The 57671-nt window shown below is 56.5% G+C and carries 51 protein-coding genes and 2 tRNA genes (2 of these 53 only partly in view); 24 read left to right on the forward strand and 29 right to left on the reverse strand.

Features of this window, described 5'->3' with window-relative positions; genetic code table 11:
• The 5 genes in view from MKFW12EY_RS12845 to MKFW12EY_RS12865 are tightly spaced (at most 54 nt apart) and all read left to right on the forward strand, a layout consistent with a single transcriptional unit that may run on beyond the window.
• On the forward strand, positions 1-70 hold the 3' end of the coding sequence (locus MKFW12EY_RS12845) for a TonB-dependent receptor plug domain-containing protein (protein ID WP_221053126.1). The gene continues 1988 nt to the left of window position 1, outside the view; only the last 70 of its 2058 coding nucleotides appear in the window; its start codon lies beyond the left edge, outside the window; the stop codon is at positions 68-70.
• Between the two features lie 54 nt (positions 71-124).
• Complete coding sequence (locus MKFW12EY_RS12850) at positions 125-700, forward strand: YfiR family protein (protein WP_245006303.1); 576 nt, start codon at positions 125-127, stop codon at positions 698-700.
• 19 nt (positions 701-719) lie between these two features.
• On the forward strand, positions 720-3473 hold the full coding sequence (locus MKFW12EY_RS12855) for a response regulator (RefSeq protein ID WP_221053127.1): 2754 nt from the start codon (positions 720-722) through the stop codon (positions 3471-3473).
• The gene (locus tag MKFW12EY_RS12860; RefSeq protein WP_054758982.1) at positions 3474-5621 is read left to right on the forward strand and encodes a putative bifunctional diguanylate cyclase/phosphodiesterase; all 2148 of its coding nucleotides are present in this window, start codon (positions 3474-3476) and stop codon (positions 5619-5621) included. It begins immediately after the preceding gene.
• Positions 5618-8455, forward strand: a complete 2838-nt coding sequence (locus MKFW12EY_RS12865) for an EAL domain-containing protein (RefSeq protein WP_221053128.1) — start codon at positions 5618-5620, stop codon at positions 8453-8455. The genes MKFW12EY_RS12860 and MKFW12EY_RS12865 overlap by 4 nt, the downstream gene beginning before the upstream one ends.
• Before the next feature lie 6 nt (positions 8456-8461).
• Here MKFW12EY_RS12865 and MKFW12EY_RS12870 read toward each other — a convergent pair whose 3' ends face one another.
• Together MKFW12EY_RS12870 and MKFW12EY_RS12875 are read right to left on the reverse strand one after the other, a co-directional pair.
• The gene (locus MKFW12EY_RS12870) at positions 8462-9295 is read right to left on the reverse strand and encodes a PHP domain-containing protein (RefSeq protein ID WP_221053129.1); all 834 of its coding nucleotides are present in this window, start codon (positions 9293-9295) and stop codon (positions 8462-8464) included.
• Positions 9292-11121, reverse strand: a complete 1830-nt coding sequence (locus MKFW12EY_RS12875; protein ID WP_054758971.1) for an ABC transporter ATP-binding protein — start codon at positions 11119-11121, stop codon at positions 9292-9294. The genes MKFW12EY_RS12870 and MKFW12EY_RS12875 overlap by 4 nt, the downstream gene beginning before the upstream one ends.
• 69 nt (positions 11122-11190) lie before the next feature.
• On the opposite strand from MKFW12EY_RS12875, the gene MKFW12EY_RS12880 reads away from it, so the two are divergent.
• From MKFW12EY_RS12880 to galE, 5 genes are all read left to right on the forward strand, one after another.
• A complete protein-coding gene (locus MKFW12EY_RS12880) occupies positions 11191-13107 on the forward strand; it encodes a transglycosylase SLT domain-containing protein (protein WP_221053130.1) in 1917 nt (638 codons plus the stop codon).
• 76 nt (positions 13108-13183) lie between these two features.
• Positions 13184-13699: a 3-hydroxyacyl-[acyl-carrier-protein] dehydratase FabA gene (gene fabA / locus MKFW12EY_RS12885; RefSeq protein WP_054758965.1), complete on the forward strand. Its 516-nt coding sequence runs from the start codon at positions 13184-13186 to the stop codon at positions 13697-13699.
• A 10-nt stretch (positions 13700-13709) separates the two neighbouring features.
• Entirely contained in the window at positions 13710-14930 is a 1221-nt protein-coding gene (fabB, locus tag MKFW12EY_RS12890; RefSeq protein WP_221053131.1) for a beta-ketoacyl-ACP synthase I, read from the forward strand.
• 47 nt (positions 14931-14977) lie between these two features.
• Positions 14978-15835 (forward strand): tRNA 2-thiocytidine(32) synthetase TtcA, encoded by an 858-nt coding sequence (gene ttcA / locus MKFW12EY_RS12895; protein ID WP_054758963.1) that lies wholly within the window; start codon positions 14978-14980, stop codon positions 15833-15835.
• Positions 15836-15850: 15 nt separating this feature from the next.
• Entirely contained in the window at positions 15851-16897 is a 1047-nt protein-coding gene (gene galE / locus MKFW12EY_RS12900; RefSeq protein WP_054758961.1) for a UDP-glucose 4-epimerase GalE, read from the forward strand.
• Here galE and MKFW12EY_RS12905 read toward each other — a convergent pair.
• Positions 16894-18027, reverse strand: coding sequence for a sensor domain-containing diguanylate cyclase (locus tag MKFW12EY_RS12905; protein WP_221053132.1), 1134 nt, complete (start codon positions 18025-18027; stop codon positions 16894-16896). The two genes, galE and MKFW12EY_RS12905, sit on opposite strands and share 4 nt — an antisense overlap.
• A 272-nt stretch (positions 18028-18299) precedes the next feature.
• Between MKFW12EY_RS12905 and MKFW12EY_RS12910 the strand changes: the two genes are divergently transcribed.
• Together MKFW12EY_RS12910 and MKFW12EY_RS12915 are read left to right on the forward strand one after the other, a co-directional pair.
• Complete coding sequence (locus tag MKFW12EY_RS12910) at positions 18300-18614, forward strand: RNA polymerase sigma factor (RefSeq protein ID WP_082410037.1); 315 nt, start codon at positions 18300-18302, stop codon at positions 18612-18614.
• 45 nt (positions 18615-18659) lie between these two features.
• Positions 18660-19157 (forward strand): PepSY-associated TM helix domain-containing protein, encoded by a 498-nt coding sequence (locus MKFW12EY_RS12915; RefSeq protein WP_245006304.1) that lies wholly within the window; start codon positions 18660-18662, stop codon positions 19155-19157.
• A gap of 3 nt (positions 19158-19160) precedes the next feature.
• Here MKFW12EY_RS12915 and MKFW12EY_RS12920 read toward each other — a convergent pair whose 3' ends face one another.
• A complete protein-coding gene (locus MKFW12EY_RS12920) occupies positions 19161-20549 on the reverse strand; it encodes a sensor histidine kinase (protein ID WP_221053133.1) in 1389 nt (462 codons plus the stop codon).
• Positions 20549-21217 carry a response regulator transcription factor gene (locus MKFW12EY_RS12925; RefSeq protein WP_221053134.1) on the reverse strand — a complete coding sequence of 223 codons (669 nt, stop codon included), beginning with the start codon at positions 21215-21217 and terminating at the stop codon, positions 20549-20551. The genes MKFW12EY_RS12920 and MKFW12EY_RS12925 overlap by 1 nt, the downstream gene beginning before the upstream one ends.
• Positions 21218-21371: 154 nt before the next feature.
• On the opposite strand from MKFW12EY_RS12925, the gene MKFW12EY_RS12930 reads away from it, so the two are divergent.
• The 4 genes from MKFW12EY_RS12930 (at position 21372) to MKFW12EY_RS23290 (ending at position 24384) form a co-directional block, all read left to right on the forward strand.
• The gene (locus tag MKFW12EY_RS12930; protein WP_221053135.1) at positions 21372-22742 is read left to right on the forward strand and encodes an OpgC family protein; all 1371 of its coding nucleotides are present in this window, start codon (positions 21372-21374) and stop codon (positions 22740-22742) included.
• Positions 22743-23002: 260 nt separating this feature from the next.
• Positions 23003-23563 (forward strand): hypothetical protein, encoded by a 561-nt coding sequence (locus tag MKFW12EY_RS12935; RefSeq protein ID WP_054761645.1) that lies wholly within the window; start codon positions 23003-23005, stop codon positions 23561-23563.
• On the forward strand, positions 23560-23772 hold the full coding sequence (locus MKFW12EY_RS12940) for a hypothetical protein (RefSeq protein WP_054761644.1): 213 nt from the start codon (positions 23560-23562) through the stop codon (positions 23770-23772). Before MKFW12EY_RS12935 ends, MKFW12EY_RS12940 begins: the two co-directional genes overlap by 4 nt.
• Positions 23773-24174: 402 nt before the next feature.
• On the forward strand, positions 24175-24384 hold the full coding sequence (locus MKFW12EY_RS23290; RefSeq protein ID WP_425334029.1) for a chromate transporter: 210 nt from the start codon (positions 24175-24177) through the stop codon (positions 24382-24384).
• A gap of 162 nt (positions 24385-24546) precedes the next feature.
• On the opposite strand, the gene MKFW12EY_RS12950 is transcribed toward MKFW12EY_RS23290, so the two are convergent.
• The 18 genes from MKFW12EY_RS12950 to MKFW12EY_RS13035 all read right to left on the reverse strand — a co-directional run bounded on the left by MKFW12EY_RS12950 (position 24547) and on the right by MKFW12EY_RS13035 (position 41481).
• Positions 24547-24900 (reverse strand): hypothetical protein, encoded by a 354-nt coding sequence (locus MKFW12EY_RS12950; protein WP_221054646.1) that lies wholly within the window; start codon positions 24898-24900, stop codon positions 24547-24549.
• Positions 24901-25100: 200 nt separating this feature from the next.
• Positions 25101-26924 carry a restriction endonuclease subunit S gene (locus MKFW12EY_RS12955; protein ID WP_221053136.1) on the reverse strand — a complete coding sequence of 608 codons (1824 nt, stop codon included), beginning with the start codon at positions 26922-26924 and terminating at the stop codon, positions 25101-25103.
• A gap of 151 nt (positions 26925-27075) precedes the next feature.
• Complete coding sequence (locus tag MKFW12EY_RS12960) at positions 27076-27417, reverse strand: endonuclease domain-containing protein (RefSeq protein WP_054761639.1); 342 nt, start codon at positions 27415-27417, stop codon at positions 27076-27078.
• Positions 27418-27465: 48 nt separating this feature from the next.
• The gene (hsdR, locus tag MKFW12EY_RS12965) at positions 27466-29811 is read right to left on the reverse strand and encodes an EcoAI/FtnUII family type I restriction enzme subunit R (RefSeq protein WP_221053137.1); all 2346 of its coding nucleotides are present in this window, start codon (positions 29809-29811) and stop codon (positions 27466-27468) included.
• 264 nt (positions 29812-30075) lie between these two features.
• Positions 30076-30152: transfer RNA gene (locus tag MKFW12EY_RS12970), tRNA-Pro, on the reverse strand.
• 50 nt (positions 30153-30202) lie between these two features.
• Positions 30203-30556, reverse strand: a complete 354-nt coding sequence (locus MKFW12EY_RS12975; protein WP_054761637.1) for a MerR family transcriptional regulator — start codon at positions 30554-30556, stop codon at positions 30203-30205.
• Complete coding sequence (ihfA, locus tag MKFW12EY_RS12980) at positions 30540-30836, reverse strand: integration host factor subunit alpha (protein ID WP_425334030.1); 297 nt, start codon at positions 30834-30836, stop codon at positions 30540-30542. Before ihfA ends, MKFW12EY_RS12975 begins: the two co-directional genes overlap by 17 nt.
• Positions 30837-30838: 2 nt before the next feature.
• Positions 30839-33214 carry a phenylalanine--tRNA ligase subunit beta gene (gene pheT / locus MKFW12EY_RS12985; RefSeq protein ID WP_221053138.1) on the reverse strand — a complete coding sequence of 792 codons (2376 nt, stop codon included), beginning with the start codon at positions 33212-33214 and terminating at the stop codon, positions 30839-30841.
• Between the two features lie 15 nt (positions 33215-33229).
• The gene (gene pheS, locus MKFW12EY_RS12990; RefSeq protein ID WP_054761635.1) at positions 33230-34249 is read right to left on the reverse strand and encodes a phenylalanine--tRNA ligase subunit alpha; all 1020 of its coding nucleotides are present in this window, start codon (positions 34247-34249) and stop codon (positions 33230-33232) included.
• 133 nt (positions 34250-34382) lie between these two features.
• Positions 34383-34745 (reverse strand): 50S ribosomal protein L20, encoded by a 363-nt coding sequence (gene rplT / locus MKFW12EY_RS12995; protein WP_054761634.1) that lies wholly within the window; start codon positions 34743-34745, stop codon positions 34383-34385.
• Positions 34746-34778: 33 nt separating this feature from the next.
• Positions 34779-34976 carry a 50S ribosomal protein L35 gene (gene rpmI, locus MKFW12EY_RS13000; protein WP_054761633.1) on the reverse strand — a complete coding sequence of 66 codons (198 nt, stop codon included), beginning with the start codon at positions 34974-34976 and terminating at the stop codon, positions 34779-34781.
• 137 nt (positions 34977-35113) lie between these two features.
• A complete protein-coding gene (gene infC / locus MKFW12EY_RS13005; protein WP_082409817.1) occupies positions 35114-35638 on the reverse strand; it encodes a translation initiation factor IF-3 in 525 nt (174 codons plus the stop codon).
• A 21-nt stretch (positions 35639-35659) separates the two neighbouring features.
• Complete coding sequence (thrS, locus tag MKFW12EY_RS13010; protein WP_221053139.1) at positions 35660-37567, reverse strand: threonine--tRNA ligase; 1908 nt, start codon at positions 37565-37567, stop codon at positions 35660-35662.
• A 48-nt stretch (positions 37568-37615) separates the two neighbouring features.
• Positions 37616-37692 (reverse strand) — tRNA-Val (locus MKFW12EY_RS13015).
• Between the two features lie 87 nt (positions 37693-37779).
• Positions 37780-38715 (reverse strand): hypothetical protein, encoded by a 936-nt coding sequence (locus MKFW12EY_RS13020; RefSeq protein ID WP_221053140.1) that lies wholly within the window; start codon positions 38713-38715, stop codon positions 37780-37782.
• A gap of 254 nt (positions 38716-38969) precedes the next feature.
• Positions 38970-39779, reverse strand: a complete 810-nt coding sequence (locus tag MKFW12EY_RS13025; protein ID WP_054761627.1) for an ABC transporter permease — start codon at positions 39777-39779, stop codon at positions 38970-38972.
• Complete coding sequence (locus MKFW12EY_RS13030) at positions 39776-40519, reverse strand: ABC transporter ATP-binding protein (protein ID WP_054761626.1); 744 nt, start codon at positions 40517-40519, stop codon at positions 39776-39778. Before MKFW12EY_RS13030 ends, MKFW12EY_RS13025 begins: the two co-directional genes overlap by 4 nt.
• A complete protein-coding gene (locus tag MKFW12EY_RS13035; protein WP_054761650.1) occupies positions 40516-41481 on the reverse strand; it encodes a PQQ-dependent catabolism-associated beta-propeller protein in 966 nt (321 codons plus the stop codon). The genes MKFW12EY_RS13030 and MKFW12EY_RS13035 overlap by 4 nt, the downstream gene beginning before the upstream one ends.
• 447 nt (positions 41482-41928) lie before the next feature.
• On the opposite strand from MKFW12EY_RS13035, the gene MKFW12EY_RS13040 reads away from it, so the two are divergent.
• Positions 41929-42159: a hypothetical protein gene (locus MKFW12EY_RS13040; protein ID WP_064021365.1), complete on the forward strand. Its 231-nt coding sequence runs from the start codon at positions 41929-41931 to the stop codon at positions 42157-42159.
• 171 nt (positions 42160-42330) lie between these two features.
• Here the strand turns inward: MKFW12EY_RS13040 and MKFW12EY_RS13045 are convergent, their stop codons facing one another.
• On the reverse strand, positions 42331-43989 hold the full coding sequence (locus tag MKFW12EY_RS13045) for an ATP-binding protein (protein ID WP_064021364.1): 1659 nt from the start codon (positions 43987-43989) through the stop codon (positions 42331-42333).
• Positions 43990-44245: 256 nt separating this feature from the next.
• On the opposite strand from MKFW12EY_RS13045, the gene ald reads away from it, so the two are divergent.
• Positions 44246-45361, forward strand: a complete 1116-nt coding sequence (gene ald / locus MKFW12EY_RS13050; protein ID WP_054761623.1) for an alanine dehydrogenase — start codon at positions 44246-44248, stop codon at positions 45359-45361.
• Positions 45361-46122, forward strand: coding sequence for a symmetrical bis(5'-nucleosyl)-tetraphosphatase (locus MKFW12EY_RS13055; RefSeq protein ID WP_221053141.1), 762 nt, complete (start codon positions 45361-45363; stop codon positions 46120-46122). Before ald ends, MKFW12EY_RS13055 begins: the two co-directional genes overlap by 1 nt.
• A gap of 56 nt (positions 46123-46178) precedes the next feature.
• On the opposite strand, the gene MKFW12EY_RS13060 is transcribed toward MKFW12EY_RS13055, so the two are convergent.
• On the reverse strand, positions 46179-47156 hold the full coding sequence (locus tag MKFW12EY_RS13060; RefSeq protein WP_054761619.1) for a malate dehydrogenase: 978 nt from the start codon (positions 47154-47156) through the stop codon (positions 46179-46181).
• A gap of 210 nt (positions 47157-47366) precedes the next feature.
• Between MKFW12EY_RS13060 and MKFW12EY_RS13065 the strand changes: the two genes are divergently transcribed.
• Genes MKFW12EY_RS13065 through glyA form a run of 3 tightly spaced genes read left to right on the forward strand, consistent with a single transcriptional unit; the run spans position 47367 to position 50877 of the window.
• On the forward strand, positions 47367-48224 hold the full coding sequence (locus MKFW12EY_RS13065) for an NADP-dependent methylenetetrahydromethanopterin/methylenetetrahydrofolate dehydrogenase (RefSeq protein ID WP_064021361.1): 858 nt from the start codon (positions 47367-47369) through the stop codon (positions 48222-48224).
• 13 nt (positions 48225-48237) lie between these two features.
• Positions 48238-49593: a glycerate kinase type-2 family protein gene (locus MKFW12EY_RS13070; protein ID WP_221054608.1), complete on the forward strand. Its 1356-nt coding sequence runs from the start codon at positions 48238-48240 to the stop codon at positions 49591-49593.
• Between the two features lie 24 nt (positions 49594-49617).
• The gene (gene glyA / locus MKFW12EY_RS13075) at positions 49618-50877 is read left to right on the forward strand and encodes a serine hydroxymethyltransferase (protein WP_054759049.1); all 1260 of its coding nucleotides are present in this window, start codon (positions 49618-49620) and stop codon (positions 50875-50877) included.
• Between the two features lie 188 nt (positions 50878-51065).
• Here glyA and MKFW12EY_RS13080 read toward each other — a convergent pair whose 3' ends face one another.
• The 4 genes from MKFW12EY_RS13080 to MKFW12EY_RS13095 all read right to left on the reverse strand — a co-directional run bounded on the left by MKFW12EY_RS13080 (position 51066) and on the right by MKFW12EY_RS13095 (position 56498).
• Positions 51066-51284, reverse strand: coding sequence for a TraR/DksA C4-type zinc finger protein (locus MKFW12EY_RS13080; protein ID WP_054759051.1), 219 nt, complete (start codon positions 51282-51284; stop codon positions 51066-51068).
• A gap of 36 nt (positions 51285-51320) precedes the next feature.
• Positions 51321-52961: a putative bifunctional diguanylate cyclase/phosphodiesterase gene (locus tag MKFW12EY_RS13085; protein ID WP_245006306.1), complete on the reverse strand. Its 1641-nt coding sequence runs from the start codon at positions 52959-52961 to the stop codon at positions 51321-51323.
• A 161-nt stretch (positions 52962-53122) separates the two neighbouring features.
• Positions 53123-55219, reverse strand: coding sequence for an excinuclease ABC subunit UvrB (gene uvrB / locus MKFW12EY_RS13090; protein ID WP_245006307.1), 2097 nt, complete (start codon positions 55217-55219; stop codon positions 53123-53125).
• Positions 55220-55262: 43 nt separating this feature from the next.
• Complete coding sequence (locus MKFW12EY_RS13095) at positions 55263-56498, reverse strand: ABC transporter substrate-binding protein (RefSeq protein ID WP_054759054.1); 1236 nt, start codon at positions 56496-56498, stop codon at positions 55263-55265.
• 137 nt (positions 56499-56635) lie between these two features.
• Here MKFW12EY_RS13095 and MKFW12EY_RS13100 point away from each other — a divergent pair, with 137 nt between their 5' ends.
• Both MKFW12EY_RS13100 and MKFW12EY_RS13105 read left to right on the forward strand, forming a co-directional pair.
• Complete coding sequence (locus tag MKFW12EY_RS13100) at positions 56636-57025, forward strand: PilZ domain-containing protein (protein WP_082409634.1); 390 nt, start codon at positions 56636-56638, stop codon at positions 57023-57025.
• A 10-nt stretch (positions 57026-57035) separates the two neighbouring features.
• A protein-coding gene (locus tag MKFW12EY_RS13105) for an MOSC domain-containing protein (protein ID WP_054759058.1) crosses the window boundary here: on the forward strand, positions 57036-57671 show its 5' portion. Its footprint extends 186 nt past the window's final position; only the first 636 of its 822 coding nucleotides appear in the window; its start codon is at positions 57036-57038; its stop codon lies off the right edge, out of view.

Raw genomic sequence — 57671 nt, forward strand, 5'->3', positions numbered from 1 at the left:
TTCCGACCTGTTCTCCACTGCAACTGCCGTGCAACGCGAGGTCTACGGCACCTTGCGCTGGCATTTTTAACGCGGACGGCAAACCTCGATGCATTTGCAAACCCGGCCCAGATTCGTAACCGCCATGCTGCGCACCGTTCAGCGCGGCGGCGAATTGTGCCGAAAAGCCGCAGCATCGAAGCGCTGGGCCGGCGCCCTGCTGGCGCTGCCTCTGATTTTCGCCCATCCGGCCTGCGCCGCGGAGACGGCGAACGAAGCCGCGGTAAAAGTCGCGTTTCTCTACAACTTCTTCAAATTCATCGAGTGGCCGGAATCGGCCAACCAGAGCAAATTCAACCTGTGCCTGGTAACCCCGCACGACCTCGGCGACAATTTGCTGGCACTGGAGGGCAAAACCGTCAACGGCAAACCCTTGGCGGTACTGCAGGACGTACCGGCCAAAGATTTGAAAACCTGCCATCTGGTATTCATCGGCAAATCCACCGCCAACGCCGGCGACATTCCGCGCGATCTGAAAGGCGTGCCGGTGGTCACGGTCAGCGACAAGCCGGGCTTTTTGCAACAGAACGGCACGATCGGCTTGGTGCAGGACGGCAACCGGCTGAATTTCGAAGTCAATTTGGACAATGCCAACGCCGCCAACGTCCGCATCAGCGCGCAATTGCTGAAACTGGCCCGCAACCTGAACCTGAACAAATAACGTCCGCACCGAACCAGCCATGATCCGGGACAAATTAGTCGACATGCCGATGACCTACAAACTGCAGCGCCTGCAAGCCGTCACGCTGGCGCTGGCTTTGGCGTTGACTTTGGCTATCGTCAGCGTCACCCAGGTCTGGCAGGAAAAAAACGAACTGCTCAACGACATCCGCTCGCTGGGCAAGATGATAGGCTTCAGCGCCGGCGCCGCATTGTTGTTCGGCGACGCCAAAACCGGTTCCGACATACTGGCTACTTTGCGCGGCAAACCGGAAATTCAGTCCGCGCAGCTATATGGCCGGGACGGCGGCATTTTCGCCCATTATCCGGCCCAGGCGGCACGGGACAGTTTCCCGCCCACCTTAATTAAGGCCCAGGAAGAATTACTCGGGCAAAAAATGCGGCTGTTGAACCTGATCACGTTGAACCCGCTGCCGGACGATAACGGCGAAGTGATCGGCTATTTGCGGGTGTTGATCGATTTGCGCCCACTGTGGCGGGCAGTCGCCATCAACCTCGGCCAGATTCTGCTGGCGATGCTGGCCGCCTTCATGTTTGCGGTGTGGTTCGGCCGCCGCCTGGCCGCTTCGATCGCCGCACCCTTGACCCGGTTGTCGCAACTGGCCAGACAGGTATCGGTCGACAACAATTACATGGTGCGGGCCAAGGGCGAAAGCAGCGACGAAATCGGCCAACTGGTGCGGAGTTTCAACCAGATGATCGAACGCATCCAACAACGCGATGCCGAGCTGGAAAACCAGCGCGGCTGCCTGGAACGCGAAGTCGATCTGCGCACCGCCGACTTGCGCCAGGCGGTATTGGACGCACAGGCCGCCAGCATCGCCAAATCCCAATTTCTGGCGACGATGAGCCACGAAATCCGCACGCCGATGAACGGCGTGCTGGGCATGACCGAATTACTGCTCGGCTCGGAATTGAATCCGACCCAGCGCCAATATGCCGAGACCGTATTCAGCTCGGCCGATTCGCTGCTGACCATCATCAACGACATCCTGGATTTCTCCAAAATCGAAGCCGGCAAACTGGAGCTGGAGGAAACCGATTTCAGCCTGAGCAATTTAATCGACCAGCTTGGTACGCTGTTCTTCGAGCGTGCCAGCAGCAAGAACATTCGCCTGATTTGCGAAATCGATCCGGCCACGCCGAAAGAGGTCCGCGGCGACCCCTACCGCTTACGCCAGATCCTGACCAATTTGTTGTCCAACGCGGTCAAATTCACCGAGGCCGGCGAAGTCAAGCTTCAGGTCCGTAACTACGAACCGGAACAATGTGCAACGGCCGCCGGCCTGTGCCTGGAATTCAAGATCAGCGATACCGGCATCGGCATGAACCGCGACGCCTTGGCCCGGCTGTTTCAGGCCTTCAGCCAGGCCGACGGCTCGACCACGCGAAAATACGGCGGCACCGGTCTGGGCTTGGTCATCAGCAAGGAACTGTGCGAATTGATGGGCGGCAAAATTCAGGTCGAAAGCCAACCGCAGGTCGGTTCGGTGTTCAGCGTCTATTTGCCGCTACGCCCAGCCCTGGCGCCGCTGCCGGCCAAGGCCGCTGCGCAGGCCAATTTAGCCGGCAAATACGTATTGGTGGTGGAAGACAACGCCACCAACGCCAAAATCCTGGAAAATCACCTGGCGGAATTCGGCATGCATTTCCGCGTGGCCAAAAACGGCAGCCACGCGCTGGATATCTTGGACCAGAGCGCGCGTTCCGGCCAATTTTTCGATATCGCGCTGCTGGATATGCGCATGCTCGGCATCAACGGCACCGAATTGGCCCGGCGCATACGCAGCGATCACCGCTTTACCCGGTTGCGGCTGGTGATTATTTCCTCCAGCGCGGACCAAGCGGAAATGGCCGAGATCCGCAGTTGCGGCTGCGACGTGCATCTGCAAAAGCCGGTTTACCGGCGTACCTTGCAAGACACCCTTTTACGCTTGCTGCCGCCCGGCGCCGAGGCCACGGCGGAAACCAAACCGGTTGCACCGCCGCCCGGACTGCGCATCCTGTTGGCGGAAGACAATCCGGTCAACCAGAAAATCTGTAGCGCGATGCTTCGCCAATTGGGCTATACCTTGATCTGCGCCGGCAACGGCCAGGAAGTATTGGATCTGTTCCGAACCGAACCGGCCGACCTGATCCTGATGGACTGCATGATGCCGGTCATGGACGGTTACACCGCCACCCAACGCATCCGCGAAATGGAGCAGGCCGGCGGCGGCAAACGGACGCCGATCATCGCCTTGACCGCCAACGCGATGGAAGGCGACCGCGAAAAATGCCTGCGCGCCGGCATGGACGATTATCTGAGCAAGCCGTTTTTGCAAAAAACCCTGCACGACAAAATCCGAGCGCTGATCGGCGATTCGCAGCCTGGCCCTGCCCCGGCGCCGGCCCTGGCGCAGGCCGAAGCCGGCCGGACGGCATTCGATTCGGCCGAATTGCGTTCGCTGCGCCAGATCGGCGGCGACGAATTGGTAAGCGAAGTGTTACGCCTGTTCCGGGAAAACGCCGCGCAGCAGATCCGCGCGATTGAAATCGCGATCGAGAACCGGCAAAGCGCCGAGGTACGCCAGGCTGCACATAGCCTGAAATCGACCGCGGCCAATATCGGCGCCGCGCCATTGGCGGAATTGGCCCGCAACCTCGAACATGCAGCCCGCGACAACACGCTGGCGTTCGATAGTCGTATTGCCGAATCCTTGCAAACCGCCTATAAAGCAATCCTGCAACAACTTCCCGCCGCAACTTTGTAAATGCAACAGCCACCCGCCCCCCATCTGATTCTGGCAATCGACGATGACGACATGGTGCGTTTGATGTTGCGGGAAATTCTGCAGCGCGAAGGGTTCGACGTGGTTTGCGCCGCGGACGGCCGCCAGGGCCTGGATCTGTGCGCCAGCCGCAAACCCGATCTGGTGTTGCTGGACGTAATGCTGCCCGACTCGAACGGCTTCGACTGCCTGCAAACCATCCGCCGGATGCCGGGCAACTCGATCTTGCCGATCGTAATGCTGACCGGGGTGGACGACCTGGATTCGGTCAACCGCGCGTTCGAATTGGGCGCCACCGACTTTATCGCCAAGCCGATCAGTTGGCCGACCTTGCCCCACCGCTTGCGTTACCTGCTGCGCTCGGTCGCCACGTTGTCGGCATTGGCCCAAAGCGAAGCCGAATTGCGCAAAGCGCAAAAAATCGCCCAGCTCGGCAGTTGGGACTGGCACGTTGCCAGCGACTCGGCTCAATGTTCCGAGGAAATCTTCAACATTCTCGACATCGAGCCGTTGCACCGGGAGTTGAAACTGCAGGATTTGTTGAACCGGGTGGAAGCTTCGGAGGCGGCAAAACTGCAGCAGGCCATCGACTTGTGCCTGAAAAACAAGTTGAGCTTCCGTATCGAATTACCGGTATCGCACCGGGACGGCGGCGACCGGGTAATTCACATCCAAGGCGAACCCATCGTCGAGAACGATACGGTCGAACGCATCCGCGGCGCGATTCAGGACATTACCGAACGCCGCAACATCGAAGAACGGGTACGGTTTTTGTCCTATTACGACCCGCTGACCGGATTGCCCAACCGCACGCTGTTCAAGGAGATTCTGGGCCAGGCCATGGCCTATTGCGACCGCTACGGCTCGGCGTTGTCGACGCTGTTCATCAGTATCGCCCGCTTCAAACGCATCAACGAAACGCTGGGGCCGAAAATCGGCGACCACGTGCTGAAAATGTTCGCCGACCGGCTGGTCGCCGAAGTTAGGGAATGCGATTTCGTATCGGCCACGTCGGAGTTCGATCTGGCGAACATGACCGTATCCCGGCTGGGCGGCAGTACCTTTACCGTGTTGCTGAACCGGGTTCAAGACACCCGCGACAGCGTCAAAGTCGCCAAGCGCATCTTTCAGATCATGCAGCAATCGTTTCCGGTCGAAACCACGGAACTGTTCCTGGGCATCAATATCGGCATCGCGGTCTACCCCGGCGACGGCATGGACGAAGACAGTTTCATCAAGAACGGCGAATTCGCGATGAACCACGCCGGCGAATACGGCCACAACAACTACCAGTTCTTCAGCAAATCGCTGAACGTGGCCGCCTTCCACAAACTGGCGATGGAAAACAGCCTGCGCCGAGCCATCGAACGCGACGAGCTGGAACTGTATTACCAGGCCAAGATCGACATTCGCCGCCACCGGGTGGTCGGCTGCGAAGCTCTGATCCGCTGGCGCCACCCGGAATTGGGTTTGATCGGCCCGTCGCAATTTATCCCGATTGCCGAAGATTCCGGGCTGATCGCGCAGATCAGCAATTGGGTGTTGGAAAACGCCTGCCGCCAAGTGCTGGACTGGCGCCGGCAAGGCGACGGTCCGGAGCTGGTGATGGCGGTCAACGTTTCGGCCAACCAGTTCCGCCAACCCGGTTTCGGCGGCCACGTCCGCGAAGTGTTGGCGCAAATCGGGCTGGAGCCGCGCTATCTGAAACTGGAACTCACCGAGACCATCTTGCTGCACAACGTCGAGGATGCCTTGGTCACATTGCGCGAACTGCAGGCGTTAGGCGTCAGGATCAGCATCGACGATTTCGGTACCGGTTACTCTTCGTTGTCTTATTTGAAAAAACTGCCGATATCGGAACTGAAGGTAGACCACAGCTTCGTCCGCGACTTGCCGCACAACGAAGACGACATGGCGATTACCACGGCAATTTTGGCCCTGGCCGAGGCGCTGTCGCTGGAAGTGGTGGCCGAAGGCGTCGAAAACCAGGACCAGGCCAACTTTCTGCTGGATAACGGCTGCACGGTGGTGCAGGGCTTTCTTTACCAGCGGCCGATGCCGGCCACCGAATTCGCCGAGTTTGCCAGAGTGTTCGATAGCCGGTCGGCCGCCGACCCGATCCCGCGATGACGGCCCAACCGAAGATTCTGATCGTCGACGACGACGCTATGGTCCGAATGCTGGTAGGCCAGGTATTGCGCGCCCACCAGTACCGGACCGTGGAAGCCGAAAACGGCCGCGAGGGTTTGCGTTTGTTTTGCCAGGAACAACCCGATCTGGTGTTGCTGGATGTCATGATGCCGGAACTGGACGGTTTCGCCTGCCTGCAGCAGATACGCGCCTTGCCCGACGCCACGCCCATCGTCATGATGACGGCAATCGAAGATACCGGCGCGGTGGAACAGGCCTTTCGCCTCGGCGCTACCGATTTCATCGGCAAACCGGTGCAATGGCCGCTGCTGCCGCACCGGATCGAATACGTATTGCGTGCCCACCGCACCACGCAAAATCTGATCGAACAGCAAAATCTGCTGCAGCGCAGCGAACAGCGCTACCGCGAATTGGTCGAGAGTTTGAGTTCGGATTATTTTCTGTTCTCGTTGGACCGGCAAGGCGCGTTCAGTTATCTCGGGCCGTCGGTGGAACAGATTCTCGGCTATCCGACCGAGCAGTTGCTGGGCGATTGTTTTGCGCTGGCTACCGATAACCCGATCAACCGGACCGCGCGCAGCCATACCCAGGCCAGTTTAGCCGGCCGCAAACCGCCCAATTACGAAATGGAATTACGCTGCCGGGACGGCGGCAACCGCCTGTTAAGCCTGAATGCGACGCCGATTTTCGACGAGCGGGGCCAGGTCATCGCCGTCAACGGCCTGGCCCACGATATCAGCGAAGTGCGCCGCACCCAACAAGCGCTGAGCGACAGCGAGGAGCGCCTGCGCTTGTCGATGCAGGCGGCCAAACTCGGCTTTTTCGACATCGACCCGCGGACCGGCAAAACCATCGTCAACCGCGAATACTCGGCGATGCTCGGCTACGAAGCCGCCGAATTTTCGGCCGACATCGACGCCTGGGCCGAACGGCTGCACCCCGACGACCGCCAAGCGGCGCTGGAACGCTACCGGGCCTACATCGCCGGCGAAATCGGCGAATACCGGCTCGAATACCGCTTGCGCTGCGCCGACGGCGGCTGGAAGTGGATATTGTCGATCGGCAGCATCGTCGAACGCGATGCCGACGGCCGTCCGCTGCGCATGCTCGGTACCCATACCGACATCACAGAGAGCAAAACCGCCGCCGAGCGTTTGAAATTGCTGGCAAAGGTGTTCGAAAACAGCGGCGAAGCGATCTTTCTCTGCGCGCCGGACCTGAGCATCGTCTCCAGCAACCAGGCCTACACCAATATCACCGGCTTCCGCGCCGAAGAAGTCCTCGGCAAAAAACCGGCAATGCTGGATTCCGAGCACAACGACAGCGGCCACTTCCGCCGCATCCGCCAAGCCTTGAAGGAAAACGGTTACTGGCAGGGCGAAATCTGGGACACCCGTAAAAACGGCGAACCCTATCCGGCCTGGCTGGGAATTTCGATGATCGGCGGTCCGCACGGTGCGGTCAGCCATTACATCGGCATTTTTTCGGACATCACCGAGCGCAAGGCGGCCGAAGCCCAGATCGAATATCTGGCCCGCCACGACCCGCTGACCAACCTGCCGAACCGGACCTTGCTGCGCGACCGTTTCGACCAGGCCATGGCCCATGCCTTGCGCAACAGCAGCCTGGTCGGCTTGTTGTTTCTGGATCTGGACCATTTTAAAAACATCAACGATACGATGGGCCACGACGTCGGCGACCGCCTGCTGCAGGGCATCGCCGAACGGCTGTGCCAATGCGTCCGCGAAGTCGATACGGTTTGCCGACAAGGCGGCGACGAATTCATCATCATTCTGACCGACATCCCCGACATCGACACCATCGCCCAAATCGCGCTGAAAATTCTCGACCAACTGAACCAGCCGTTCCTGATCGAAGGCGTCACCGTATGCACCTCGTTCAGTATCGGCATCAGCCTCTACCCCAACGACGGCTTGAATTTCCACGGTTTGTTGAACAAAGCCGATACCGCGATGTATGCGGCCAAAAACGAAGGCCGCAATACCTTCCGCTTCTTCTCTCATGACATGAACCTGGCCTCGATCGAACGCATGAACATCGAGAACGGCCTGCGCGCGGCGTTGAAGCAAAACGAATTCCGCCTGCACTACCAACCGCAGTATTCGATTCGCGACAACCGGATCATCGGCGCCGAAGCCTTATTGCGCTGGCAACCGAAAAACGGGGCGATGATTCCGCCGGCCAAATTCATCCCGATTGCCGAGGATAACGGCCTGATCGTGCCGATCGGCGACTGGGTATTGCGCGAGGCCTGCCGGCAAAACCGGGTTTGGCACGACGCCGGCTACAAATTGTTGGTGACGGTCAATATTTCGGCGTTGCAGTTCAAACGCGGCAATCTGCTGGAATCGGTGAGATCGGCCTTGTCCGAATCCGGGCTGGCAGCGGAATACCTGGAATTGGAACTGACCGAATCGGTGTTGATGTTCGACACGGCCACCGTGATCCAGCAAATCGCCGCGCTGAAAGCGCTGGGCGTCAGCTTTGCGATCGACGATTTCGGCACCGGCTACTCCTCGCTCAGCTATCTGAAGCGTTTCGCCGTCAACAAACTGAAGATAGACCAATCCTTCATCCAGGATTTGAGTTCGGGCAAGGCCGAAGACGCCGCCATCGTCCAAGCCATCGTGCAATTGGGCGACACCTTGGGCCTGCTGACGCTGGCCGAAGGTGTAGAAACCCAGGAACAGGCCGAACGCCTGCACCAGCTCGGCTGCCACAAAGCCCAAGGCTTTTATTGGAACCAACCGTTGCCGCCGGACGAATTCGGCGCTTTGTTCGACGCGGACTGAACCGGGTCAGAACAGATTCCAGACCGGTTCGGCGCCGGCCGGCAGCGCCGCCAGCCGACCCAATTCCACATACTGGTTGCCCGGCGCGTGAAAATCCGAACCCTGCGAAGCATACAAGCCGTGTTTTAGCGCCAAGCCGTAACTCAAGCGAATATCGTCGATGCTGGCGCGGCCGGTGACGACTTCTATCCCCTGCCCGCCCGCCGCCGCGAACTGGGTCAATACCTTGTTCAACCATTTCGTACTCAGCTTGTAGCGCAACGGGTGCGCCAGCACTGCAACGCCGCCGGCTTGGCGGATCCAGTCCACGCATTCGGCCAACGCCGTCCAGGCGGTCGGCACGTAGCCGGGTTTACCTTTGCTCAAGTAACGGTCGAACGCGTCCTGCTGGGTCTGGACGTAGCCATGTTTGACCAGAAAATCGGCAAAATGCAGCCGGGTAATTTCGCCGTTGCCGGCTGCGGCGCGCAAGTCTGGGTAGGCATCCGGAATGCCTTTCTTGACCAACTTTTGCGCGATTTTTTGCGCACGCTCCTCGCGCGTGACCTGCTGCCGGGCGATGCCTTCCAGCAGGCGGCTGTTAGCCGGATCGATGTTCAGACCGACGATATGCAGACAATGGCTGTCGAAGCCGGCGGACAATTCGATGCCCGACACCAAACGGATGCCGCACTCCTGCGCCGCCCGCCGGGCTTCGGCCAAACCGGCCACGGTGTCGTGGTCGGTCAATGCCAGGACGCCGACGCCTTGCTGTTTGGCGCGGTTGACCAGTTCGGCCGGCGGCAAGGCGCCGTCCGACGCCGTCGAATGGCAATGCAAATCGTAGATTAAGTCGCTCATTGGTAATCGCCGTAGAGTTTGGCGTACAAACCGTTTTGCTGAATCAGCGCTTCGTGTTTGCCTTGCTCGCAGATTCGGCCCTGTTCGAACACGTAGACATGGTCGGCCTGTTTCACCGCGCTCAAACGGTGGGCGATGATGATCGTGGTGCGCCCCGCCAGGAAGCCGTTTAGGGCTTGATGCAGTTTATATTCGGTTTCGGTGTCCAGCGCCGAGGTGGCTTCGTCCAGAATCACGACCGCCGGCTGGCTGACGATCATCCGCGCAATTGCCATGCGCTGGCGTTGGCCGCCGGACAGGCGCATGCCCTGGCGGCCGACCACGGTATCCAAGCCGTCCGCCAAGTCCGCCACGACGTTTTTCAACTGGGCGATTTCCAGCGCCTGCCACAAGGCAGCATCGGCAATGTCGCGGCCCAAGGTCAAATTGGCGCGGATGGTATCGTTCAGCAGCGCCGGATGCTGCAGCACCGTTGCCACGTGCTCGCGCACCACGTCCAATCCGATCCGGTCCAACGGCACGCCGTCGAAATAAATCATGCCGGTGCCGGGCGGATAAAGTCCGATCAGCGTTTGCGCCAAGGTCGATTTGCCGCCGCCGCTGGCGCCGACCAGCGCAATTTTTTCGCCGGCCGGAATCGACAGGTTGATACCGTTAAGCACCGGCTCGTCCTTATAACTGAAGTGCAAATCCTCGACGCTGACCGAAACGGTTTTCTTACCCAAAAACGGATTGGCCAGATGCGGGTAATAAGGTTCGCGTTCCAGCCGGGCCAATTGATTGACCCGCGTCAACGCTGCTTTCGCGGCATAGAACGACTGCTGGATACTCAGGATCTCTTGGACCGGCGCCATCATGAACCACAAATAGCCGAACACCGCCAGCATTTCGCCGATGCTGAGATTGGAATACAGCACCATCAGCATCGCAGTCGCCCGAAAGATATCGAAGCCGAACAAGAAGGTCAGGAAACTGAGCCGCACCGTCGCATCGCTTTTCCAGGCATAGACCGTGGAATGGTTTTTCACGGCCAGCGCGCTGTTGACCAATTGCCGGCAGTAATGCTCCTCGCGGTTGCTGGCGCGAATCTGGTGTATCGCTTCCAGCGTCTCGCTCAACGCCTGCTGGAAGGCGGCATAGGCCTTATTCTCGTTGGCCTTCAACTCCTTGACCCGCGAGCCGACCGCCTTGGCCAGATAAATCACCAACGGGTTCAGGAAAATGATGAACAAACCCAGTTGCCAGTGCATCCACAGCAAGATCAATGCAGTGCCGAATACCGTCAATACCGCGACCAGCAATTTGCTGATCGTGGTACCGATGAAGTTATCCAGGGTATCCAGATCGGTCACCATATGCGAACTGACCGTACCGCTGCCCAGGCTTTCGTATTCCGACATCGAGATATGTTGCAAATGCTCGACCAGGCTGGCCCTGATCCGGAACACCACGTCCTTGGCGATGTTGCAAAACTGGCGGGTCTGGCTGATGTTCAATACCAACGCGAACAGCCGCAGCAACAAACTGGCCAGCAAAATCGCACCGATATACACCATCGGTGTGCGCCATTCCGCCGGCAACCAGGGATCGAGCGTCGTCAAAACCATGCCGGGATGGTGCAACAGCACTTCATCGACCAGCAACGGCATCAACAAGGGGACCGGCACGCTGGCCAAGGTGGCCAAAATCGCCATCAGGTGTCCGGCCAGCAATTGCTGCTTGTGTTGGAGGGCGATACCGTAGATATAACGCCAGGAGTATTCGAAGTGGCTTGCAGGTTCGATGATTTTCAAAGTCGGGAAACGGATTCGGTTAGATTTAGCCATTATAATGGTCCGGTGGCCGCGGCAAAACTGATAGCCGGGCCTAATGGTCCGGCTATCGGGGAAGCTGTCATGTCTTTTATCCTACATTTGGTGCTGGCCGCTGCGATCGGCAGCCTGCTGCCGGCGGCGGCAACCTCCGGCGAGGCGGATCAGGCCGATTCACGCCAACGTTTCGTTCAGGCAGAACAAGCCATCGCCGCCGACCGCGAAGCCGATTACCGCCAGCTTGCCGCCACGCTGAAAACTTACCCGCTGTATCCGTATTTGCAATACCAGTGGCTGAAAGGCCGCTTGTCCGCCGACAGCGAGATACGCCAATTCCTGGCCGATCACGCAGCCAGCCGCTACGCCGGGCTGCTCAAACCGAAATGGCTGGTTTATTTGGGGGAACAACAACGGTGGCAGGATTTTCTGCGATATTACCAAGGCAGTGACGACGGCGTATTGCAATGTTATGCCGGCCTGGCCTACTTGGAAACCGGCCAAAGCTCGGAAGCGTTCAGTCTGGCCCGCACGCTTTGGCTAAGCGGCAAGTCGCAGCCGAACACTTGCGACGGCCTGTTCGCCGCCTACCAAGCTTCGCCCTACTTCACCCCCGATCTGATCTGGCAACGTTTCCACGCCGCGTTGAAACGCGGCAACGCCGCACTGGCCGAATACCTGACCCGCTATCTAACCGGCAGCGAACTGGAGTTGGCCGGACTCTGGCTGAAACTGCACCGGCAGCCGGAAAGCGTGCAGACCGAAACCGAGTGGCGCCAGCGTCCGGCACAGGCCGCGGACTTGTTCGGCCATGCCGTCGAACGCTGGCTGGAACGCGACGCCGTAGCGGCGGCGCAATTTTGGGACCAGGAAAAGCCCTTGCAAACGCTGGCACCGGCACGCGCCGCCGATATCGAAAAGCAATTGGCCATGGCGCTGGCGTTGAAACACGACGCCCAAGCCTACCAACGCCTATCGCGTTTGGCAGCCGACGACGAATCGAGCCGGGAATGGCGAGTGCGGGCGGCGTTGAACATTCAGAACTGGCCGGGGGTAATGGCCGCCATCGACCGATTGAACGGCGAAGAAAAAACCCGCGACAAGTGGCGTTACTGGCAGGCGCGGGCATTGGCGGCAACCGGCCAAGGCGCAGCCGCCGCCAGCGAATTTGCCGAATTGGCAAAAAACCGCAGTTTTTACGGATTTTTGGCCGCCGCCAAGTCCGGCCAGGCAATAGCGTTGGCACACCGGCCGTTACTGGTCACCGAAACGGAACTGCAAGCCTTGAGCGATAGAGCCGATTTCCAGGCCGCAAGCGAACTGCTGGCATTGAAGCGGCCGGCGGAAGCCAGACGCCAATGGCAATTTGCCGTCGCCAGACTGGAGCAAGGTTTATTGCCGGCAGCGGCCAAACTGGCGCAACGCTGGCGCGCGCCGGCGCTAGCGATCGCTACCGTCGCCAAAGCCAACCACTGGGACGACCTCGAATTGCGCTTCCCTTTGGAATATAGCCGGGAAATCGGCCAAAACGCCGCGGAACGGCAACTGGACCCGGCCATCATCTACGGCTTGGTCCGCCAGGAAAGTGCCTTCGACAGCCAGGCCGACTCGCCCGCCGGCGCGAAAGGTTTGATGCAGGTCATGCCGCAAACCGGCCGGCAAATCGCCGCCGATCTGCGCGACCGTTGGGGCGACGACGACAGCCTGTTTCAACCCGATCTGAACCTGAAATACGGCGCGTTTTATTTCAAGAAGCTGTTGGGCCAGTTTAATGGCCACTATGCCCTGGCGGCGGCGGCCTATAATGCCGGCGCCAGCAAGATCAAACGCTGGCTGCCCAGCGGCCGCAGCCAACCGGCCGATATCTGGATCGAAAACATCCCGTACAAGGAGACCCGCGGCTACGTCGCGTCGGTTTTAATGTATAGCCTGATCTACCAGCAACGCCTGCAACGGAACTCGCTGAAACTTGACGATCTGCTGCGCGACGTAATGCCGGGATAAAAATTGAGCTGATTTTTTAAGCCGATTATTGGATAATGTTGGATGTTTTTGAACCGACGAATCAGGTAATCATTGGATGGAGAAGCAGCACAGTTTCACGCGCGAAGAGTTGTTAATGTCCGGCCGGGGCGAACTTTACGGCCCGGAAAACGCGCAGCTACCGCTTCCCAACATGCTAATGATGGACCGTATCGTCCACATTTCCGACGAAGGCGGTAAATACGGCAAAGGCGAAATCATCGCCGAACTGGATATCCACCCCGAGCTGTGGTTTTTTGCCTGCCATTTCCAAGGCGACCCGGTAATGCCGGGCTGTCTGGGTCTGGATGCGATGTGGCAGCTAATCGGTTTCTACTTGTGTTGGCTCGGCGGCCCCGGTAAAGGCCGTGCCCTCGGCTGCGGCGAGGTCAAATTTACCGGCCAAGTATTGCCGACCGCCAAAAAAGTCACTTACAAAATCGACTTGAAACGCGTCATTATGCGCAAGCTGGTGATGGGCATCGCCGATGCGGTCATGGAAGTCGACGGCAAACAAATCTACGAAGCCACCGATTTGCGGGTCGGCTTATTTACTTCCACTCAGGATTTCTAAGGAAACCATCATGAGACGCGCGGTTGTAACAGGTTTGGGGATCGTTTCCAGTATCGGCAATAACCGGGACGAAGTCGTCGCTTCGTTGCGGAGCGGCCGTTCCGGCATCGTCCACGCTCCGGTCTACCAGGAATTGGGCTTCAGAAGCCATGTCCACGGTCCGGTCAACATCGATCTGGACGAGGCGATAGACCGTAAGATCAAACGCTTCATGGGCGACGGCGCCGCCTACAATTATTTGGCAATGGAACAAGCCATCGCCGATTCCGGCCTGGACGAAAACGACATTTCCAATATCCGCACCGGCTTGGTAATGGGTTCCGGTGGACCGTCTACCTCGAATCTGGTCGATTCCGCCGACATCCTGCGCTCCAAAGGCGTCAAAAAAGTCGGGCCGTACATGGTGACCCGCGCCATGTCCAGCACCAACACCGCCTGCCTGGCCACGCCGTTCAAGATCAAAGGCGTCAATTATTCGATCAGTTCGGCGTGCGCAACCAGCGCTCACTGCATCGGCCACGCGCAGGAACTGATTCAGCTCGGCAAACAAGATGTCGTGTTTGCCGGCGGCGGCGAGGAGCTGCATTGGACCATGTCGGTGATGTTCGATGCGATGGGGGCATTGTCGTCCAAATATAACGATACCCCTGACACCGCGTCTCGCCCCTACGACGAAACCCGCGACGGCTTCGTGATTTCCGGCGGCGGCGGCGTTTTGGTGATCGAAGAACTCGAGCACGCCAAGGCCCGCGGCGCCAAAATTTACGCCGAATTGGTCGGCTACGGCGCCACTTCCGACGGCTACGACATGGTGCAACCCTCCGGCGAAGGCGCCGTGCGCTGCATGCAAATGGCGCTGGCGACCGTGCACGATCCGATCGACTACATCAACGCCCACGGCACCAGCACGCCGGTCGGCGACACCCGCGAGTTGGAAGCGATGCGCGCGGTATTCGGCAGCGATGCCGTGCCCAGAGTCAGCTCGACCAAATCCCTGACCGGACACGCACTCGGTGCGGCCGGCGTCAACGAAGCGATTTATTCGCTGCTGATGATGGAAGAAAATTTCTTGAGCGCGTCGGCCAACATCAGCCAGCTCGATCCCGGCGCGGCCGGCATCCCTATCATCCGCGAATATCAGGACAACGTGACGTTGAATACAGTGATGTCGAACAGCTTCGGCTTCGGCGGCACCAACGCCACGCTGATCTTCCAACGCTACAACGGTTAACTGCTAAGCGGCCTGCGCTTTCCGCCGGGCCGCCCCCTCTTCGCACCATGTCCGATCCCAGCCAAAAATCCCGTACCCAGTTCAACAAGCTGCAAAAGCGCCTGAGGCGCAGTGTCGGCGAAGCGATCGCCGATTTCAACATGATAGAGCCGGACGACAAAGTCATGGTCTGCCTGTCCGGCGGCAAGGATTCGTACACGATGCTGGACATTCTGTTGAATTTGCAGAAAACGGCGCCGGTCAATTTCGAAATCATCGCCGTCAATCTGGACCAGAAGCAACCCGGTTTTCCGGAACACGTACTGCCGGAATACCTGACGTCGATCGGCGTGCCGTTCCACATTATCGAACACGACACCTACAGCATCGTCAAACGCATCATTCCGGAAGGCCAGACCACCTGCAGCCTATGCTCACGCTTGCGGCGCGGCACGCTATACGGTTTCGCCCGCGAGCACAACATCACCAAAATCGCATTGGGCCACCACCGCGACGACATCATCGAAACGTTCTTCCTGAACCTGTTTTACGCCGGCAAACTAAAAGCGATGCCGCCGAAACTGCTCAGCGACGACAAGCAGAATATCGTGATCCGGCCGCTGGCCTACTGCCGCGAGAAAGACATCAACCGCTTCGCCGCTTTCAAACAGTTTCCGATCATTCCCTGCAACCTGTGCGGATCGCAGGAGAATTTGCAACGTAAAGCGATGAAGCAAATGCTGAACGGCTGGGACAAACAATTCCCCGGCCGGATCGAAACCATCTTCGCCGGCCTGCAAAACATCGCCCCGTCGCAAATGCTCGATACCGGTTTGTTCGACTTTGCCGGCTTGCGCCGCGACCCCAACTCAACCCTGGCCCGCGTCGTCTCCGACGAGCCGGGACTGGACATACTCGAACGCTAAACATGGAACGGAAATATGGCACAAACCATCCTAGTGACGGGCGGCACCGGCTACATCGGTAGTCATACCTGCGTCGAATTACTGGATAACGGTTTCGATATCGTTATCGTCGACAACCTCAGCAACAGTAAAATCGAAGCGCTCCGCCGCATCGAAACCATCACCGGTAAAGCGCCGTTGTTTTACCAAGCCGATATCACCGACGCCGCGGCCCTTGCCCGCATCTTCCAAAACCACAGTATCGACGCCGTCGTTCATTTTGCCGGCTTGAAAGCGGTCGGCGAATCCTGCCAGCAACCGCTCAGCTATTACCGCAACAACATCTACGGCACCCAGGTTTTGCTGGAAACGATGGCGGAAGCCGGTGTGAAACGTTTGGTGTTCAGTTCGTCGGCAACCGTTTATGGCGACCCGCACACGGTACCGATTCTGGAGAGTTTTCCGCTGCAAGCGACCAATCCTTACGGCCGCACCAAACTGTTTATCGAGGAAATTCTGCGCGACGCCGGCAACGCCGACCGGCTTAACCAGTCCGCCAATCCGTGGCAGACCGCCATCCTGCGCTACTTCAACCCGATCGGCGCCCACAGCAGCGGTCTGATCGGCGAAGATCCGAACGGCATCCCCAACAATCTGATGCCGTATTTGTCGCAAGTCGCGATCGGCAAATTGCCGATGCTGTCGATCTTCGGCGACGACTACTCTACCGTCGACGGCACCGGCGTGAGAGATTACATCCACGTGGTCGATCTGGCGCAAGGCCACATCAAAGCCTTGCAATATCTGCTGAGCCAGCCGGCAAACGCTGCGGTCTGCGACGCGGTCAACCTGGGCACCGGCAACGGTTACAGCGTATTGCAAATGGTCAACACCTTTATCCAGGTGACCGGTCGAGACGTGCCTTACAAAATCGCACCGCGCCGCGCCGGCGACGTCGCCGCCTGCTATGCAGACCCTAGCCTGGCGCAACAAAAACTGGGCTGGAAAGCGGAACGCGATTTAACCCAAATGATCGCCGATACCTGGCGCTGGCAAAGCCGCAACCCGAACGGCTACCACTAAGCCGCATCCATCCGCAGCACCAAACCGCCGTTTTCGACCCGATTGCGCCCGTTGCGCTTGGCTTCGTAAAGCGCGGCGTCGGCGGTTTGGATCAATTGCAACGCAATCTCCGCCACCGGCTTTTTCTTGGCAAAAGCCGGTTGATAGGTGGCGACACCGACCGAGATCGTCACCGGAATCGTTTGTTCGGCAAACAAAATCCGCAATTCGGCAATACAGATACGAATCCGCTCGGCGATTTCGACGGCATGTTTGTTATCGCTTTGCGACAACAGCGCCACGAACTCCTCGCCGCCGTAACGGGCCAGCACGTCGTTGTTGCGCAACTGTTTTTTGATCAGCGTCGCCACCGCGGCCAACACGTGGTCGCCGGCCTGGTGGCCGTAACCGTCGTTGATGCGTTTGAAATAGTCGATATCCAAAAACAGGCAGGACAAAGGTTCGCGAGTGCGTTGGCTGCGGTCCAATTCTTCTTCTATCCGCTGTTCCAGAAAGCGCCGGTTGTTGACGCCGGTCAACGGATCGATCAGGCTGGTGCGGCGCATGGTCTCGACGTTCAGGTTGTTTTCCAGGCAGATACTGATCACCGAGGCGATATGCTCGATAAAATCGGTCGCCATGCCTTGCACGAAGCGGTCGCTGCGGTAACTGCCCAGATTCAACGATCCAAGGTATTTATCGCGCCGCACTAAAGGCACAATTACGACCGAGGCCGGCTTTTTAGCCAACGACGCCGAGAAATAACGTTCGCAGTCGCTGGACCGGTAGCCGCCGAGCACCGGCTGTTTGCAACCGTCGAAACTGTCGCCCAGCGGCGATTCCTGGTTAATCAGCAGCAAACCCTCGCGGCGCTTGTAATCGTAATGGTCGCCGTCCAGATACGCCGCAATCTCGTTCTTCGGATCGACCAACCACAAGTTGACCACATCCAGGCCGAACAGGATTTTGGTCTCGGCCAGAATAAACTCGATCATCTCCGCCAGCGTGTTCATTGCCAGCAGACGCATCTCGTAGCTTTGCAGGCGTTTCAACGTCAGACTGTTATGCTGCACGCGGCTCAACATGCCGTCCAAATGACTTTCCAGCACGCGCAGTTCTGTAGTGATATCGTCTTCCAATCTCGACCTCATCCGCTTTGTCAAGCGCATAAGACTAGCAGTTTTCGGGAAAAATGCGCGCGACTCGACCCTGGCCGGCCGCGGCTAGACACCGACCCGCGGCCGGCCCCGCCGGCGACGGGAACCGTGGCCGATTAACCGGAAAATAAGCCAATTGCCAGCGCCGCTAGAGCATTTGCCGCAGATTTACGCCGTTGCCACGCTGCGAGGGACTTTTGCCGCTGGTACATATCCTGCATCGATCTCTCTCCATTTGCAGCCAAAGTGTCGGGCCTCCGGTCAACATGAACGATCTTGCCGTCAATATCGATATCTTGTTTTTGAACCATAGAGACTCCCTGATACGCGCGATATTCGGCATCGTCGGTTGCCCGCAAACGGCGGAAGACTTGGCGCACTCAGCCTACCTGAAAATGCTGCACGCATTGGAAAACCAGGAAGTCGCCTATCCCAAGCCCTTCCTCTACCAGATCGCGAAAAACCTGGCGCTCGACCATTTGCGCAAAGAAAACGTCAGCCTGCGGTCGAGCCATACGCTAGAAGACGAACACGACGGCCAGTACAGCCTGGTGGATAGTTTGCCGGCCTGTTGGCGGTGATGTTCTCGGGGGGATTTCAACTTACCGGAGCAGGTCAATGTCTTGGTGAAGCAATTTTCGCCGCTGCAGCGGCCCAATGCCTGGGAAGGCATGGAATCGGCAAAAATTCATTCGCGTTATATACCCGGCAAAAAGGCCATTACGCCGGGCCAAGCCGAGGCAATCGCCAATCAGCGGTATCCGGACGGACAAATGTGGATGTTAAGCCCACCGGCGGATGAGCTAGGCATTTACTATGTCTGGAAACGCGATGTGAGCGAACTGAGCCAATATATCGGTTACCGGGAAATCGCGATAGATCAATACAGCGGCGATATACTGAAAATGTATGACTCCGGCAGCGGTTCGGCCGGCGATGTATTACTGGATTGGCAATGGCCGTTGCATAGCGGTTACGCTTTTGGATGGCCGGGGCGGATTTTGGTGTTGTCGAGCGATTTGGCTTGTCCGGTGCTGTTCGTTACCGGAGTGATACGCTGGCGGCAAAAATGCCGCGCCAGGCGCGCGGCCGAAGAGCTGGATCGCCACCGTACCGACCGCTAACGCCTAGCCGGCTCGAGTTTGCCGGCCGAAGCACACGCTAATCCCGATACCTTTGCCGTCGATGCCGGGACCCACGTCAATCCGCGCCGCGTGCAGATCGGCGATCTCTTTGACGATGGCCAGGCCCAAACCGCAGCCTTCGCCGCGGCTGCCCGGAATCCGGTAAAACCGCTCGAATATCCGGTCCGCTTCCTCCGGCCGGATACCGGGACCGTCATCCTTGACCACCCAGCCGGGCGGATCGGCCAGCACGGTTACATTGATACGGCCGCCCGGATTGCTGTAACAAATACTGTTATCCAACAGATTGTTCAGCAACTCCCGCAGCAGGGTTTCGTCGCCTTTGATCGAAACCCTGCTGCGCGGCGCGTCGAATCCCAATTCAATTTCCTGTTCCAGGGCTTTATACACCCAATCCATACAACAGGCTTTGGCCAGCGCGGCCAAATCCAGGCTCCGAAACGGCCGCGAACCCTGCGATACCGATTCGGAACCGGCCAGAACCAGCAACTGCGAACTCAAATGCGCTACCCGGTCCGCCGAATGTTTGATGTGGCTCAGCGCCGGTTTCATCGCATCCGGGCTGTCCGCGGCCAAAGCCCGCTCGGCATGGACTTTCAGCCCGGCCAGCGGCGTGCGTAATTGGTGGGCGGCGTTTTCGATGAAACGCTGCTGGGCGGCCAGCGCCGAACCCAGACGCTGCAGCAACGCGTTGATGGTGTGGGTCAAGGACCGCACTTCCAGCGGCACGTTGGTATCCGGAATCGGGTTCAGTTCCCGCGCCGAACGCTGGCCGATCAGCGTCGCCAGATCGTGCAACGGGCTCAGGCCGCGATTGATGCCGACCCAGATGTGGAGCCCGGTGACCAACAACAGCAACAATTGCGGCGCGACCACCGCCAGCAAAATCTCGTTCATCATGCCGCGCCGCTTGTTCAAGGTTTCCGCCACCGACACCAGCACGTCGCCGCTATCGCCGCCGGCCGACGCGGTCAGCACCGAAACGATGCGGACCTTACGCCCCTGGATTTCGCCGTCGGAGAACAACGGCGCATCGGCCGCCATCGCCGCCATCGCCGGGCCGGGCAGCGCCCTGTCGCCGGCGATGAATCCGGCCGCCGCCGACTCCACCTTGAAAAAGGTCTTGTCCATAGCGTCCCAACGGAACACTTCGACCGCAATCGGCGGCAAATCGAACGTGACTTTGTCCTTTTGCGTTTTCACTTCCTGCGCCAGCGATTTGGCCGAATCCAGCAGCCAACTGTCGTAAGCGCGGTCGGCGTAGTGCAGCGCGACGAAATAAGACACGGCGGCATCCAGCACGACAACCGCGATCAACGGCAGCGTCAGCCGCGCCAGCAACTGCGCTCTCAGACTCTGCGGTTTGCGCATCAGTGTTGCTCCAGCAGATAGCCCAGACCGCGCAAGGTGCGAATACCGATGGCATAGGGTTCCAGCCGCTTGCGCAACCGGTGGATGTAGACTTCGATGGCGTTATCCGCCAGCTCTTCGGAACGCACCGCCAAGCGTTGGGCGATATGGTCCTTGCTGACCACGCGCCCGGCCTGCAACAACAGTGCCTCCAGAACGCCGTACTCGCGCGGCGGCAACTGCAGCAACTCGCCGCGCACCTTAACCTGTTGTTGGCGGGTATCCAAAACCAGGCCGCCGAAACGAATATCGTGGTCGAAGCCGCCCTGGCTGCGGCGCAACAACGCTCTGACCCGCGCTTCCAATTCCAGCAATTCGAACGGCTTGGTCATGTAATCGTCGGCGCCGAGTTGCAAACCGCCGATCCGGTCGTTCAGGCCGTCGCGCGCCGTCAGTATCAACACCGGCATCGGCGACTGCCGCCGTCCCCGCAATTCCCGCAACACTTCGCGCCCGTCCATATCCGGCAGCCCCAGATCGAGAATCGCCAGTTCGAAGGGTTGCGTACTCAAAGCCCCGACGGCAAAAGCGCCGGTCCGCGCCAACGTGACGTCGAATCCCCACTCGCTCAAACTGTGCGACAGGCCGTCGGCCAAGGCCTGATCGTCCTCGACCAGTAAAATTCTCATGCGCCGTTCCCGCTAATGAAAGGTTGATGAAAGGTTACGCCGGTAAAGTGGCGGAATTAAAACCGGCTGCAGCCGCTGGGTGTGCAGTCGAACCGGCCGCTCCCGCTACCGGAACCGCCAACGGCAAGATACCCGACACAACGGAGAGTTCATTATGGAATCGACATTAGTGCCCGCGCAACCGCGCAATCGGCGGTTGGACTTTTTTCGCGGCGTTGCACTGTTGGTTATTTTCGTCAACCACATGCCGGGCAATCCCTGGTTCTGGTACACGCCGTCACGTTTCGGCTTCAGCGATTCGGCGGAGATATTCGTGTTTTTATCGGGCTACGTCTCCGCCGTCGCCTACGGCCGCTGCTTCGGCCAAGCCGGTCTGGCGCTGGGCAGCGTCAGGGTATTCCTGCGTTGCGCCCAGATTTACGCCGCGCACCTGGCGTCGTTTTTGGCAATGGCGGCCATTTGCGTGTTCGGCAACCGCTGGCTGCCGGGAACCGATTACATTCAACAATTGAACATCGCTTATTTTTTTAACGACACGCAGCAAGCCGTTTTCGATTTATTTGCATTGGCTTACGTGCCGAATTATTTCGACATCCTGCCCTTGTACCTGGTGTTACTGGCCTGGGTGCCGTTGGCCTGGAGCCTGTCTCTGGTTAGCAAATACCTGGCTTTGGCGGCTTCGCTGCTGGTTTACGCCCTAGCCTGGTACTACGGCCTGGAACTGAGCGGCGAGCCGAACGGCGGCCGGCCATGGTTTTTTAATCCGTTCTGCTGGCAACTGCTGTTTTTTTCCGGCTTCGCCTTCGCGGCCGGATGGCTGCCGCAACCCGGCTATCGGCCGGGTCTGGCTTGGGCCTGCGCGCTGCTGGCGGCCTTGGCCGTGCCGTTGGCCTACGAACCGTTCTATACCGGCCATAGCCTATTGCTGGAACTGCGGGCACACCTGGAACCGTTGCTGGACAAAAGCCACCTCGGCGCGTTGCGCTGGCTACATTTATTGGCATTGGCCTATCTGGCCGGACAAATTCCCGCCGGAATCGCGGCACGCCTGGAACGAGGTCCGGCGCGCTGGGTGGCGGATATGGGGCGGCAATCGCTGGCGGTGTTTTTATGCGGCATGGCTTTGTCATATCTGGGCGGAATGGCGCTGGATCGGGCCGGCCGGGAGCATCTGGTTACTGCGGCGGTCAACCTCGCCGGCATTGCCGTCCTAATGGCCATCGCTCAACTGTTGGCTTGGCTGGAAACCAAGCCGTGGCAATCGGCCCACCGGGCCAACGTCGGCCGCGAGCCGACCCGGCCGGCGCTGTGGTTCGGTCTAGGGCTGAAACAAGCTGCCGCCCTGCCCGTGCTAGTTTGCGCAGCCGCTACGCCGTTGTTGTTGCTTCGGAGCCAAGACGGCGCAAGCCCGCCCGTCGTGGCGGAAGCGCCACCGATGGCGCCACCGCCGAGCGGCGAACTGCTGAAAACCGGAACTACCCCGGCTAGCGAGGATGCCGAAGCCGTAGCTCAACGCCAGTTGTAGAATCGGGCGAAGCGGATAAACGGCCGATCCCGGTTTAGATTGCGGGGTGCCGGCAATCATGCTGAACTATCACGCCAGCCTAGGCGCCCATTTTCCGATCAACGGCGGACTGTTTTGACAGGTTCGCCCCGCGCGCGGCAGCGAACCGGGTTTACGTATGCGCCGATGCCGCGCTATGCTGGCGCACACCGGATAAGCGCCACGGCAACGTCGAACCGACCCTATTGCCTCAACCGAACCATTTTTCAGGAAGCCCAAGCATGTACCAAGAACCGCCAACGCCCGAAACCGAACCCGGCAAGCGCTACGTTGTTATCGAACAAACCGTGTTTATTTTGCTGGTTCTGTTGTCTCTGGCCGGAATCTATATTACCGATTTCAATCCGGACGACGGCTACGGTTACTGGCTGGCCATGGTGTTCGTGTTCGGTTTGCTTTCGGTGTTCGTCGCCTGGTTGCAGGCCAAAAGCGGTGACGCCGATTTCGGCCTGGTTTTGAAAGCGCAGGCCATGCATTGGCTGCATACCGTCGTCGTCGTAATCGCCGCGTCGTTTCTGAACAAGTCCGGCCAATTATCCGGCGTCAGCGCCGACTTGATGATACTGCTGATTTTAGGCTTGGCGGCCATGCTGGACGGCTACCACGTCGGTTGGGAATTCAGCTTCCTGGGTTTTTTTCTGGTGGGCTGCGCGGTGATTATCGGTTACGTGCAATCCTTTCTGTGGGCCTGCGCCGCGTTTGCGGCGGCCATCGTGGCGGTATCGTTGATTTGCACCTTCCTGCGCTCGAAAGTCCGCAGCCTCGACGGAGACGAGACATGATCAGAACAATCACTTGGTTCAGGCGGTTAAACCGCAAAAACAAAGCCGCCCTGGTTTTGTCCGCGATCTGGATGCTGGCGGTTCCGGCTTTCGTCGTACCTTACGGCGACGAATCGACCGGCCGGCTCGAACATTTTTTCTGGTGGGGCGTGTTCCCGGTATTTTTGTATTGGGGCCGCCATATCTGGGTCAGAAAATGGCTGCGCTGACGGCTATTACCGCCGCGAAACTATCAACCGGCGCCCGTCCGCCGACCATCCAATCCTGACGCCTCCGCCATGAACGAAAATCCGCAGTAAGCTCCGCCGAGCCTCAGCCAGCAAATTCTGGCTGAAACTAGGCTTTATCAGTTTCGGCGGCTCGGCCGGGCAAATTGCGATCCTGCATCAGGAGCTGGTCGAGCGCCGCGCTGGATCAGCGAAAAACGCTATTTACATGCGCTGAACTACTGCATGGTGTAGCCCGGCCCATTCCCGCTGGCTGACACCGCAGCAAATGATCGACTCCCTGGCTTTGGGCGAAACCACACCCGGCCCACTAATCATGGTCAACACCTTCGTCGGCTTCGCCGCCGGCTGGGGCCAGGCCTGGTTTGGCGCGGATTCGCCTTTTTGGCCGGTACTGTGGCCGCCGCCGTCGTGTCTTACTTTACCTACGTGCCCAGCTTTCTATTCATCCTGGCCGGCGGGCCGTTGGTGGAAACCACCCACGGCAATTTGAAATTCACCGCGCCGCTAACCGGCGTCACCGCCGCCGTGGTCGGCGTCATCGTCAATCTGGCCGTGTTTTTTGCCTATCACGTGTTCTGGCGCAAGGCTTAGCCGGGAGATTCGACCTGTTTTCCGCCCTATTGAGCCTGGCGGCGTTGTTAGCACTGTTCAGGTACAAACTCGGCGTCATCCCAGTCATTTGCCGGCTCCGCGTTCGGCGGCTGGCTGTGGCTGTTTTTGGCGTCTTGATATGCCCGTTTTTGATGGTGGGGATCAAGCTAAAAAAGAACCGAAAACTATTTGCAGCAGCAATTGCGCGAAGTGTTCGACGTTGCGCTCGAACCGGTGCTCGTCGCCGTTCAAGCTTTGCCGGGTGTCTCGGCTTAACAATTCTTGGCGGCGGTTGGTTGTGTATTGTTCGAAGGCTTGATCGTACTGGGCTTTATCGCCGGCAAACAGGGCTTTGGCCGGTTGCGACAGATTGTCCAAACCCAAACCATCGCGCAGGCTTTGCGCGTCGTCGCTTTCTTCCAGCCAGGCGTTGAAGTCGGCGTAGTGGTCGAAAAAATGATGCTGATCCTGGGAGTACAAGGATACAGAGGGTTCAGTGATAATTTGGCGGTTCATTTCGCAGACGTAGAACGAATTCCCTCTCCCTCAGGAGCGTGTCGCAAAAGCTCCCTCTCCTCGCGGGAGAGGGCTGGGGTGAGGGGAATAAATAATGTAAACATATGATTTATATACCCTCATCCTAGCCTTCTCCCGGAGGGAGAAGGAACTGTTTTGACTTTTACGACGCCACCAAGGGGAGAGGGAGAAACAGCCGCTCAGGCCACCGCTTGCTCGACAATCGCGTCGGCGAGTTGCAGTTGCGTGGTTTGCGCGGCGGCGATGCGGGCTTTGAGGGCGTCACAGAGCGCCATCAATTCATCGACTTTGGCTACGATGCGGTGTTGTTCGGCAAGAGGAGGGACGACGCATGGCAAGGTTGAAAGTTTCCCTTGATAAATAGCGCAGACATTTGTTGTGTTGGATTTGAGTTTTTCAAGTTCCGCCCTTCCTCTCGGGCTTCGAAACCAGTAGTCAAGAAAGTCCGGTGAGAACTCATCGATAAATGTTGCCCGGAGAATATTGTTGTTATAGAGAACAGGATCGGCGGAAAAAGTCCGAAACACGCAAGTTTTTCCGACCAGTTCCCTACTATTTCTCGTGTTGAATAAAAAATCGCCATCGGCTAAGGCAAACGCCCCAACTTCATCGGGTGTTGCATCGATTCGGGTCAGGTCCGAGAGATCAACTCCGCCTGAGTTCCCAATGTTATTCATCTTGAAGTAGGCGTAAGCCTTGTCTGGACCTTGCTGGGAACAACCACGATCAATGCCGACGCAAGCTTGCAGCGGTAACCGTCCAAACGGCACCCACTTCCAGCCACTCGGAAGCTCAAATAAAGATATGGTTTCGGATTGCGTAGCGCCCTCTTCGTCATCCCTGTTCCTTGTCCGCATGATGCGTTTTGGTGCTTGATCGATCCGCTCAAGAAGTTTTGTAGCCGGTTCGTCGTCCGGGTCTTGGGGGACGAGTTTACCCATGACAGCAAGTTGCAGGAGGGTTTGTTTGAGTTGGTCGATGCTGGATTCGGTGGTGAACAGGGTGTCGAAGTGGTTGGCGATGCGGCTCCAGGCTTGCTCGAATTCGGCAGTATCAGCGGCTTGGGTCAATGTACCGAGCAAGGTTTGCACCAGGGTTTGATGGGCGGCGAGGTGGTCGGTTTGTTGTTGTTCCAGTTGATCGCAAAGCGCCATCAATTCATCGACTTTGGCGACGATGCGGTGTTGTTCTGCGAGAGGTGGCAGAGGAATTGGGCAGGATAATATCTGAATTTTTTTTAAATTAGTTTGCTTTTTTCCATCGTCATATTGCAAGTAATAGGGGTTTCTATCTAGAACTAAAGCAAGGTACTTAACAGACATTATCTTTGCTGTTCTAATACCTCCAATCCGTTGATTTAGTGTATAGCGATCACTGTTCTCCACTACAAAACATCGTACTAGAGCTTTTCCATCTGGAACGTCGCTCATTACGATTGCAATATCATTTTCAAACAAAGGAGACAATCTTTCTGTAACATATTTATAAACTTCGCCATCGTTGGAAACGAATCGAGAGTTAATCAAAATATAGATAGGCTCTTCAGTGAAGAATTGTTCATGAGCCTTTCCATTTGAAAAAAGCGAAATATCCTGTAATTCACACCATATCCAATTATTTGGTATATCGAATTGAAATTCCCTGGGATCAACGGTTGAGCTATCTCTTTTTAGGTTTGGTAACTCTTTAATATTTTCAATCGAGCAAAGTTCGTTCTTAATTCTCGCAAGAAGGCTATCGGCAGGCTCATCATCCGGGTCTTGTGGCACCAACTTTCCCCGCACCGCCAATTCCAAAATCAATTCGCGCAGTTTTTTGATGCCGTAAGCGCTGTATTTGGCGTTGCGGGAGCTGGTTGGATTCCCCTCACCCCGGCCCTCTCCTTTATGCCCTTTGGGTACGCTGGAGAGGGGGGGGGAAGAAGCGCCGCGTCCGGCGCTGGCTTTACTGGCAATAGCGGTGGTCCAGAGGCCTAAATATTTGGTAATCAGGTCGTGCATCATGTCCGTGTACTAAAAAGCCCTCTCCAAAGTACCCAAAGGGCATAAAGGAGAGGGTTGGGTGAGGGGAAATTCGATAATGTGGCTTCGCGGTTATTTTTGATTTCCCTCATCCTAGCCTTCTCCCGGAGGGAGAAGGAATGGCTGGTTAGCTTTAATTTACGGTACTCAGAAGCGCCATTCTGATGGCTTCCAGAACGCCAGAGGTGTTTTGAAATACGTCGTTGTTCCAAAAGCGAGTGACTTTAAAACCGCGTTTTTGCAATTGCTCGGTTCGTTTCTCGTCGTATTCGATTTGCTTGGCATGTTGGCCGCCGTCTAGTTCAACAATCAATTTTACCTCCAGGCAGACGAAATCAACGATAAACGAGTCGATGGGAAATTGCCGGCGAAATTTTTGGCCGCACAGTTGCCTATTGCGCAGGTGCCGCCACAACAGATGTTCGGCATCGGTTTGGGTTTTTCTGAGACTGCGGGCGTTGCTGGTTAGGGACATTTTTTAGTCTCCTCACCCCGGCCCTCTCCAGCAGGAGAGGGAGAACAGCTACCGGGACTGATTGCTGAACAACTCCCGTTCTAATTCTTGGATAGCGGTTTCGTATTGGCTTTTGCCGCCAAATACTTTGTTAATGATTTCGACCGGAGTGCCGATGTCGCTGAACGGTCTGAGTTTGAGGATTTTGGCGTTTTCCAGGCTGGCGATGCCTTCGTCGGCGTATTTGTCCAGCAAGGCGTTCAGTACCGCGCGGGCTTGATCGCCGTATTTTGTAAAGTAATTGCGCTTTTTGACGTTGTTGGCACGTTCCTTTCGGGTCAGCGGCGGCTGGTCGTAGGCGATGTGGGCGATCAGGTCGAAATCGCCGTAGTCCTTGCCGACTTCGGCGGCCAGGTTATCCAGCACGATGCCGTGCTCTTCCAGCAATTCGATAATGGCCTGTTTTTTCTTGGCGCCGTGCCAGCGTTGCAGAAACTCGTCCAACGAGGCGAATTCGGTTTGAATCTGTTTGCGGCTGAAGTCGCGATAGGATTCGGTCATCAGCGTGCCGTCCGGGCCGAGGTATTCGACGCGCTCGGCAAGGATTTTGACATCTACGCCGCTGACGCGGATTTTGTAGGTGCCGGTGGGTTCTTCGATTTCTTCGCCTTCGGGTTCGTCCTCTGGCTCCGGGTCTGGCGGCACAGGGTCGTCGTCTTCTTCGGGTTGGTAGATCACCACCGGTTCGCCGTCGAAATCTGGATCGAGGAATAAGGCGGTGGCTTTTTTGAAATCCATGATGGTGAAGAAATACTTGCCGAATTCTTCGTCGATGCGCGTGCCGCGACCGATGATCTGCTTGAAAATAGTCATCGAGCTGATGGTTTTATCCAGCACGATCAGCTTGCAAGTTTTGGCATCGACGCCAGTGGTGAGCAGTTCCGAGGTGGTGGCGATAACCGGGAAGGTGCTTTCCGGATCGATAAAGTTGTCCAGCTCGGCTTTGCCTTCCACGCTGTCGCCTGTAATGCGCATCACGTATTTGTGATTGTCGATGGCCAGTTGACCGGCGGCGTTGACGATGGCGACGCGCATGCGTTCGGCGTGGTCGATGTCTTCGCAGAAGATGATGGTTTTGGCGTAAGGGTCTGTGGCCAGCAAATATTTCATCACCCGTTTAGCGACCAGTTTGGTGCGCTGGTTGAGCACCAAAATCCGGTCCATGTCGGCGCGAGTATAAGTGCGGTTTTCGATGCTGTTGCCGAGGTCGTCGGTCATGCCGGGTGGTGGCGTCCAGCCGTCGACATCTTTGTCAATGTCGATGCGCACCACTTTGTAGGGCGCGAGAAAGCCGTCTTCGATGCCTTGCTTCAGACTATAGGTGTACACCGGTTTGCCGAAGTAATCGGAGCTGGAAACATATTTGGTTTCTTTGGGCGTGGCCGTCAAACCGAGCTGAATGGCGTCTTTGAAGTAATCCAGAATTTCTCGCCAGGCCGAGTCGTCGGCCGCGCTGCCGCGATGGCATTCGTCGATGACGATCATGTCGAAAAAATCGGGCGAGACGTTTTTGAAGATTTTGTCTTCGTCCGCCGTTCCGGTGATGGCTTGGTACAGGCCAAGGTAAATTTCGTAAGACGGATCGAGCTTGCGGTTTTTGATTTTGGTCATCACCGAGCCGAACGGTTTGAAATCGTTGACCAGGGTTTGATCGACCAGAATGTTGCGGTCGGCCAGAAATAATACGCGCTTAACCTGTTTGGCCTTCCATAACCGCCAGATGATTTGGAAGGTGGTGTAGGTTTTGCCGGTGCCGGTGGCCATCACCAGCAGTACGCGTTTTTGCTGGTTGGCGACGGCTTCGATGGTGCGGTTGATGGCTTCGACTTGGTAGTAGCGCGGCTGTTTGCTGTTGCTGTCTTCGTAGTAAGGTTGAATGACCAAACTTTCGGATTGGTCGGCAATGCCGCGGTATTGCTTGTAGCGTTGCCAGAGTTGGTCCGGTGGTAAAAAGGCATCGAGCGCGAATTCGGTTTCGATGTCTTCGTTGGGTGCAGGGACTTTGTTATGTGCGGCAAAGGCATCGCCGTTGGAGCTAAAGGCGCTGGGGACGTGCAGGATTTCCGCATAACCCAAGGCTTGTTGCAGGCCGTGGCTGACGGTGTGGGTGTTGTCTTTGGCTTCGACGACGGCAACCGGCACGCCGGGTTCCCAGTACAACACGTAGTCGGCGAATTTCTTCTTTTTCTTGTTGCGGGAGGAGACATTTCCCCTAACGACGATAGGTCCCGGAGTTAAGGTTACTTCGCGGCGGATTTGCCGCAGGGCATCCCAGCCAGCATCACGGAGGGCGGGAGTGATGAATAAATCGCAGATGTCGGTTTCGCTGAGGGCTTTTTTGTCTTTGCTATCCATAAATCAGGAGTCCTATCTAACGATTCGGCTAGCCGAATAGTATAACGTTAGAATGGCTCAATCAGACGTTGCCAGACAATTTGGCAATCAGGAGGGAAGTATTTTGCGACTAATGGATTACCAGAAGTTCAAAAATACGGCTAGCGCAAAAAGATCAACTAGCTTTCCTATACCGATCAGCCGGCAAGGAAGGACAATTGTTGTACCGAAATGGAAGTTCTGACATTTAGCTCAACCACCTATTTTTTAAGTGGTTGATTTAATTGGTCGGGACGGCGGGATTCGAACCCACGACCACTTGCCCCCCAGACAAGTGCGCTACCAGGCTGCGCTACGCCCCGATTTAGGATAACAACTTATGTTTTAGATTTTACCACGCTTCGAAGGCAAACTACTTCAATAGTTCTAAAATATCCTCTAGTTCGCCTATCATTTGATGGATTAATTGCTTGGTGCGTAAGCTGTCTTCTTTAGCGCTGCCGCTGGCTAGATGCGCTCTAGCTCCGCCGATGGTGTACCCTTGTTCGTAGAGTAAAGCGCGAATTTGTCTAATCAACAATACGTCGTGGCGCTGGTAATACCGCCGGTTTCCCCGCCGCTTGACCGGGCTCAGCTCAGTAAATTCCTGTTCCCAATAGCGCAGAACATGTGGCTTAACACCGCACAAGTCGCTGACTTCGCCAATCGTGAAATAGCGTTTGGCCGGAATAACCGGTAATTCGTTGTTATTACTGGGTTCCAGCATAAGCTTCCACTCGAGCTTTCAATTTTTGCCCTGTTCTGAATGTGACAACCCGACGCGGCGTAATCGGAATTTCCTCGCCGGTCTTTGGATTGCGGCCGGGACGGCCGTTTTTATCCCGTAACTCGAATTTGCCAAAACCCGAAATTTTGACTTGCTCGCCGCTTTCCAGACTTCTTTTGATCTCGTCGAAAAACAATTCGACGATTTCTTTGGCCTCTCGTTTGTTTAAGCCGAGATCTTCAAACAACTTTTCTGCAATATCTGCTTTGGTTAATGCCACAATCACTCCCTCAATTTTGCATTTAGATTAGCCGTCAAAGTCTCTAACACTCTGCGAAATATAGCATCAATTTCAGCGTCGGTAAGAGTTTGCGAAAAATCTTGTAAGACCAAACTCAACGCCACGCTTTTGCTGCCTTCCGCTACGCCCTGCCCGCGATAGATATCGAAAACCGAGACATCGCGGATGGCTTGCTCATCAGATTCGGCGATGCATGCGAGAATTGCGTCGGCAGATACTTCTTCTGCCACCAACAACGCCATGTCCCGACGTACCGATGGAAATTTGGACAAAGGACTGAATTTAGGCACGTTGCGCTGCAGAATGGCTTCCTGACTCAACTCGAACAAAAATACAGGATTATCGAAGCCCAATTGTTTCTGCAACGTCGGATGCAACATACCCAGCAATCCAATCGCCTCGCCGCATGCAGTCAGTATTCGAGCGGATTGTCCGGGATGCAATGCCGGATGTTGTGTCGGTTCGAACCGCATCTTACTTGCCGACAATCCCAGCAAGGCCTCGACATCTGCTTTCACATCGAAAAAATCGACCTTCCTCGATTTCTCCCCCCATTGTTCAGGATGAATTTGACCAAGCGCTAGCCCGGCAAGTACTTTGCGTTGTTGAATCCGACCCTCTTCATAGAAAAACCGCAGACCGGTCTCGAACAGGCGCACCCTACTCTGCTGCCTATTGATATTGTAAAGTGCAGCATTCACCAACCCGCACCACAAAGTGGTACGCATTACGGCCAATTCGGAAGAAATCGGATTCTGGATCTTAATAAACTCGTCGCCCGGCGCCATCGCATTTTGCATCGCTTCATCGACGAAACTATAGGTAATAGCCTCTTGATAACCGCGATCAACCAGGCAATCCTGCAATCGCTCTAACGCCAAAACAGATTCCGGCGCCTGACCTAATGCGGAACGCATCAACAAACTACTGCTGGGCAAGTTGTTATAGCCGTATACCCGGCCAATTTCTTCGAGCAGATCTTCCTCGATTGCAATGTCGAAACGAAAGCTGGGCGGAGTAACGTCCCAACCACCGTCGCAACGAGCTACCTGCATGCCCAAGCCGCCGAACAAATCATGGACTTGAGCATCGCTGTATTGGATACCCAGAACTTTTTCGATTCGCGCACTACGTAACTTAACCGCCGAACGGTTCGGTAAAGCTTCGCTACTAATAACTTCGGTCACCGGTCCCGGGCTTCCCCCCGCAATTGCCAAAATCAATTGCGTGGCCCGCTCGATGGCTCGACGTTGCAAATTGAAGTCAACGCCGCGTTCGAAGCGGTGCGAGGAATCGGTATGCAATCCAAACTGCCGTGCCTTACCGGCAATACTAATTGGATTGAAAAAAGCGCACTCCAGAAAAATGTCGCGGGTTTCGCCATATACCGCACTGTCTTTTCCGCCCATCACGCCAGCCAACGCCAAAGCTTCCCGCTGGTCGGCAATAACCAAGGCTTCGCCATCGAGTTCTATCGACTGGTCGTTTAACAATGCCAACGGCTCGCCGGCCCGACTGCGACGAACCACAACCGGCGCCGATAACTTATCAGCATCGAAAGCATGTAACGGCTGCCCCAGCTCAACCAGAACGTAGTTAGTGACGTCTACTACTGGGCTAAGACTGCGGATACCGCTGCGTCGCAGGCGCTCTTGCATCCACAGCGGCGTCTGCGCAGCAGGATTGATGCCTTTGATCAACCTCCCCAAGTAAACCGGACAGGCTTCCGGAGCCTGAACATGCACCTCCAAGGTCTGTGCATGCTGCGGATCGATATTGGCGCAATCGGATACGTTTAACTGAACGCCATTCAGCACCGCCACTTCCCTGGCGACCCCAACCACGCTCAAACAATCGGCACGATTCGGCGTCAGTCCCAATTCGATCACATTGTCGTTCAACGCCAAATAATCACGGATATCTCGCCCTACCGGCGCATCTGCCGGCAATTCCATCAAACCTTCCGAGCTGGCGGCCAACCCTAATTCCTTTTCGGAACAGAGCATGCCAAACGACAACTCGCCGCGTAGTTTGGATTCTTTAATCTTGAAATCGCCCGGCAATACGGCGCCGATCAATGCCGCCGGCACCTTTAAGCCGGGCCGAACGTTACTGGCGCCGCAAACGATCTGCAACGGCTGCTCTTGGCCGACATTGACTTGGCAGACCCTGAGTTTATCGGCGTTCGGATGTTGCACGGTCTCCAGTACTTCACCGACCACTACGCCAGTAAATTTAGCGGCGACTGGCGTGACCGCATCGACTTCGAGGCCGGCCATGGTCAATTGCGCAACCAATTCGGCAGTGTCGATAGGCGGATTGACCAGCTCCCTTAACCAAGCTTCACTAACTTGCATGATTCCAATCCACCGTTACCTAAACTGTTGTAAAAATTTCAAATCGTTTTCGAAAAACATGCGCAAGTCGTTGATACCGTAACGCAGCATCGCCAGACGCTCGACCCCCATACCGAAGGCAAAACCGGAATAAGTTTGATGGTCGATGCCTACCGATTTGAAGACTTCGGGATGAATCATGCCGCAGCCCATCACTTCCAGCCACCCGGTTTGGCTACATACTCGACAGCCTTTACCGTCGCACATCACGCATTCGATATCGACTTCGGCCGATGGCTCGGTGAATGGAAAGTATGACGGGCGAAAGCGGACTTGGATGTCCTTTTCAAAGAAGGCGCGTAAGAATTCGAACACTACCCCTTTCAGATCGGCAAAGCTGACGTCGGTATCGACTAAAAAGCCCTCTACCTGATGAAACATCGGCGTATGCGTCAGATCCGAATCGCAGCGATAGACTCGGCCAGGCGCAATCACTTTTAGCGGGGGCTTCTCCGATTCCATGACCCGAATTTGTACCGGCGAGGTGTGGGTTCTCAGTACAGTATGCGCATCGAAGTAAAACGTGTCGTGCATCGCCCGGGCCGGATGATGTTCAGGAATATTCAGAGCGCCGAAGTTGTGATAATCGTCTTCGATTTCGGGGCCTTCGACTACATTGAAACCGACGCTGGCAAAAATTTTACTAATCCTGCGTAAGGTCGTAGTCACCGGATGCAGACCGGCGATAGCTTGTCCGCGGCCAGGCAGAGTCACATCGATAGACTCGCTCGCCAAGCGTGCAGCCAGCTCCTCACCTTCCAAGGCGAGCTTACGTGCTTCAAGCGCATCTTGGAACGTATTTTTGGCGTCGTTGATCACTTGGCCGGCGCTACGGCGCTGATCCGGATCCATGCTACCCAACTCTTTCATCTGCTGGGTGAACAGGCCTTTTTTACCCAGGTAATTGACCCGAACCTGATCCAATTGGCCTAGGTCTTTTGCCTGCGCAAGCTCATCCAATGCCTGCTTTACAATATCTTCGATACTAGCCGACACGACTCAGCTCACTTTTGTCTGTAATTGATGGGGATTCCCAAGCGATGGATACCGCCTGTTGCCGGCGGAACTCCCCATTGGGGCGGGGAGTATGCGCCATCTCGACATCGACGATATCGAGATGAAAAACAGCCTATGGCTTGCTTTGGTTGGCAATTGCCACTTTTGCAATCTCGCCGAATGCTTGGATATCTCTCACGGCCAAGTCGGCCAGCACTTTGCGGTCGATAGCTACATTGGCTTTGGTCAGACCGTTAATCAGACGGCTGTACGATATGCCGAACTGGCGGGACGCTGCGTTGATCCGCACGATCCACAAGGCGCGGAATTGGCGCTTTTTCTGTTTGCGGTCGCGATAGGCGTATTGGCCGGCTTTGATAACCGCTTGCTTGGCGACGCGATAAACCCGGCTGCGGGCACCGTAGTAACCTTTAGCCAGCTTTAAAATCTTTTTATGTCTTGCTCTGGCGGTAACACCGCGTTTTACTCTAGCCATTTTTCAATTCTCTCTGCAATGTAATTTAGTCTATCAACTGTATGGCAGCATGCGCGCTACCAATGGCGTATCTGACGGATGCAGGATGGCTGTTTTACGCAGCTGTCTTTTCCGCTTCGTGGTTTTTTTGGTCAAGATGTGGCGCTTATGCGATTGTTTGCATTTAAAACCGCCAGTTCCGGTTTTCTTGAAGCGTTTACCAGCGCCGCTATGGCTTTTCAGTTTTGGCATTTGTTTTCTCCAATGTTAAAAGTAAAGTCCCTGAGTAAAAACCCAATCAGGCAAAATGCTCGGCCCAATCGAATTTTTTCGGGTAAAACCCGACTGGCGCTGCAATCCGGCAACGCCGTACCGCTTAAAACGGCAAATTATTTTTTCTTTTTCGGCCCCATCACCATGACCATTTGCCGGCCTTCCAGCTTGGGAAACTGTTCGACCGCGGCCAATTCTTCAAGATCGGTTTCGATACGCTTCAACAGATCCATGCCCAGTTCGCGGTGAGTTAATTCCCGCCCTTTGAACCGTACGGTGATTTTGGTTTTGTCGCCTTCGCTGAGGAATTTGATCAAGCTTCGCAATTTGACCTGGTAATCGCCTTCCTCGGTACCGGGCCTAAATTTGATTTCTTTGATCTGGATTTGCTTTTGCTTCTTTTTGGCCGCTTGGAGCTTCTTATTTTGCTCGAATTGGTACTTGCCAAAATCCATGATTTTGCAAACCGGAGGATCGGCATTGGGCGAAATTTCGACCAGATCCAGATTCACATCATAAGCAAGCTGCAAGGCTTCGTTGATTGATATAACGCCGACCTGTTCACCTTCAGCGCCAATTACCCTGACCCGTCTGGCGGTAATCTCGGTATTTAAGCGCGTTGCATCTTTTTTAGAGCTGATACCCTATCCTCCAAATTGTTATTATTTTCGATCCGCAATCTGCTTTCTCAAACGTTCGCCAAGTTCGCCAATTGACAGACTTCCCAAATCCTCGCCCTGCTGGGTACGCACACTGGCAGACCGAGTTTCTAATTCCTTGTCGCCGATAATCAATAAATACGGCACACGCTGCATGGAATGCTCGCGGATTTTAAAGCCTATCTTCTCGTTTCTCAAGTCAATTTTGGCTCTAAGACCTTGTTTTTCCAGTTCTCGGCGTACCTGCTCGGCATATTCAGCATGGCGGTCGGTGATATTCATGACCACAGCCTGCACCGGGCTTAACCACAACGGGAAGTTTCCGGCATATTGCTCGATCAAGATGCCGATAAAGCGTTCCAGCGAACCGAGAATAGCGCGGTGCAACATCACCGGAGTATGGCGTGCACTGTCTTCGCCGATGTAACTGGCCTCCAAACGGGCCGGCATCGAAAAATCCACCTGAATGGTACCACACTGCCAAACCCGACCGATGCAATCCTTCAACGAAAACTCGATTTTAGGGCCGTAAAACGCACCCTCGCCCGGCTGCAATTGCCAATCCAGTCCCTTATTATTCAAGGCTAATTCCAAAGCATTCTCTGCCTTGTCCCAAACATCGTCGTCGCCTACCCGATTTTCCGGACGAGTCGACAATTTAATGAGCACCTCATCGAAACCGAAATCTTTATAGACCTCGAACAATAAATCGATAAAAGTCGAAACCTCGGATTGAATCTGGTCTTCGGTGCAAAAAATATGCGCATCGTCTTGCACAAAGTTGCGCACCCGCATCAAACCGTGCAAAGTACCGGAAGGTTCGTTGCGGTGGCAAGACCCGAACTCGGCCAAACGCACCGGCAAATCGCGGTAACTCTTGATGCCTTGGTTATAAATCTGAATATGGCAGGGGCAGTTCATCGGTTTCACCGCATAATCCCGATTCTCGGAATGCGTAGTGAACATCATTGCGCTGAACTTATCCCAATGCCCGGATTTCTCCCACAGAGTGCGGTCGACAATTTGCGGCGTTCTGACTTCGCCGTAGCCATTCACCCGTAATTTGTCACGAATGTACTGCTCCACTTCTTTATAAATGGTCCAGCCCTTGTCGTGCCAGAACACCATTCCTGGCGCCTCTTCCTGGGTATGAAACAAATCCAAAGCCTTACCAATCTTGCGATGGTCGCGCTTTTCCGCCTCTTCCAGACGGTGCAGGTAAGCAGCTAATTCTTTACCGTCGCCCCACGCTGTGCCGTAAATCCGTTGCAGCATTTCGTTTTTCGAATCGCCCCGCCAATAAGCCCCAGCGATCTTCATTAACTTAAACGCCTTTAATTTGCCGGTACTCGGCACGTGCGGCCCCCGACACAGGTCGGTAAAGTCGCCCTGCCGGTAGAGCGACAGCTCTTCGTTTGCCGGAATCGAGGCAATAATCTCGGCCTTATATTTTTCGCCTAGAGCGCTAAAGAATTGCACCGCCTCATCGCGAGCCATCAAAGACCTTTCCACCGGAATATCGGCCGCCGACAACTCCTGCATCTTCTTTTCGATAGCCACCAGATCGTCGGGGGTAAACGAACGCTCGTAGGAAAAGTCGTAATAAAAGCCGTTTTCCACGACTGGACCGATAGTGACTTGCGCACTCGGAAACAATTGTTTAACGGCCTGCGCCAACAAATGCGCTGTGGAATGGCGAATAACATCTACGCCGTCGACATCCTTGGCAGTAACAATTTTCAGACTTGCATCTTCCTGAATCAAGTAACTGGCATCGACCAGCTTACCGTTGACCTTGCCGGCCAATGTCGCCTTAGCCAGACCGGTACCGATAGACAGAGCCACATCCATCACAGAAACTGCGCGGTCGAATTGACGCTGAGAGCCATCAGGCAAAGTTATTACTGGCATTTTGGATTCCACAATAAAAAAAGCACCGTCATGCGGTGCTTAGTATTTTGGTAGGCGCGAGTGGACTCGAACCACCGACCCCCACCATGTCAAGGTGGTGCTCTAACCAACTGAGCTACGCGCCTGAAGTCTTGTCGTTCGATTCGGTAATTATAACGACGTTAAATTTTCGCGCAAGCTTTTTCTGGCAATCCGCTCAAACCACCGAGCCATCATACCGAAGCCGAAACAATCGAACCGGCGCCGGCAGACACGGGATTCTGACTTGCCACTTCGTCTTTCAGCTTGTTCAGGAACATCAATAACGACGGTTTGGTACTGCCGTTGCTAACACCCATAAGGCCAGCCAGACGATTGAAGTCCTCCGTTAAAGACTTGTATACGCCGGAATTGGCCTGCTCTTCATTGGTTAAATCCGCGATCAAGTTATCCAAATTAGCTGACAAATTTCGGTAGCCGTGCCAACCCGCCGCTCTACCCCAATGCTCGTGGCCGCTACGGCGACCTTCGTTATTTACACGATCCGAACTTTGCAACAATGCCCGGCGTAATTCATGCAAAAAACTATGCAAGGCCTCTCCAAAGTCGGCGACAACGGCCCGAGAAGCCGAGCTATCCGCTACAACCGCCGCCGGCGAATTGGCAGTTGCTGTCGAATTGACCAGCACCTGGCCCGAGTCAGCAACCGGGTTGGCTACAGTTGAACCTGCTGCCTTAGCGGCAGCAGGCGTAAGTGCGGCCTGGCCGGCATCGTCTGCAATGTTTCCGGCAGAGGAACCAGAATCTACCGCTGCCTGGCCGGTGCCGGCTCGAGCCAGAATTTGATGCAAATCCTGCAGGAAGGTCGCCAACAACCTACCCAAATCGGTCGCCTTGTTATCGGACTGGTCAATCGAGTTATTCGATGTATCTTTGTCGCCGCTGCCGCTGTTATTTCGTGGAACAGCCAAGCCAAGCCCCTCCAGCGCATGCACGACGCTCTGTGCGAAAAAACCTGCGCCGCGCTGACGGTGGCCATGAAAGCGTTCGGTTTCCGATACCGTTTCAGAATTCACCGCGTCGGATTTATCCGCACCGCTCGCACGGAAAATATTGATAGTCGTCTGCGAAACATACAACGACATCGAGATTGAATTAATGCCGGCCATAAACGCCCTCCCGCCAAAACTAAACAAACAGGAAGCCATACGGCCGCCCGGTAACGGCACAAGATGCGCCGCCACAGGAACGAACCGAGACTAACCTAACAGCACAGTTAGCGGCAGAAATTCTGTGAACTTTAGCAAACAAACGTAAAAAATAACCCCAAAAACCTTGACCGCAAGCGCGGAATTATTGAAATGCTTCGGCGAAATAACGGCTAATACAGCCACAGGCGTTTGCGGCGGCGCGACCGAAAGCATCAATCCCCGCCACCGCCTTTGCGCACCATCATGCCTTTCGACGGGTTATAGCCCAGGATCGCCGCAGCGATGAACAACAAAAACCCGGCTGCAGTGAAGATCAGCGCAGGTTGGTTGAACTGTTCGTACAGTGCGAAGCGGATCAGCTCGACTGCTTGCGAGAACGGGTTGTACTCGGCCAAGGTCGCCAATAACGGGCTGGATTCCTTGATCTTCCACAACGGATACAACGCCGTGGACATGAAAAACAGCGGAAAAATCACGAAGTTCATCACCCCGGCAAAGTTTTCCAGTTGCTTGATGAACGACGACAACAACAATCCCAGCGCGCCCAACATCATGCCGCCCAGCACCAGCGCCGGCAAAATCCATAGATAGCCCGGCAGCGGCGCCTGTATGTCGTATAACCAGGCAATGCCGAGGAAGGCATAGGATTGCAATACCCCGACCGCGGTACCGGCGATCAATTTGCTGCACAATAAAAACCAGCGCGGCAGCGGACAGACCATCAGCATACGCATGCTGCCCATTTCCCGGTCGTAGACCATAGACAACGAACTTTGCATGCCGTTGAACAGCAAAATCATCCCCAACAGGCCGGGGGTGATGTAGACCTCGTACAGAATATAGGTTTCGTAGGGCGGGCTGATCGCAATGCCCAGCGCGGCGCGGAAGCCGGCGGCGAATACGAACAGCCACACCAGGGGGCGCACCAGCGCCGAGACGAAGCGCTCGCGTTGGTGCAGGAAACGCAATAACTCCCGGCCGACGATGCCGACCAACGCCCGCCAATAATGCAACATTCTCATGCCGGCCCTCCTTTGTCGGATTGGGTAAGCTTTTGAAACACTTGGCCGGGATCGGACCAACCGGTGCTTTGCAGGATTTCGGCCAGCTTACCGTTGGCCTTGACCTGGCCTTTATGCAAGACAACCAGGCTGTCGTCGGCAGCGATCTCGTCGATCAAATGCGTGGCCCACAACACCGCCAACTGCTGTTGCTTGACCAAGTCGTGGACGTGCTTGACGATGGCCTGCCGGCTGGGTACATCCAGGCCGACGGTCGGCTCGTCCAGCAACAGCAGGCTGGGTTTGTGCAACAAGGCGCGGGCAATCTCGACCCGGCGTTTATGGCCACCGTTGAGTTGCCGGACTTTTTCGGCGCGGCGCTCGAACATGTTCAGTCTTTCCAATTCTTCCTGAATCCGCCGGTCGGCCTCCTTCTTACCGATACCGTGCAAGGCGGCGTGGTAGCGCAGGTTTTGGGTTACCGACAAATCCGGATCCAGCGTGGTCTGCTGAAACACTACCCCCAATTTGGCCAGCGCTTGCAGGCTTTGTTTCTTGACGTCGAAACCGCACAACGCGATGCGCCCTTCTCTGGCGTCGTAAAGCCGCGTGATCAGCGCAAACAAGGTACTCTTGCCGGCGCCGTTCGGCCCCAACAAAATCGTGCATTCGCCCGCTGCAACTTCAAATGCGACGTTGTCCAGCGCTTTCTTGGCGCCGTAGGCGAAGCTGAGGCCTTCGATGTGCAGTGCCGCTGTCATGGTTTTACCGCAACGCCCCAGGGGTAACGGCCGACCGCGATCGATTTGGTCACTTTATGGTTTTCCAGATCGACGATAGAAATATCGTTGCTGACGCCGTTGGTGGTGTACAAACGCTTCTGGTCAGGCGAGAAGGCCAGATTCCATACCCGCTGGCCGACCAGCAGATACTTCTCCAATTTATAATTTTGGGCGTCGATCACCGCGACCCGGTTGGCCGGCCCCATCGCCACGTAACCGTAGCGGCGCTGTTTGTCGATAGCGATACCGACCGGCTGCACCAGATCGGAGCTTAAGCCGGGCACTTCCAGTTTCAGATTCTGCAAAATTTGCTTGGTGGCGGTATCGATGATGGTCAGGGTGCCGGCCATTTCCGAAGTCGCCCACAGTTGCTGGCTGTCGTCGGTAAAAGCCACCGCCCGCGGCCTGGCGTCGACCAGCGTGTTGTCTTTGATTTGCCGATCGGCGGTATCTATCCAGTGCAGCATGTTGGTGGTTTCCGACGCACTGATGCACCATTGGTTGTTGGGACTGACCGCAATGCCTTCCGGCTCGACGCCAACCTTGACTTTGCCGACTGCCTTCTTGGCGGCGATATCGATCACCGTCACCTCGGCGTCGTCTTCGTTGGAAACGTACATCAACTTGTCGTCCGGACTTAACGCAAAGGTCTCCGGATCTTCGCCGGACGGCAATTTGCCGATTTCCTTCAAGGTCGTACTGTCCAGCATGCGAATGGTATCGTCGTCGCTGGTAGCGACGAACAGCGTCTTGGCATCGTGGCTGATGGCAATACCGCGCGGCCGCTGGCCGACCTTGACAGTCTTGACCAACTTGCCGGCCGCCGGATCGACCACGGCAATCGCGTTATCTTTCTCCAAAGTCACGAAAACGGTTTCCGCGTGTACCGCACCAGCGAAACACAACGCTGCAGCCATTCCGACCAGTTTTATCCGATGCATCATACTTATCCTTGAATAACCAAACTTGACTCGAATCGTCCCCGCTTTGCTAAAGCAGGCCAAACCGTCGCACCCGAAATCGCGGCGGCGGGCAAGTGTAACCCGAAGCCAACCGGGATTTCATCCCTTTGCAAAAACGGAATTTTTCCGTTTCAGTTCCGGCAAAGCACCGAGCTTGGCTTCCGCGCCGCGGCATTTACGCTCGAAAAAGCCAGCCCTACTCGATCGAACCGACATCAATCGTGAACATCGGCTCGACACACAATTTACGGCTGCACCTTAGAACAATAGCCGTACCAACGGCGCACGGCGAAGATAAGCCTGATTCCGCCGAGTGTTATGTAATTCAAAAAATCCGCCAGATAGATTTGTTTGCAAATTCGATCTGTGCATAGCGATCGGCACGAGATAAAATGGAACCAAACACGGACAGCGAGGATTCAGACCATGAAAATTTATTTGATAACGGACGAACAACTCGAAAATATCGAAAAAAAGCACGACTCGCTGATTAAAACCCAGACCATGTGCGATCTGATGCTGGATATTGCCCGGCAAACGGAAAATTCGGATACCTTCGCTGCGGCTATCGAATTGGCCAACGGCGAATTGGATAGGCTGGAACGGTTCTTTGATTCCTGCGACGTGGTGTTAAATCCGGAAACGCTCCCGGGCTGAGCCACCGGCGAACGCAGCCCGGCGACCGGGCTGCTTGGGTCATACTCTAAATCCACCCCGCGTCGAAAAGCTTCGGCAACAATCCTCCCGCACCTCGCAAAGACCGTAGTTGCTTTCAAAAGGAGCTACCTCCCCTTTGGCCAAGGGTGCCGAACCTCAGTCGCGCCCGAATCAATGCCGATTCTGAGTCCGCCAATTCTCGACTATCCCCTCCACATCCAGATCATCGGGGCCTTCGCGCCAACTGGTGTAATAGTCGACATCGTTACTTTTCGGCTCCGGGCTGGGCCGGTAAATCTGCACCCTGGTCGGTAGCGGCGCCGCTTCGCCCAATACCAACGCTTCTCCCCGGCCTAACGAACTCAAGATGTCGGCCAGATCGCCCTCCGCTTCCGGCACCAAACCCCGGATATATTGCTGGTCGTCCGGGTTGGTGGTCCGTAAACAAATAAACGAACTGCACTGCGCCAACATCGTTTCGGACAGCTCGGTCGGCCGTTGGCTGACCACGCCGATCGATACGCCGTATTTTCGGCCCTCTTTGGCAATCCGTTCCATCATTTTCTTGGTGCCGTCGAATTGGCCGCCTTTTTCGCGCGGGATATAGGCGTGCGCTTCCTCGCAGATCAACGTGATCGGGAATTCGCGCCGGCGCGGGTTCCAGTAATTGAATTCGTAGGCCAAGCGGCCGACCTGGGCCGACACTGCCGGCCGCACGTCGGTCGGCACCGAGCTGAGGTCGACCACCGTGATATTGGCTTTCTTGTCGCCTAAACCGACGAATTGGCGCAACAAACCCGCCATGCTGTCCGAGGTCGTCCGTTTTTTGGGTTTCAACAAAAAATCGTAGCGCACGTCGTTAAATCGGCTCTGCATCCGGACCAAAAACTCGTCGAACTGGCCGAATAACGCGCCTTTGGTTTTACCGAAGTCTTTCCGTTCTTCGTTGGCGGCCTTAAATTGCATGTACATTTCCGCCAGCGAAAAATAAATCGGCGTATCTATCGTCACCGAGGCCAAGCCTATCGCCTTGGCTTCCTTACGCTTCAGTTGCTGCAGAATTTCGCGCATGAAGGCCATCTGCATCGAGGCGCCGCTGTCGTCGCGGTCGATGAACAAATCGACCAACTCGGCATAGCTCATCATCCAGTACGGCATTTCCATGTCCAACGCATCGACATAGTTGACCTGCTCGGCCGGAAACGCCGACTCGATGCTGCCGTCGGGCCGTTTCCAGCAATATTCTCCGTGCAGATCGAGCATGACCATGTGGGTTTTCGGCATGGCTTTCATGGTGTGCTGGATCAAGCTGGTGACGGTCCAGGATTTACCGGAGCCGGATTGGCCGACAATCGCAAAATGCCTACCGAACAAGGCCCGTGGATCCAGGCTCAGGTGGTAATCCTTATGGCTGGCCAACTGACCGATGAAAAATTGGTAATCGCGAAACTTGGAAAAAATCGCGTTGATCTCGCCCAAGCCCACTGCATAGACAGCCGCTCCCGGCGTCGGGTAATGGCGCACGCCGCGGATGAAAACATTGTTCTCGTTCAATTCGCCGACCGGAATCAAGGCGATAAAACGGTCCGTGGCGCGATTGCCGGCGCTATCGAAGCGATCGCATTCCCACATTTTGAATACCAGCGCCAACACCCCGATGTGCGACTGCCGGATCACCACGTAAGAGCCGATATGGCCGGCCAGAATTTCCTCGTCGCCCAAGCGAATGATCGGCGCTGCAGTGGAATGCTCTTCGACGATGCGCGCATCCATGCCGTCGCCGCGCACTTCGGTCAAGTGGCCGATCAGAATATTTTGGGTTTGGTTCATGAGTTCCTCTGGACTAAAGCTAACCGCTTAAGCTTAGACGATTTCTCAATCCTTTCGGCCATACGCACGCGGGGCTAACGCCGAAGCAGCCCCAACCCGGGCGACGGATTTGCGCCAAAACGACACAAAAAACCGACAATCCGAACCTGGCCGAGGCGAGGACCCGACGTAAGCTCCTGAAACTCGGCCACTTCGCCGCGGTCCATTTATTGCTATTATCCAAATCAGCTTGGTCAACATAACACATGAGGTGAACATGAAAGTCGGCATTCCTAAGGAAATCAAACCCAACGAAAACCGGGTATCGCTGGTGCCGTCCGGCGTTTCCGCGCTGGTAGCCGCCGGACACAGCGTGACCTTGCAGAGCGGCGCCGGAGTGGGCGCGGGTTTCAGCGACGAACAATACCTCTCCGCAGGCGCCGGTTTGGCCGATAGCGCCGAAGCGGTCTGGGCCGAAGCGGATATGATCGTCAAGGTCAAGGAACCGATAAAGCCCGAGTGGCCGCTGTTGCGCGCTGGGCAAACCGTATTCACCTACTTTCATTTCGCCGCCGACCGGGAATTGACCGAGGCCCACCTTGCCTCGGGCGCGACTTGCATCGCCTACGAGACGGTTCAACTTGCCAACGGCGAATTGCCGTTGCTGACGCCGATGTCGGAGGTGGCAGGCCGGCTGGCCGTGCAGGAAGGCGCGCATTATCTGGAAAAACTCTACGGCGGCCGCGGCATGCTGTTGGGCGGCGTACCGGGCGTATTGCCGGCCAAAGTATTGGTCCTGGGCGGCGGCGTGGTCGGTACCCAGGCCGCCAAAATGGCCGCCGGCCTGGGCGCCCAAGTCACAGTGATGGATTTGTCGCTGGAGCGCCTGCGCCACTTGGGCGACATCCTGCCGGCCAACGTGCAATTGCTGTTTTCCAGCCGCCACGCAATCCTGGAACAACTCGCCGAGGCGGATTTGGTGATCGGCGGCGTACTGGTCACCGGTGCCGCCACGCCGAAACTGATTCGCAAGGACGATTTGAAACTGATGCAACCCGGCGCGGTGATCGTCGACGTTGCCGTCGACCAAGGCGGCTGCGTCGAAACCACCCGGCCGACCACGCACGCCGACCCGATTTATTTGGTAGACGGCGTCGTTCATTACGCCGTTGCCAATATGCCGGGCGGCGTGCCGCGGACCTCGACGCTGGCCTTGACCAATGCGACGCTGCCTTATGTCTTACAGTTGGCCAATAAAGGCTGGAAGCAGGCGTTACGCGACAATCCGGCGCTGTTGCAAGGCCTCAACGTAGTCGACGGCCAAGTCGCCTACACCGGCATTGCCGCAGCCTTCGCGATGGATCATGTCCCGGCCGAGCGCTTCATCGGCTAATGGCGGACTATGCGATCGGCAGTATCGGCGGCAACTTCCAGGCCTTACGCACGCTGCTTGACCAAATTGGCTTCGATCCGGCGGCAGACCGGGTCTGGTTGGCCGGCAATTTAGCCGGCGACGGCGAGCAAACGCTGGAAGTTCTACGCTTCGTAAAAAGCTTGGGCAAAAGCGCCGTCTCGGTATTGGGCGATCGCGATCTGCAACTATTGTCCGCCGCAGCCGGATTCTGCGAACCGATTGCCGGATTCGAGCCGGTCCTGGCGGCGCCGGACCGAGACGAGCTATTGAAATGGCTGCGCCAACGCGGCTTGATCCACCACGACGCCAAATTGAATTACACGCTAGTGCATGCCGGAATTCCGGCGGAATGGAGTTTCAGCCAAGCTATCACCTTTGCCTACGAGGTCGAATCGGTCCTGTCGCAAAGCCAATATCGGGCCTTTCTGGAAAACCATCGCCAGGACCAGTCGCGTTGGCATGCCAAACTGCGCGGCTGGAAACGGCTGAATTTCATTGCCAACGCCTGTACCCGAATGAAATATTGTAACGCCGCCGGCAAGCTCGACTTCAGCGCCAGCGGCCCGGTAGCGGAGCAAAACCCCGAACTGATGCCGTGGTACCGGCTACCTGACCGCCGAGCCAGCCAACTGCGCATCGTTTTTGCCGACGACGCCGGCTTCCAAGATCAGGATTGTTCCGACGTCTACCCGCTGCCGGCCGTCTGCGCCCAAATCGCGGTTCGTCTGGCGGATCGATAAGCAAACCAACTATTGCCCGATCGGCTTAAAGCGAAAAAGACCGGGCATACGTGAATTTACAGCAGGTGCTTGATCGCCTGCCGTTCCTCTTTCAACTCCACTTCGTTTTGGCGCAAGCGCTCCAGGCTGAACTCGTTCAGATCCAATCCCTTGACGATCCGAATCTGGCCGTCTATTACCTGCACCGGGAACGAATAAACCAGCCCCTCTTCGATGCCGTAACTGCCGTCCGAAGCCACGGCCATACTGACCCAATCGCCCGGATCGGTCCCCTCCGCCCAAAGCCGCATGTGTTCGATTGCGGCATGCGCCGCCGAAGCCGCACTGGATTGGCCGCGCACTTTGATGATTTCGGTACCCCGGTATTGCACGGTCGGGATGAAATCGTTGACGAACCAATCGTGCTCGATCAGAGACAAGGCATCCATGCCTTTGACTTTAGCATGGTGCAAATCCGGGTATTGGGTGCAGGAATGGTTACCCCACACTGTAATATTTTTGATATCCCGACTCAGTACCCCGCACTTTTCCGCGACTTGGCTGATCGCCCGTTTGTGGTCCAGCATCGTCATCGCCGCAAAGCATTCGGGCGCCAGATCGGGTGCGTTGTGGATCGCAATCAGCGCGTTGGTATTGGCAGGATTGCCGGTAACCAGAACTTTGACGTTGCGGCTGGCGACCTCATTCAAAGCTTTGCCCTGATTGATGAAAATCTGCGCGTTATCCAACAGCAAATCGCTACGCAGCATGCCGGGGCCGCGCGGTTTGGCACCGACCAAAAACGCGTAATCGACATTATCGAACGCCACTTTCGGATCGTCGGTGATAACGACCTTGTTCAACAAAGGGAACGCACAGTCGTTCAATTCCATGACTACGCCTTGCAATTGTTTCATCGCCGGCGGAATTTCCAATAAGCGCAACACAATAGGCTGGTCCAGGCCCAACAACTCACCCGCCGCCAAATGAAACAGTAAGGAATAGCTTATCTGGCCAGCTGCTCCGGTTACAGCGATATCAACGGGGGTTTTCATCTAGGTTCCTCATTCTGAAATTGGACTGATCCGGGCCCTGGCGGCGCGGTTAGCCGTTTCAATATGACATAAAGTTTTTGCTCAAACAATCTCTAATTCCCGCTTTGTCCGGCCGGCTCCGATTGTGCAGCGGGCAAAACAAACTTCGGTATAATGCCAGCTCCCAAACGCCAGCGTCGCGGCCTTCAGCGTCTTCTACCAGGTAGGTAAATGAAAAAGTTGCTCTTCCAATTCGACACCGATGCCCACCCTTCCGTATTCGATACCGTCGTTGCCTATGACGGCGGCGCGGACCACGTGATCGGCCACGGCAATCTGACTCCGGACAATGTAGGCGCTTTGGTCGACGGCACCATCTTTACCCGCGCGCCGAAAGACAAAAAAAACACGGCGATATTTATCGGCGGCAGCAATATGGCTGCCGGCCAAAAACTATTGGCCGCGGTACAAAAACATTTCTTTCCCGGCTTTCAAGTCTCGGTGATGTTGGATAGCAACGGCAGCAACACCACCGCTGCGGCCGCCGTCGCCAAACTGGCCGGCAGCGCCCCGTTGGCCGGCAAAAAAGCCGTGGTTTTGGCCGGTACCGGTCCGGTCGGCCAGCGCGCCGCGGCGATGATGGCCTTGGAAGGCGCCGAAGTCAGCATTACCTCGCGCCATATTTTCAACGCCGAAAAAGCCTGCTTTGCGATGAAGCAACGCTTCGACGTCGACATTACGCCGGTGGAAGCCGGCGATTACGATAGCCGCGCCGCGGCAATCGCAGACGCCAACGTCGTGCTGGCAACCGGCGCCGCCGGCGTGGAACTGTTAAAGCCGGAACATTGGCAAAACAATCCGCACTTACAATTGCTGGCCGACGCCAACGCCACGCCGCCGGTCGGTATCGGCGGTACCAACGTGATGGACAAAGGCCAAGAGCGGCACGGCAAAATCGTCTGGGGCGCAATCGGCTTCGGCGCGTTGAAACTGGCCTTGCACCGGGCCTGTATCGCCAAACTGTTCGAAGATAACAAGCAGGTATTCGACGCCGAAATCATTTTCGCGCTGGCCAAGGAAATGGCATAGCTCTTTGCCGGCCGTGACTTTCGCTGCCGAATCCGCTACGCGGGCAACTGCGCTAGCTATTTTCCAAGCCGGCGTGGCGGCGGCCGATCCTGCAGCCTGCGTCGGAAATTACCTGCACACAGCGGGCGACCAACTAGTCATCGGCTGCGACGGCAACATCCGCAGCGGCAATTGGCGGCGAATTCATCTGCTCAGTTTCGGTAAAGCCGCTTGCGCGATGGCCCAGGCGGCCGTTCAAATTATTCCGCAAACCTGGCTGGCCGCTGCCGGCATCGCCGTCACCAACTACGAAAACGCCGTCGCGGTCGACAATGTCCAGGTATTCGGCGCCGGTCACCCATTACCGGACCAGGCCGGCCTAGCCGCTGCCGAAACCGTCGTCGGCCGCTTGAAAACCCTGCGCGCCGGCGATTTGGTGCTGGCCTTGATTTCCGGCGGCGGCTCGGCGTTGTTGCCCTGCCCGGTCGCCGGCGTCAGCTTGGCGGATAAAATCGCCACCACCCAATTGCTGCTGGCATCGGGCGCCAACATTAACCAAATCAACTGCGTCCGCAAACATCTGTCACGCTTGAAAGGCGGCGGACTGGCGCGTTTGGCCGTAGTCGCCGAGCTGCATGCGCTGGTGTTATCCGACGTATTGGATGACGATTTGAGCGCGATTGCCAGCGGCCCCTGTGTACCGGACGACACGACTTTCGCGCAAGCCATCGATATTTTGCAGGCTTACCGGATTTGGCCGGAGATTCCGGATAATGTGAAAAACCACTTATTGCAAGGCAACCGCGGCCTGCATGCCGAAACGCCTAAAACCGGCGATCCCGTATTCGAAACCGCCGGCCACCACTTGATCGGCAGTAATGCTCTGAGCGTGGATGCTGCCATCGCCGCCGCCAAATCCTCCGGCTATGCCACCGACCTGTTCAGTAAACAACTCAGCGGCGAAGCGCGAATGGTTGCCGAACGCCTATGCCTTCACGCGCAAGCGGTCTGTGCCGGCCTGCACCGCCCGCTCGCCTTGGTCGCCGGCGGCGAAACCACCGTCACACTGCGCGGCACCGGCAAAGGCGGCCGCAATCAGGAAATGGCGTTGGCTTTCGCGATTGCGGCCGAGGCGTACGGCTTAGATTGCCGCTGGACCTTTCTCAGTGCCGGCAGCGACGGCCGCGACGGCCCCACCGACGCGGCCGGCGCCATCGTCGATAACGGCAGCCTTGCCCGCATCCGTGCCGCGGCTATCGACCCGGCCGCGATGCTGAACGATAATAATGCTTATCCGGCGCTGGACGCCGCCAACGATTTATTGAAATGCGGCGCGACCGGCACCAACGTCGCCGACTTGCAAGTTCTGCTGCTGCATCCCAACGCATAACCCGAACCCTACCAGGAGACCACAATGTTTAAGCAGTCCATGACCATCGCCGGTTTTGACGACGAATTATTCCGCGCCATCGAGCAAGAACGCCAACGCCAGGAAGACCATATCGAACTGATCGCTTCGGAAAACTACGCCAGCCCGCGCGTAATGGAAGCCCAAGGCACGTTGCTGACCAACAAATACGCCGAAGGCTATCCGGAGAAACGTTATTACGGCGGCTGCGAATACGTCGATATCGTCGAGCAATTGGCCATCGACCGCGCCAAGGAACTGTTCGGCGCCGATTACGCCAACGTGCAAGCCCACTCCGGTTCGCAAGCCAATATGGCGGTGTTCATGTCGTTGATTCAACCGGGCGACACCATTCTGGGCTTGAGCCTGGCCGACGGCGGCCATTTGACCCACGGCGCCAAACCCAACTTCTCCGGCAAAATCTATAACGCGGTACAGTACGGTTTGAACAAAGACACTGGCGAAATCGATTACGAACAAGTCGAAGCGCTGGCTTTGGAGCACAAGCCCAAGTTGATTATCGCCGGCTTCTCGGCCTATTCCCGTATCTGGGATTGGCAACGCTTCCGCGACATCGCCGATAAAGTCGGCGCTTATTTCGTCGTCGATATGGCCCACGTCGCCGGCTTGGTCGCGGCCGGTTTATACCCGAACCCGGTGCCGATTGCCGACGTCGTCACCAGTACCACCCACAAATCCCTGCGCGGCCCGCGCGGCGGCTTGATTTTGGCCAAGCACAACCCGGAACTGGAAAAGAAGATCAATTCCAACATCTTCCCCGGCATCCAAGGCGGACCGTTGATGCACGTCATTGCCGCCAAAGCGGTGGCGTTTAAAGAAGCCATGACGCCGGAGTTTAAAACCTATCAACAACAAGTCATCAAAAACGCTCAGGCCATGGCCGAGGTGTTCATCAAGCGCGGCTACGACGTGGTGTCCGGCGGCACCGACAACCATTTGATGCTGGTTTCATTGATACCGAAAGGCATCACCGGCAAAGCCGCCGACGCCGCATTGGGCCGGGCCCACATCACCGTCAACAAAAACGCGGTACCGAACGACCCGCAATCGCCGTTCGTCACCAGCGGCATCCGCGTCGGCACCCCGGCCCCGACCTCGCGCGGCTTCAAAGAAGACGAGGTCCGCCAGGTCGCGCATTTAATGTGCGATGTAATGGATAACATCGAAGACGAAAGCGTGATCGATGCGGTTAGAGAGCAAGTGCATTTGTTGTGCGCCCGCTTCCCGGTGTATTCGGCGGAATGATTTTTTGATTTGAATGATCGAGGGTATGCCGTTGTCGCGACGCATACCCGCAGCGGCTGGAGTTTGCAGCGCCTCGGCTACTCAATTCCAGTAGCGCCGGCGGTAAAGCGTCCGTAGACCGCAAGCGCTAATTCGTCTTGGCTTGTAGATAGGATGCGGCCGCCTAAGCAAAGCGAAGCGCCGGCGGATTATTTGCCGACCCGTTCCAGGCTGGTTTGGCAGGGCAAACAATATTTGCAAGGAATAGCGGCGCGGCGCGCTTCCGGAATCGGCTCGCCGCATTCCTCGCAATGGCTGGCGGATTCGCCGGTATAAATGGCTTTACGGGTTTCGGCAACGAACAATTCGGTCATTTTTTCCATGCGTTCCGCTATCGCGTCGGCACCGCCGGCCCAAGCTGTAGACATTGTCGGTTTTCTCCCTGAAGAATTTTAGGTTTGGCGCTAGTGGTTATGGCTGCTTTGCTGCAACCACACATTGAAATCGTTGAACGGTTTGGGCTTGCTGAACCAATAGCCCTGGGCGATATCGCAGCGGTAACTCGCCAGGCGCTCCAGCACTTCCTGGGTTTCCACGCCTTCCGCCGTTACCTGCAGCCCGAGATTGTGCGCTAGATTGATCGTGGCTTTGACGATCACGGCGTCGTTGTCGCTTTGCAACAGGTCGTAAACAAAGGATTTGTCGATCTTCAGTTCGCTGAGCGGCATCTTTTTCAAGTAGGCCAGCGAGGAATAGCCGGTACCGAAATCGTCTATAGATAATTTGTAACCCATCTCGTGCAGGCGCTGGATGGTTTCCATGGCCCGCTCCGGATCGTTCATGATCGAGCTTTCGGTGATCTCCAGCATCATCCAGGACGGCTTGATGTTGGCCGCCGCAGCAACGCCAGCCATCACGTCCGGCAAATCCGGATCGTGCAAATCCTTGGTCGACAAATTGACCGATACCACCAACTCCAAACCTTGCCGGCGCCACTCGGCGCAATCCCGGAATGCCCGCTTCAGCATCCATAGGGTCAGATGTTTGATGACGCGGGTACGTTCCGCCATCGGAATAAACTCGTCCGGCGCAATGAAGCCGTGTTTGGGATGGGCCCAGCGTACCAGCCCTTCGACGCCGTAGATTTTACCGGTCCGCACCGATACCTTGGGCTGGTAATAAATCATCAGTTGTTCTTTTTCGATGGCCTGGCGCAGCTCGCTCATCAGCGTCAGCCGGCGCGGGCTATGGTCGTCGTACGACGGCGCGTAAATGGTGTAACCCTCGTGCGATTTGGCGGCCATGAACAAGGCCACGCCGGCTTTCTGCACCAGCGTATCGACGTCGTCGCCGTGCTCGGGAAAATTGACGATGCCGATATTGGTATGGATCGCCAGATTCAAACGCTCGACTTTGAACGCCGGGTCCAATGCCGCCTGAATATTCTTGGCCAGATTCAGCGGCGCGTCTTCGCTTTCGGTAGCCGGCAGCAGCAGGCTGAAAATATTGCTGTCGATCCGGGCCACGCTGTCGCTGCCCATCACCACGCTTTGCAGGCGGGTGGCTATCTGCCGCAGAATCATATCGCTGCTGTTACGGCCGAGGGTATCGTAGACTTCCTTGAAATTGGCGACCTCGACCAACAACACCGACAGCATTTTGCCCTGGTTGTTGGCGGCGTGTATCGCTTGTTCGACCCGGTCGTGAAATAGTATCCGGTTCGGTAAGTCGGTCACCGCATCGTGGGTGGAAGAGTAGCTGACCTGCTTCTCCAGCGTTTCGGCGCGGTTGCGCAGCTCCTGAGTCTGGTCGAAGATCATCGCGCCGGCCTGATAGGCAATCACCGAACTGGAATATTGGCCCCAGATGCCGAACAGGAACGGCAGTGCTTCCAAAATCCATAGGCCGTAATTCTCGGATTGGGCGCGGATAATGCCCGACAGCGAAATCTCGCCGGTGTAATAAAAACTCAACGCCAGCAACGCGCAAATAATGGCTATAACGGCGATTGCCACCCCTTGGTAGGTTGTTTTGGAAACCTCGCTTTTCAGTAACCTGACGTTATCGGCGAGCAAGTGTTTGGCGGCAATCATATTATTGGGCATCAATTCTAACGATTCCTAGCGGTTGCCGGTGCGGCGATAGCAGCGGCCACCCCGTTGCCGGGCAAATTCCGGCGGTTTTTAGCCGAGCGCAAATGCGTTGTTTCAACTCAATACGAAGTTTAGACGATAGCGCTAATTTGTCCGCATACTCCGCGGCTGAGTCAGACCGACATTTCCGCCTGCAGCAGTTTGATTTGGTCGCGGATGCGGGCAGCATCCTCGAATTCCAGATTCTTGGCGTGCTGGTACATCTTCTCTTCCAGTTGCTTCAGCGCCTTGGCCGCCTGCTTCGGCGTCAACGTCGTGTAGTTGCCGGCCGGTTCCGCCACCTTGGCGCGGGCGGCGCTGATCGAACCGCCGGAACCCGGTATGGCCAGTTCCAGAATGTCGGTGACCGATTTGAATACGGTGCGCGGCTGAATATTATGCAGCGTATTGAACTCGACCTGCTTAGCCCGGCGACGCTCGGTTTCGTCGATGGCCAATTGCATCGAGCGGGTGATTTTGTCGCCATATAAAATCACTTTACCGTTGGCATTACGCGCGGCGCGGCCGATGGTTTGGATCAACGAGGTCAGCGAACGCAAAAAACCTTCCTTGTCTGCATCCAGAATCGCCACCAGCGAGACTTCGGGGATATCCAGCCCCTCACGCAACAGATTGATGCCGACCAGCACGTCGAACACGCCCAGCCGCAAATCGCGGATGATTTCCACCCGCTCGACCGTCTCGATATCCGAATGCAGGTACCTGACCTTGATGCCGTGCTCCATCAGGTAATCGGTCAAATCCTCCGACATGCGTTTGGTCAGTGTCGTCACCAACACCCGTTCCTGCACCGCAATCCGCTTGTTGATCTCCGACAACAAATCGTCGACTTGGCTGGTGGCCGGCCGCACTTCCACTATCGGATCGACCAAACCGGTCGGACGTACCACTTGCTCGACCACGGCGCCGGAGTGTTCCTTCTCGTAACCGCCCGGCGTGGCCGATACGTAAATCCTCTGCCCGCAGATACGTTCGAACTCTTCGAAACGTAGCGGCCGGTTGTCCAGCGCCGAGGGTAATCTGAACCCATATTCGACCAGAGTCTCCTTGCGCGAACGGTCGCCTTTGTACATCGCCCCGATCTGCGGCACCGTGACGTGGCTTTCGTCGATGATGACCAAAGCGTCTTTCGGTAGATAATCGAACATGGTCGGCGGCGACTCGCCTTCGGTCCGATTCGACAAATGCCGCGAGTAATTTTCGATGCCGGAGCAGTAGCCGACTTCCATGATCATTTCGATATCGAACAGCGTCCGCTGTTCCAGGCGTTGGGCTTCGACCAGTTTATGGTCTTCGCGTAACTGCGCCAGCCGCTCTACCAGCTCCAACTTGATTTTTTCGACCGCGCTGAGCAGCTGGTCGCGCGGGGTGACGTAGTGGCTCTTCGGGTACAGCGTGAATCGGGCCAGACGCTGGGTCACTTCGCCGGTCAACGGATCGAACATCGACAGGCGTTCGATCTCGTCGTCGAACAGTTCGATACGCACAGCCTGCTCTTCCGATTCGGCCGGAAACACGTCGATCACATCGCCGCGCACCCGGTAAGTGGCGCGGCGCAGCTCGATATCGTTGCGGGTATATTGCATTTCCGCCAGCCGGCGCAGAATGTCGCGCTGCTTGATCATGTCGCCGCGCACCAAATGCAGCACCATCTGGAAATACGATTCCGGCTCGCCCAAGCCGTAAATCGCCGATACGGTGGCGACGACGATGGTATCGCGCCGTTCCAACAAGGCCTTGGTGGCCGATAAACGCATCTGCTCGATATGTTCGTTCAGCGACGCATCCTTGTCGATGAAGGTATCGGAAGCCGGAATATAGGCTTCCGGCTGGTAGTAGTCGTAATAGGAAACAAAGTACTCGACGCTGTTCTCCGGAAAAAACTCCTTCATCTCGCCGTAGAGCTGGGCAGCGAGGGTCTTGTTCGGGGCCATGATCATCGCCGGTCGCTGCGTCTGCTGTATCACGTTGGCGATGGTAAAAGTCTTGCCGGAACCGGTCACGCCAAGCAGGGTTTGGTGCACTTCGCCATCGTTGATCCCTTCAACCAATTGCCGAATCGCTGCAGGCTGGTCGCCGGCCGGTTGGTAACGGCTTTGAATTTTGAACGGCTTTTGCTGTAAGCCTTTGCCTTTAACAGACGGTTCTTCCACTGCCAGTACGCCGGATATAGCCGACTGGCTGATCTCCATCCGCCTTTTGTCGCTCATGCCGACCGCCTCGCCGAATCGATCCGATTTGTCGAAACCATGATCATTTGCAGCCCGTTTCCGGTTGGTCGAAGCCCAGCGTATCGAGTTCGGTTTTCGGGTGCAAAAAACCCTCGATCGGCGCCACCGCCACCAGCGAACGCGGCGCGGCCAGCAATACCGGTTGCCGCAACTGGCCGTCCCATTTGCGGAACGACAGCGGCATGCCCTTGTACCCCTGCAACGCAAAAGCATCGGACAGCAGGTAGTCCTTCAATACCGGCATTTGATTGGATTTAGTGCGGATGCTGGCTTCGCCGATGGCTCTGACCGCCAGATAAGCGGCATAATCCTGTTCTTCCATCCAGCGGCCGGCCGCCTGCTTGAAACGGTTTTGCAATTGTACCGCCCCCCATTGCTCGTGGGTGCGGTGCCATGCCGTCGCGGTCAAACCCTGGGTACCGATCACCGGCCGCGGTTTCCAGGTGCGATAATCCAGATATTCGCCGAACAGGCCCTGTTCGTCGGCGACCACCAGCACATCGTAATCGTCGACCTGGGTGAACACCGGCACGTCGGCCTGAGCCGTGCGGCGAGCGTCGTAATCCTGGTTCCATTCTTTCTCGGCAACCAGTTTGGTGCCGAAACGCTTGGCCGCGCGTTTGATCGCGGCGGCATAGAGTTTGTCTTCCGCGGCCGGGCCCACCACCAAAAACCAGTTCTGCCAACGCTTTTTCAACATATATTGGGCCAAGGCATCGGCGCGCATGGCCCGGCTCGGCAGTATGTGCAGCACATTGCGGCGGCAGTCGGCATTACGCAATTCGTCGCCGCTATTGGCCACGTCGAACAGCAGTTTGTTTTTTGCGGCCGGCAGGTCGGCCAGCTTATTGAGTTGGTCGGCGCCGACATTGAGCAACACCAGATCGGCATCGACGCTGTCGAACAGCGCTAACGCATCGCCGCCCACCGGCACCAGGATTTTTTTCAGTTCGTAGTGCTGGCCGGTGAATTGGCCGGTGGTATTGTTGTCGCTGATCGCCAGTTCGGCTCCGACCTGGCCTTGGTTCGGAATGAACGGATCCAGGTTGGACAGTGCCGCCGGCGCGACCTGTTCCTGGGCGAAATATACGATTTTGACGAGCTGTTTCGGTGCCGGCGTGGCCGGGGCGGCGGCCGGTTTCGATTGGGCTTTGGCGGCAGCGGCAGCCGGCTTGGCTTTGGCTGCGGCCTGGACCGGCGCGCTAAAATACAAGGGTAACAGCAGCATAGCGGCGGCGAAGCGTTCAAGTTTTTTCATGTTGTGCGGCAGTCTTTGACGATAGCGGCATTCTATCGAGAAATTCCCGGCAAGCCCAACCGATAATCGGGCCGGCTCTATTGAATTTTGCCGGTTTAAGTTCAATACTTAGCCACCCTTTCCTTGCGGCATTCGCTATGTCTGATTCGGATTTCTCCATGGATTTTCTCGATCAAGAAATCGATCTTGATAGCGAGTGGTCCAACAAACGCACGGCCGTTCGCTATCTGCGCAACGACATCAAGGCCGCGGTCAAAGTGCATAGCCTGTGGTTTCCGCGCCTGTTTCCGGTATTGTTGCGCGACATCAGCAGCCGCGGCGCCGCGATTGTCACTAGCCACAAAATCAAAAAAAAAAGCCGGGTCAGCCTATTTCTATTGTTCGGCGACGGCAGGCGGTTTCAGGTCGAAGCCGCCGTGGTCCACCACGATGCCGGCAACCAACGCTACGGCGTCAAATTCGACAACCTGAATAGCGAATTGGCGGAACACCTGTTGCACACCCAAACCGACTTGAATTTCAGCTAAACCTCTATCGATGCCGATACTTAGCCAAATCTACCTCTACCCGGTCAAATCGTTGGCCGGCTTTCAAGTTTCGCAATGGCCGGTCGATGAAAAAGGCCTGCTTTACGACCGCAAATGGATGCTGGTGGACCGCGAGCGCCAGTTTCTGAGCCAACGGCGTTTGCCGCAAATGGCGCTGATCAAAACCCGGATCGAAGGCGAACGCTTGATCCTGTCCGCGCCGGGCCGGCCGGATTTGGAATTGCCGCTGCAAGCCCAGACCGACGAAACCCTGGAAGTCGCGATCTGGCGCGACCGCTGCCGAGCCGAAGCTTGCAGCGCTAGCGCAGATGCTTGGCTCAGCGACTTTTTGCAAATTGATTGCCGCCTGGTTTACCAAGCCGCCAGCGACCGCCGCCAGGTCGATCTCAGATATGCTACGGCCGCAGACCAAACCGCGTTTTCCGACGGTTTTCCGTTTTTGTTGGTCTCCGAAGGTTCGTTGGCGGCCTTGAACCAAGCCATGCAACTGGACTACGAAATGGTACGGTTCCGGCCCAATCTGGTCGTCTCCGGCTGCGACAGTTACGCCGAAGACCAGTGGCGGCGGATCGACATCAACGGCATCGGCTTCCGCCTGCCCAAACCCTGCGCGCGCTGCCCGGTG

This window comes from Methylomonas koyamae, assembly GCF_019669905.1.
Lineage (GTDB): Bacteria > Pseudomonadota > Gammaproteobacteria > Methylococcales > Methylomonadaceae > Methylomonas > Methylomonas koyamae.

Bases quoted from the DNA above. Each gene is read 5' to 3' on its own strand.
- ald (WP_054761623.1), top strand. From the start codon at position 44,246: ATGAAAGTCGGCATTCCTAAGGAAATCAAACCCAACGAAAACCGGGTA.
- uvrB (WP_245006307.1), bottom strand. From the start codon at position 55,219: ATGAGCGACAAAAGGCGGATGGAGATCAGCCAGTCGGCTATATCCGGC.
- MKFW12EY_RS13035 (WP_054761650.1), bottom strand. From the start codon at position 41,481: ATGCATCGGATAAAACTGGTCGGAATGGCTGCAGCGTTGTGTTTCGCT.
- galE (WP_054758961.1), top strand. From the start codon at position 15,851: ATGGCACAAACCATCCTAGTGACGGGCGGCACCGGCTACATCGGTAGT.
- fabA (WP_054758965.1), top strand. From the start codon at position 13,184: ATGGAGAAGCAGCACAGTTTCACGCGCGAAGAGTTGTTAATGTCCGGC.
- MKFW12EY_RS12905 (WP_221053132.1), bottom strand. From the start codon at position 18,027: ATGAGGTCGAGATTGGAAGACGATATCACTACAGAACTGCGCGTGCTG.
- pheT (WP_221053138.1), bottom strand. From the start codon at position 33,214: ATGCAAGTTAGTGAAGCTTGGTTAAGGGAGCTGGTCAATCCGCCTATC.
- MKFW12EY_RS13060 (WP_054761619.1), bottom strand. From the start codon at position 47,156: ATGAAAACCCCCGTTGATATCGCTGTAACCGGAGCAGCTGGCCAGATA.
- thrS (WP_221053139.1), bottom strand. From the start codon at position 37,567: ATGCCAGTAATAACTTTGCCTGATGGCTCTCAGCGTCAATTCGACCGC.
- MKFW12EY_RS13055 (WP_221053141.1), top strand. From the start codon at position 45,361: ATGGCGGACTATGCGATCGGCAGTATCGGCGGCAACTTCCAGGCCTTA.
- MKFW12EY_RS12975 (WP_054761637.1), bottom strand. From the start codon at position 30,556: ATGCTGGAACCCAGTAATAACAACGAATTACCGGTTATTCCGGCCAAA.
- MKFW12EY_RS12935 (WP_054761645.1), top strand. From the start codon at position 23,003: ATGTACCAAGAACCGCCAACGCCCGAAACCGAACCCGGCAAGCGCTAC.
- MKFW12EY_RS13020 (WP_221053140.1), bottom strand. From the start codon at position 38,715: ATGGCCGGCATTAATTCAATCTCGATGTCGTTGTATGTTTCGCAGACG.
- MKFW12EY_RS12875 (WP_054758971.1), bottom strand. From the start codon at position 11,121: ATGGCTAAATCTAACCGAATCCGTTTCCCGACTTTGAAAATCATCGAA.
- MKFW12EY_RS12960 (WP_054761639.1), bottom strand. From the start codon at position 27,417: ATGTCCCTAACCAGCAACGCCCGCAGTCTCAGAAAAACCCAAACCGAT.
- MKFW12EY_RS12950 (WP_221054646.1), bottom strand. From the start codon at position 24,900: ATGAACCGCCAAATTATCACTGAACCCTCTGTATCCTTGTACTCCCAG.
- MKFW12EY_RS12925 (WP_221053134.1), bottom strand. From the start codon at position 21,217: ATGAGAATTTTACTGGTCGAGGACGATCAGGCCTTGGCCGACGGCCTG.
- rplT (WP_054761634.1), bottom strand. From the start codon at position 34,745: ATGGCTAGAGTAAAACGCGGTGTTACCGCCAGAGCAAGACATAAAAAG.
- MKFW12EY_RS12865 (WP_221053128.1), top strand. From the start codon at position 5,618: ATGACGGCCCAACCGAAGATTCTGATCGTCGACGACGACGCTATGGTC.
- MKFW12EY_RS12880 (WP_221053130.1), top strand. From the start codon at position 11,191: ATGTCTTTTATCCTACATTTGGTGCTGGCCGCTGCGATCGGCAGCCTG.
- MKFW12EY_RS12940 (WP_054761644.1), top strand. From the start codon at position 23,560: ATGATCAGAACAATCACTTGGTTCAGGCGGTTAAACCGCAAAAACAAA.
- MKFW12EY_RS13080 (WP_054759051.1), bottom strand. From the start codon at position 51,284: ATGTCTACAGCTTGGGCCGGCGGTGCCGACGCGATAGCGGAACGCATG.
- MKFW12EY_RS12955 (WP_221053136.1), bottom strand. From the start codon at position 26,924: ATGATGCACGACCTGATTACCAAATATTTAGGCCTCTGGACCACCGCT.
- MKFW12EY_RS12855 (WP_221053127.1), top strand. From the start codon at position 720: ATGATCCGGGACAAATTAGTCGACATGCCGATGACCTACAAACTGCAG.
- MKFW12EY_RS13040 (WP_064021365.1), top strand. From the start codon at position 41,929: ATGAAAATTTATTTGATAACGGACGAACAACTCGAAAATATCGAAAAA.
- MKFW12EY_RS12870 (WP_221053129.1), bottom strand. From the start codon at position 9,295: ATGAGCGACTTAATCTACGATTTGCATTGCCATTCGACGGCGTCGGAC.
- MKFW12EY_RS13030 (WP_054761626.1), bottom strand. From the start codon at position 40,519: ATGACAGCGGCACTGCACATCGAAGGCCTCAGCTTCGCCTACGGCGCC.
- glyA (WP_054759049.1), top strand. From the start codon at position 49,618: ATGTTTAAGCAGTCCATGACCATCGCCGGTTTTGACGACGAATTATTC.
- MKFW12EY_RS12910 (WP_082410037.1), top strand. From the start codon at position 18,300: ATGAACGATCTTGCCGTCAATATCGATATCTTGTTTTTGAACCATAGA.
- hsdR (WP_221053137.1), bottom strand. From the start codon at position 29,811: ATGGATAGCAAAGACAAAAAAGCCCTCAGCGAAACCGACATCTGCGAT.
- MKFW12EY_RS13025 (WP_054761627.1), bottom strand. From the start codon at position 39,779: ATGAGAATGTTGCATTATTGGCGGGCGTTGGTCGGCATCGTCGGCCGG.
- MKFW12EY_RS13045 (WP_064021364.1), bottom strand. From the start codon at position 43,989: ATGAACCAAACCCAAAATATTCTGATCGGCCACTTGACCGAAGTGCGC.
- MKFW12EY_RS12850 (WP_245006303.1), top strand. From the start codon at position 125: ATGCTGCGCACCGTTCAGCGCGGCGGCGAATTGTGCCGAAAAGCCGCA.
- MKFW12EY_RS12930 (WP_221053135.1), top strand. From the start codon at position 21,372: ATGGAATCGACATTAGTGCCCGCGCAACCGCGCAATCGGCGGTTGGAC.
- rpmI (WP_054761633.1), bottom strand. From the start codon at position 34,976: ATGCCAAAACTGAAAAGCCATAGCGGCGCTGGTAAACGCTTCAAGAAA.
- MKFW12EY_RS13065 (WP_064021361.1), top strand. From the start codon at position 47,367: ATGAAAAAGTTGCTCTTCCAATTCGACACCGATGCCCACCCTTCCGTA.
- MKFW12EY_RS13100 (WP_082409634.1), top strand. From the start codon at position 56,636: ATGTCTGATTCGGATTTCTCCATGGATTTTCTCGATCAAGAAATCGAT.
- fabB (WP_221053131.1), top strand. From the start codon at position 13,710: ATGAGACGCGCGGTTGTAACAGGTTTGGGGATCGTTTCCAGTATCGGC.
- ttcA (WP_054758963.1), top strand. From the start codon at position 14,978: ATGTCCGATCCCAGCCAAAAATCCCGTACCCAGTTCAACAAGCTGCAA.
- MKFW12EY_RS12860 (WP_054758982.1), top strand. From the start codon at position 3,474: ATGCAACAGCCACCCGCCCCCCATCTGATTCTGGCAATCGACGATGAC.
- MKFW12EY_RS13095 (WP_054759054.1), bottom strand. From the start codon at position 56,498: ATGAAAAAACTTGAACGCTTCGCCGCCGCTATGCTGCTGTTACCCTTG.
- MKFW12EY_RS12920 (WP_221053133.1), bottom strand. From the start codon at position 20,549: ATGCGCAAACCGCAGAGTCTGAGAGCGCAGTTGCTGGCGCGGCTGACG.
- MKFW12EY_RS13085 (WP_245006306.1), bottom strand. From the start codon at position 52,961: ATGCCCAATAATATGATTGCCGCCAAACACTTGCTCGCCGATAACGTC.